Origin of the sequence: Leuconostoc carnosum, assembly GCF_007954525.1 — a bacterium.
GTDB lineage: Bacteria > Bacillota > Bacilli > Lactobacillales > Lactobacillaceae > Leuconostoc > Leuconostoc carnosum.
In genome coordinates this window covers 1095251-1152921 of record NZ_CP042374.1, presented here as the reverse complement: position 1 = coordinate 1152921, position 57671 = coordinate 1095251, and the positions used below count along the sequence as shown (strand labels likewise).

Here is a 57671-nt window from a genome sequence, read left to right as displayed (position 1 = left end):
CTCGTATGCGCTATGACGACCCAAATGGTGATTACGGTCGCCAGCAACGACAACGCATTGTGCTGGAAGGTCTCATCAATAAATCTGCCAATGTATCAAGTTTACTCAATAATCAGTTTATGTCAACGATTTCAAAAAATGTACGCACTGATTTAACATTTGGTGATATGACAACGCTAGCAAGTAAATACATTAAAGCTAAAAATAATATTGTAACTGAACATATGCAAGGTGTTGGTACAAGTTATCCTGATTCTGAGGGTAATAACGTTGCATATGAAGTTATTCCTCAAAAAGAAAAGCAACGCGTCACTGATTTAGCGCGTAAAACGCTCGGATTAAAAAGTGAAAACACTGGCTTACCGTACGGCGGTGAAGTGCCAAGTGAACTATCAGCCATTGCGGCTTCTTTACGCCCTTCTGAAGATGGCGGTAAAACAACCCCTGACGACCCAGCAACTGCTAATACGTTAGATGATTCAAATAATGAAAATACTACAGGACAATAAGTAAAAGCAGGCAATTCTCAATGAGAACTGCCTGCTTTTATTTTACTTTTATCTCATTTAACCAAAGTAATCAATGCCCATCGCATGACGAACATCTTTCATTGTCGCTTCGGCAACAGCATTAGCGCGCTCAGATCCGTCCTTTAACATACGCATCACCTCAGGAATATCTTGAGCAAATGTTTGACGTTTTTCTCTTATTGGGGCCAATTCTGTTTCCATAACCTCAATCAAATAGCGCTTTAACTTCATATCACCCAAACCACCAGCCATATACTGCTCTTTTAACACTTGCACAGCTTGCTTATCAGGATCAAAAATATCTAAATAAGTAAAGACGACATTTCCTTCTACATGCCCTGGGTCAGCAATGTTGATATGTAATGGATCTGTGTACATTGATTTTACTTTTTTAGCTAACGTATCAGCGTCATCTGAAAGATAAATCCCATTATTTAGTGATTTTGACATTTTAGCATTACCATCAATACCTGGTAAGCGCCCTTGCCCTTTAGGCGGAAAGACACCTACAGGCTCAACTAGGACATCAGAATTATAAGCACTATTAAATGAACGTACTAGCTCACGTGTCTGTTCAATCATCGGTTCTTGATCATCACCGACCGGTACCTTGGTTGCACGAAAAATCGTAATATCGGCGGCTTGTGATACAGGATAAGTTAAAAAACCAGCTGGAATGCCTTCACCAAAGCCTTTTTGAGCGATTTCAGATTTGACTGTTGGATTGCGTTGCAAACGAGCAACGGAAACTAAATTCATAAAATAATCTGTTAATTCTGGCAAACCTTTAATTTGTGACTGAACAAAGATAGTTGTTTTGCTAGGGTCAATCCCCACGGCTAAATAATCCAACGCCACTTCGGTTAACGATTGCCTGATTTTTTCTGGATTACGGGCATTGTCGGTAAACGCCTGTGTATCCGCAATCATGACAAAGGGATCGTAGTCTCCTGAATTTTGCATGGCTACACGGTTTTTTAACGACCCAATATAGTGACCAATATGTAATTTACCAGTTGGACGATCACCTGTTAAATAAATTTCTCTAGACATCTTAATTCCTTCTATTTCGAAATGTGCAAACGCACTATTACTTCATTATACGGTAATTTTCATGAGTTGTACAAATTAAAAAATTAAATTTTGACTTGACTTAAATTAGAGTTAAGATTAGAATTATATCATCAATAATTAATAGGAGGATTCATATTATGAAATATGCAGTAGTTGGTGCGGGCGCTATGGGGTTGAGATATGGGATTTTACTTCAAGAAAATGCTGGTGTTGCAGTTGATTTTATTGAACCAACACAAGCTAGTCTCGATAAAATCCATGAGCAGGATGATCAAGTGTGGAAATCACGCGATCATCAAGACAAACATAAAATTAAAATTAATATTTTCTCACCTGAAGAATATAATGGTACGCCTGATGTTTGGATATTTTTTATGAAACAAATGCAGTTACAAGATGCACTTGATCGTCTAAAGCCAAAATTCAAACCTGGACAAACAGCATTAGGTGCGATGAACGGTATGGGACACATTGAAAAGTTACAAAATTATTTCGATGATGCCCATATTATTGGTGGTACAGCTATGATCGCTACCGTATTAAATGATTACGGGGATGTTGACTTTATGGGTGCTGAGAGTGCCGGCTCATCCGTTTATGCAAACTTAACTGAGCAGCCTTCAGAAACCATGGACTTGCTTCAAAAAGATTTTCAAGCAGCACATTTGAATCCATCTTACACTGAAAATTTCATGGGAACATTGCTTACTAAAGTCTTTTTTAACGCAGTTGAAAATTCAATTGCAACAATGTTCCAGTCACGTATGGGGCAGTTAATGGCCTATGATAACTTTTTAGAGGGTATCGCACGTCCCTTGATTAATGAAGCTTATGATGCCGCTGAAGCAGCTGGTATCAAACTGATTGAAACACGTGATGAAATGGTGGCCCAAGTGGACTATGTTTCTAACGTCGCTAATCCACTTCATTTCCCTTCAATGTATCAAGATTTTGTTAAAGGACGTCCCACAGAAGTGGATTATATCAATGGTTGGATTGCTGATTTGGCTGATAAGCACGGTACACAAGCACCTAATCACCGACTAGTGACACATTTCGTACATCTAGCAGAATCTATGCGTGAATTTACACCACCAGTTAATAAATTAGCACCTGATTATAAAGAGGCAGCTGCTACTCAAGCTTAATCTATGGTTCTTTTGCAAAACAGCAAATAATTGCATTAAAATATAATAAGATAGTACCCCTAGGGAATATGATAATATTTGATTACAAAATCAACATTATTACATTTCCTAGGGGCTTTTCGTCTCTAATACTAGATTTGAACTCAAAAAAGCCTCTAACGCCAGATTTTCCGGTCATTAAAAGCTTGGTTTAATTTACTATACAATTATCCACGCACAACAACATTCATAGCACTTGGGGTTTTCCAACCTAACGCGTAGTTATTATGGTTAACGTAATGCCAATTATTTGTACTAATATAATATTCTCTTTTTGAATTTGCATAGGGGTCAGAAATTAAAAATTGATTATTATTATAACCAACAATCGTCATCACATGAAATGCTCGCCCTAATTGCCAATAATAATCCCCCCATGTCACAATTGGATTACCATTTAACAACTCACTGATCACATCATTAACAGAGGCACCTGTTATATCAACAATGTTATTATCAAATTTTTTCATACTGGACGCAAGTTTAGAAGCAAATACTGTTTCAGTTTTAGCGCTACCAACACCCTTTGGGTTACCATAAAATCCGGTGCTTGGTGTCTTATGATAACCATACCCAGTTGCATTATAGATTTTTGGCAAGCTATAGTATTTATTTTTGTTAGATAAAGCTATCTGTAAAGCGGTTGCTTCACACCCCTCTGGGTAACCTTCATTAAGTTGTGAATACCAATTATGTCTCAATGTCACATTGTCTACGTCACCAGCATGGTTAACATGATATGAATTCATATTATGATCATTAAAATAGCGATTACGATACTGCTTATAGTCACTACCATAATACTCTAACCCTATTTTACTATATTTTCTAAACCCTTTGACAGCATCACCATTGGCACTTAAATAATAATAGGTATTCCCCGTTTTTGCATAGGTATTACGTACTTGTTTGTAGTCCTGTCCGTAATATTCTAAACCTTTATCATAATGGCGAACACCCTTGACAGCATCACCATTGGCACTTAAGTAATAATAGGTATTCCCCGTTTTTGCATAGGTATTACGTACTTGTTTGTAGTCCTGTCCGTAATATTCTAAACCTTTATCATAATGGCGAACACCCTTGACAGCATCTCCATCGGCACTTAAGTAATAATAGGTATTCCCTGTTTTTGCATAGGCATTACGTACTTGTTTGTAGTCCTGTCCGTAATATTCTAAACCTTTATCATAATGGCGAACACCCTTGACAGCATCACCATTGGCACCTAAGTAATAATAGGTATTGTTTGTTTTAATATAATTATTACGTACCTGTTTCAAATCTTGACCATAATATTCCAAGCCATCACGATAGTGTCGTAATCCCGTGATTGCATGCCCATCAAACAAATCAAAAAACATATAAGTTTGGTTTTGTTTGAGATAGCCATAATGCATTTGACCGGTATTATTATCATAATAAACAGTTTTATGTGCCAATTGCGTTAATCCTTTGGATTGAACACCGTCTGTACCAAAATTATACCATCTATTATCAATATGCTTTTCGCCCGTCACCATATTCCCATTTTGGTAATATTTTGTTTGTCCGTTTTCGGTAATAAAACCATTTTTCGAATTAACTTCTGGTATTGTCACTGTCTTTTTTTGTGGCTGAGTTGCCGCTGGTATCTTATTCTCAGTACTTTTATATTCAGGTTGTATATCATGGTACGTGCCAGTTACGTTGCTTGTGGCACTTGAACTCGTTTGTCCCTGATACGCTTTTACCGGTGCTGTTTGCGCATCAGGTGTTGTTGCTTGAACATTACTAGATGATACTTGGTCGTCTGGTAATTTCGTTGCACTTGACAGTGTGGCATCATTATCTTTTGTGACAGTTGCTGGCGTTGACTGTTCCATCTTCGATTGATCAGCCGTTTCACTTGCAGAACGAGATGATGTATATGAACTGTCGGACTGACTGGATATACTTTGACTAGACTGAACCTTTGTTTCGCCTTGTGTTGACTCTGTTAATGTGTCAGCTAAAATATTTTGACTAGATACCCCCATAGCCATTGTCACAAAGGCTGTTACCATGACCGTAAAAATAAATTTTCCGGACTTGTATAATTTATAATGTTGTTTTGAATTTTTCATGCTACTCCCACCCCTAAATTTAAGCATTATTTCTACTTTAGTTATTTTATCACTTTCGTTTATCAAAATAAATATCTACTTTAATGACAGCATGAAATAAAAAATAGATATTTAATGATCAAATATCTATGATATTCCAATTTAGCATGTAGAAAACATTACTCTAATAACTCTAATGTCGCTTGGTGCTGTTGACCATCAAAATATTTGTCCAATGCCTGTTGATATAAGCCTTTTATATCAGATGCCTTAATAAAAATCGTCAAACTGGCTTGAAATTTTATGGCATCTACTTCACCGAGCAAAGCAACTGGATCATCATTTTGCCATGCTAAAGTAACCTTAATGATATTTTCTAAACGTTGACGTAGTCGCTCATTTTCTAAATATGCGCGCGCCTCCTGAATACCGTCTAAACCGTAATATGTTGCGCGCTCACTACTACCTAAGCCACGTAACTGTGGCAAAACATACCACATCCAGTGCGTTTGCTTTTGTCCATTGTTCAATTCCTTGATAGCATCATTATAGCTATTAACACCAACAATTCGACCATCTTGTGCATCAATAAACCGTTGCAGTTCACTATTAATTGTTAACATCTGTGTTGTTCCTGTTGCTTTATATTGACGATACACACGATACACAGCTTGCCCAGAAAAAGTCAAATGTTCATGATCTATAGTTTTAAGACTCATCCATTTTTTGGCATCAATTTCTGTGGCATCTAACTCACCAGCTTCATCTTGCCAGTCTTGCAACAAAAAAACGTTATTGTACAACTTAGCAACATCCCCATTAGGATAATGTGCGATATAATGGCGACCAGAAATAGCACCAATCAATTGCAACTTTTCTGGATCAGCATGGACACCAGCCTCTTCCAAGGCTTCGCGTGCTGCATTTTCTTGCCATGACATTTCGGGTTCAATATAACCACCCGGAAAAGCCCAGCCATCAAAATCACGGTTATAAATCATCAATAACTCACCTTGATTATTTTCAATAACCACATCGCTTGTAGGCATCACCAATTCAAAATCATGGCCCACAATTTCACGAATTTTAGCAACATAAGAATCTTTATATGGCATTAGTTTATGACACTGATGTATCGTTCGGATTAAGCCCTAACGCAGCTAACCACGCTGCAAGACATTCCAACAAGTATCAGCATATCCTCCAATATTTCATAGTATTTATATTTATTATACCGTAAATTTATTTAACACTGAATCAATGTCTTTAATCACTAACGACATTGTGCCATCTGGATGATTCATGAATTCAACTTTATTTTTATCTTGATAAACTGACATTGGGATTGAAATTTCAATCCCTGAATCTAATTTGAATTTTTGTACTCGAAATTTTTTTTCATATTTCTGTGTATTTTCAACAGGAATACTTTTATCGACCATCTTATCAGTCATTTTTTCTTTGTACTGTTGTTGTGCAGAAATATTATCAGAAAACACCTTTTCAGCAATCGTATCTGTATTAATGCTGCCAGATTCTAGAGCATCATAAATAACTTCCTGTGTCATCGCCAAGACTTCATGTTCCGGTAGATCATCGTATTGCTCAGCAACATTTTTGACAGTACGCTTGATTGTTTGAATATTTTCTTTAACCGATACTTCAGGTACAATTTCTAGAAATCGGTCTGAAAAATAAGTTGCACGGTGACCATCAATCAGGTACTTTTTCTCCAATAATTGATAATGCCATGTATCTAAGTTCACTAAAATAGCTTCTTCGACGCTTTGGGTAGCTGCTGGTAAAATGGCCTGATTAAGTACTAAGTTATTCACCATTCTATCATCAATATATTCAACAGTGTGCGCATAACGTGGCGTGAAATTAAGTTTTAACAAACCAAATAGTCGGCCTTCATCTGTTGTTGCTTGAAAACTCAACAAGTCACCTGGTTGTACAGTCTCAATAGCTTCAATCGTGCCAAATAATTTCGTAGCTAAATCTGTGGTCATATGAGCAAAATCAGATTCTGCTAGCTTGTCTTTAACGTAGCCTGGTGCCAAAGTGCCCGTCTTAACATCGCCGTTACTAACTTTAGCCGTCAGCTTTTCAATATATTCGACCACGCCAACATTATCTACTGCCATCTCGCCTTGTGAGGCTATTAAATTACCTGTGTTCGTATCTAATATGTGTAAAATTGCGTGTTGTATTATCATTTATCCATTGTAGCTAAGATACTGTTGATTGTCATCATAAAATCAACTAAAAAAAATAGACAATTACCTAAAATTGTCTATCATTTTATATTAAATTACTGACTAACGACTGCTGAAATGACAACTTTGTCATCAACTAAATCAGCTTGTAAGTCTTTTTCACCAGGATTATCTAGATAAAAGTCGGTTACTTGATCACGAATTTGTTGCTCAATCACACGACGTAGTGGTCGTGCACCTAATGCCTCATCGTAACCCGCTTCAATCAAATGATCTTTAACATCGTCAGATACCTTTAATGTTAACTCTTTCTTAGCCAATGTCTTATTCACATCATTTAACATCAAATCAATAATCTGCTTCAAGTCTTGCTTACTTAATGCTGAAAATTCAATCACACCATTAAAACGATTCAAGAATTCTGGACGGAAGTATGGTGCCAATCGATCCATTAGCTCACCTTCACTCTTATCTGAAAAGCCGGCATTTGATGTGGCAATAATCACGGTATTCTTAAAGTTAACCACATTACCTTGCCCATCAGTTAAGCGACCATCATCCATAACTTGTAGTAACAAAGTCAATACTTGTGGATTTGCCTTTTCAATTTCATCTAGCAGGACAATTGAATAGGGATTACGACGAACTTTCTCTGTTAAAGTATTACTGTTATCATCATATCCAATATATCCAGCTGTTGTACCAATTAACTTAGATACGGCTGTGAGATCCGAATACTCTGACATATCTAAACGTACAATATTTTCTTTACTACCAAACATATCAAGTGCTAATTGTTTAGCTAACTCCGTCTTACCAACGCCGGTTGGCCCAACAAATAGGAAACTACCAATTGGCCGATTACCTTCATCAAAACCAGCACGATTACGACGTATAGCACGTGCTACCATATTGACGGCTTCATCTTGTCCAATAACTTTACCTGCTAATCGTTGACCTATTGTCTTCAAACGTTCAATATCCGAAGCGCCCATTTGAGCAACAGGAATACCAGTTAATCGTTCGACAGATTCCGCAACATCGTTAGACGTGGCAATAACCTTAGTGGCCTCATCTGCTCCCGATATTTGCTTCTCAAAATCTGCAATTTGGTTCTTATACTTCAACGCTGCTTCATAATCTTCGTCAGCAACGGCTTTTTCTTGCTTTACTTTCACATCAGTCATTTGCTTTTCCAAACTAACTTTATCCGTCACTGGATTCTTAGCTGACAAATGTGCAGCCGTCATATCAAGTAAATCGATTGCCTTATCAGGCAATGAGCGTTGTGGAATATATTGCACGGCATAATCAACGGCTGCCTTTAAAACATCTTCCGGTAATTCTACATGATGATGCTTCTCATATAGTTTTGAAATACCCTTCAAAATTTCCAGTGTATCTTTTGGTGAAGGTGCATTAACTGTTACTTCATTGAAACGACGTGCCAAAGCTGCATTCTTCATGATAGTGTTACGATACTCATCTTGCGTTGTGGCACCAATTAATGAAATCTCACCACGGCTCAATGCTGGCTTAATAATATCAGCTAAACCTTTGCCACCATCTTCACCACCGGTTGATCCAGCACCTAATATTTGATGAATTTCATCGAAGAACAGGATAACATTTCCTGCAGCTTTAACCTCTTTCATCAAATTTTGAATATTTTCTTCAAAAGCGCCACGGAATTGTGTGCCTGCTTCCAAACTAGAAATATCAATACTATAAATTTCCTTGTCTTTAATTGATGCGGGCACATCACCATTAACAATTGCTTGTGCTAAACCTTCAACAACTGCTGTCTTACCAACCCCGGCATCACCCACAAGTACTGGGTTATTTTTAGTACGACGTCCTAATATTTCAGCAGTTTCTTGAATTTCTTTATTACGGCCAATGACTGGATCAAGTAACCCGTCACGTGCTTCTTTGGTCAAATTACGACCTAGCTTTGCCAGCATCCCCTCTTGCTTAGTTTGTCCAGGTTGCTGTACTGCTTCTTGTTGCTGCCCATTACCAACAGCTGGATTACCTTGTCCTTGTGGTAACTGTCCTGTTTGACGGTACTTCACGAATTCTTCCGGGGTTACTTCACGACCGTTAATTAAGTAACGACGTTTCTCCGAATTCATACCATTCATATTTCCCATCATATTATTAAAAATATTATTCATATCTGATCCAAATGGATCATTGAACAAATCATTATTGTTAGCCATAGTCTAAAATCTCCTTTTTATTAATGTACTTGTAGGAATACAAGCACTTATGCTATCATTCATCAAAATAAAGTTTCTCAAGGTCTCTGAGTACTTCCCACATTGCTTTATGTTGTGCCTTTGCTAAGGCATCAAGATCACGCATATTTAAACTTGTTGCATCTGATTGTGTTTTGTTAAACGATTTATGAATCGTCGTATACCCATACCCAGAATCCTTCGCCACGCGATAAATAGTTAACGAATTATCATCCAAATATGCCTTAATATCAAATCTCATTCCAAATCACTGTCCTTGTTAGTTTGACCTCGCACACGATTATGTGCGTAATCTTTTATAAAGTTGCTGCTTCTAATCATTAGCCACATCTCCTTTACTGAAAAAGGTTACGAACTTAACTGTCCGCTATTCTTTCCCTTTCTCTATACTTAAATTATAACACATATGTGTTATAACACAATAGTGGAATAACTTTAATTTCAGTATGTTATTGAACCAAGTTTCTCATAGTTAGCACGTTGAACATGTTATGATGGTAAAGTAACTATAGAGAATTTGGCATTGCAATGCAGAAAGTTAAACATGACAGAAGAAAAAAAGCGACCTTATCAAAAAGGTCACAATAACTCCCCTAAGAAACCTTATTATGGCAAAAAATTCGACCCCCGTAAATCAGGTGCACGACGACCAGATACGAACACTAATGGCGTCAGCGTTCGTATCGGTCAAAACTTCCCTCTAACTATCAAGCGTCTTGGTATTAATGGTGAAGGTATTGGTTATTTCAAACGTAAAATTGTCTTTGTCCCTGGTGCTTTACCTGACGAAGTTGCTGTTGTTAAAGTAACTGAGGTCGAGCCAAAATATATTGCGGCTAAAGTACTGAAAATTCGTGAAAAATCACCAAATCGTGTTAAACCACTTGATGAATTTGCTGATGAAGTTGGTGGTTTTGAACTCGAGCACATGACTTATCCAGCACAATTGGCATTCAAAAAAGATGTCATCATGCAAGCATTAGAAAAATTTCAACCAAGAGGTTGGTCTGACTATGATTTACGCGACACGATTGGTATGGCAGATCCCTACCAATATCGTAATAAAGCACAGTTCCCTGTTCGTAAAATTGGTGACAAAATTAGTGTTGGTATGTATAAGCGTAGTACACATGACCTAGTTGATCTGCCTGTGGTGCACACTCAAGACCAAACAACTATGATAGTGATGCGTACAATACGTGAACTACTCGATAAATTGTCCGTATCCATTTATAATGAAGATAAAAACCGCGGCACTGTCAAAACAATCGTTGTGCGTGTATCGCATACCACTGGTGAGGCACAAGTCACTTTTGTCACGAATACAGATGCATTCCCAGGGGATACAGCACTCATTGAAGCCATCAACAAAGCACTACCTCAAGTAACCGGTATTTTCCAAAACTTTAATCCTGGGCGTACTAGCTTAGTTTGGGGTGAAGAAACTATTAAACTCTGGGGGCAAGATTATATTGAGGAAACAGTACTTGGCAAGACCTTCCAGCTCTCACCTCGTGCCTTCATGCAATTAAACTATACGCAAATGTCTGTGGTATATAAAGAAGCCCTTGAGGCCCTTGATTTGACACATGCTGACAAATTAGTCGATGCGTACGCCGGTGTTGGTACTATTGGATTAAGTTTAGCGGACAAGGTTGATGAAGTCCGTGGTATGGAAATTATCCCAGAAGCAGTTGATGATGCGAATATTAATGCAAAAATTAATCACGTTAACAATGCAAAATATGAAGTAGGCACAGCTGAAGAACTTTTCCCAAAGTGGCAATCCGAAGGTTGGGTAGCTGATGCACTTGTCGTTGATCCACCCCGAACTGGGCTAGATACTGCCCTACGTCGCGAGATTTTACGTACACAACCCGAAAAATTTGTTTATATTTCGTGTAATGCTTCAACACTTGCACGTGATCTAGTTGATTTAACTAAAGCGTATAAAGTCGATTATATTCAAAGCATTGATATGTTCCCACAAACTGCCCGTTGGGAAGGCGTTGTGAAATTAACACGCCGCGCATAATAAAAAAGGCAGCAATCGCTTGATACGATTGCTGCCTTTTTTATTTGCTTTCATCAAGTTTTTTTATTTTTTTAAGTACAAGAATATTCCACAGCCAGAATATCACGAGTAAAACAATGATAATGCCAACAACGATATACCGTCCATTTTGTGTATCCATCAAGAAATGGCCTATTTTTGGTAAACGTGTCATAATACCTAATACACCAGCACCACATAAGTATATGACAAACGGCAAACTGAAGGTCTTATCTTTTTGACGTATAAAGAAAAATGCACCAATTATTAAGCCAAGTATAATCACAACAATACCAGACCAACCATCAAGTTGAAAACGAACTGGCGTTTTTACAAGACTTCCAATTAAAAGCACAGGTACTATACCAATACTTACGGCTATGAAAGTAGCCAAAAATTTCAAAATTTTGTTTTGTATCATGATATTCACATTATAAATTGTTCGACCAATGTATTTAAATAAAATTAATACGATACTAAATAGATACAAGCCAGATAACCCTAGGGCACCAATATCAACAGGTTTGCCAGCCGTCATCAAAGCTGGTAAAAAGCTGACACCCATATAGCCCATCACAACATATAAGCCTGTCTTAATGACTTCCCAGGGACTGCGTGGCATTTCAGCCAGTAATTCATCAGCAATCACCTTTGGATTTTTTCCAAAATACGTTTCTGCTGCGATGCCATCATTTTGTGCTTCTAAAATATCTTGTAATATCATTAATAAATGTGTTTCTATTTTATTTTCATCTCGCGCAAAGCCCTCTATTCTAAGATATAATAATAAATTTTCATAAAATATTTTATTCTCTCCGTTCAATTTTTTTCGTAATTCATTATTCATTTCAATCATTTCTTTTGTTTTCATCTATTGTTCCCTCATCTATTAGTTGATTCACTGCACTCTCTAAAAATTGCCACTCTTTAATAAATTGCTGCTTGACTACGATGCCATCTGACGTAATAAAATAATACTTTCGATCTGGTCCTTCTGCAGATGGTTGCATTTTCCCTTCAACCAAACCACGCTTTTCCATCATAGTCAGTAACGGATAAATCGTTCCTTTAGGAATATCGTCTAAACCATATCGATTAATCTGTTTGCTAATACCATAACCATAATCTGGTTTTTTAAACAAAATCATGAGCATCACACCTTGTAAAATGCCCTTGAGCATCTGACTCGAAATATTTGGTTTCATATCTTACCCTTCCACTAGTCTATTTAACATACTAGTATTGTAAATGATCCCCACTAGTTTGTAAAGCCGATTAGTGAAAAATGTATGCAACAAAAAAGCAGTGATATATTAATATCACTGCTTTTTTATGATGCCGACTAGCGGATTCGAACCGTTGACCCCCTCATTACTAGTGAGATGCTCTACCAACTGAGCTAAGTCGGCAACGGCAAGTACTCAAGTATGCTCGTGTCATACTAGATACCCCAGAGAATGTCAACACTCTCTTATACGGGTGACAGGAATCGAACCTGCACGCCTTGCGGCACTGGAACCTAAATCCAGCGCGTCTGCCAATTCCGCCACACCCGCAATTTAGTTGTTTTAACAACTCTATTAGTGTACTGTATATTTGCCCGCACGTCAATACCTAATTTAACGGTCACGTATCAATGGATTAGCGAAATAAAATATGTCATATTAAAATGAGTCAAAACCCATAGGTTTCAACTCATCCGTTTGTTGTTTTTCAAGTATTTTTTTTGGTCAATGAAAATAGTTCAATACTAAATTCAAGAATTGTACGTAAAACAGCATAAACCGGTACAATCAATATCATGCCAATAATACCCCATAAATTCCCAGCTACCATTAATAAAATCATAATAGTTAGGGGATGAATGGCTAACGATTTACCAATCACATTAGGATAAACTAAGTTACCATCTAATTGTTGTACAATAGTCATCACAATCAGAACAAAAACAACTTGTTTCCATGATTGTGTACTTGCCACAAATAATGACGGAATCACACCAATCCATGGACCAATGTAGGGGACAATGTTTGTAACACCAGCAATAACAGCCAATAACCAAGCATATGGTTGCCCAATAATTAAATAGCCAATAGCCATCGCGAGACCTATAAACAACATTTCAATAGCTTGTCCAGAAATATATTTTTCAATCGTACTGTCCATTTTTGCTGCTAGTTCATTGATATGCTCTGATTGACGTTGTGGAAACATTTTTTTGATAGCAGGCAGAAGTCGATCACTATCACTTAACATATAAAAGAGAACGACCGGAATTGTGACCAAGTTAATGGTAAATGTTGTGACCATCGAGATAACATTACCCAATGTTCCCGCTGTAACAGTTAGGAATGATGATGCATATTGACCTACAGTATTTTTTACTTGATCAGCATCAATTGATAAATTCAAATTCTCAAACCACTGACTATTTAACGTTTTTGTCACAAAACGCTGCACATCTTGAGCAAAAGATGGGAATGCATTAATAAAATTCGACATTTCACGTAATAATGTTGGTATCAGTAAAATCAAGGCCCCGGCAATAACGATTAAGAATAACAAAAATGTCAGAATAACTGCCAATTGGTGTGGTAGCTTTTTACCGAAAATTTTTATCTTTTCAATACGCGATAATATTGGTTTTAACACATAGTATAAAAAACCAGCAACAATTAATGGCATAAACACCGTAGAAATAAATACTGACAGTGGATGCATCAAAAAATCAAATCGTGACACAATAAAAATCAATAAAGCAACTGCTAAAGATTCAATTGTCCAAAAAAACAAGTTCTTATATTTTGCATTTAGAAACATTAGTCGCATTCCTCCAAAGCTTTGAGTAATTTGTGTTGTAAAGTTGGCAAGGATAATTGTTGCCATTCGTTTTGAGTCAAATATTTTTGGTTCTCTAGTGGTGTTATTTGATGTTTCACTAACCATATCTCCCAACGGCGATGGGTAAAGACATGTACAACCGGTTTAATGTTGAGTTGTTCGCCCTTAATGTCCTCAATACTATTAATTTGCGTTAACGGGAACGTCCAAAAATCAGCTAATAACCCCGTTTCAGGCCGTTTTTCAAATAAAAGTTGATTATCTTTTCGAGAAACTGTCGCTACAAATAATTGTTTAACAGGCTTTGGTTTCTTAGTTTTAACAGGATATAATAGCTCGACACCATCGCGGTAAGCTGCATTAAAAGCCTGAACTGGTGAATGCTCACTATCTGGATTTTTAGCAGTCATGTAACTTGAGCCCAGATCCATAATTGCTTGATTAAAATCACCAGGTCTTTGCGGATCGACAATGGGTAAAATAGCATCATAAAAAATTTTACGGGTTTTAGCTTGTGCAATGTCATCATCAATTTTCAATAAGCGACTAAAAACACGAAAAGCATTACCATCAACAGCTGGCACCACTTCATTAAAACTAATTGAAGCAATTGCAGCAGCTGTATACGGCCCAACACCTGCTAACTCCTGCAAATCATCAGAACTCTCAGGCCAATTGCCATATAAGTCATCAGCTACAAATTTTGCTGCTTTTTGTAAATTACGCGCGCGTGAATAATACCCCAACCCTTCCCACAATTTTAAAACTTGTGTCTCAGGTGCATGAGCTAAATCCTGTACCGTAGGAAAAGCAATCATAAATCGTTCATAATAAGGTAGAACAGTATCTACTTGTGTCTGCTGCAACATAATCTCTGAAACCAGCACACGATAAGGTTCATGATTCAGGCGCCAAGGTAAATTGGCACGTCCATTTTCATCATACCAAGTTAATAACTGACGGCGAAACTCTTCAATTGTATTTTCAGACCATAATTCCATATCTATATTGTACCTTAACTCTTGGCTTTTTTAGCATACTTATCAGCATTAATATTGATTTTTTAATAATAATGACGTATAATAATATCTTGTATGTAAAACATTTAAAAAGGAGTACCCATCATGGCATTAAAGAAGCCTCTTAATTCATTTGCCCGTGCCCGCAAGGTCGGACACAACTCAGCCAAGAAACAACGTCAAACTGCTATTGCAAAGTTGCAACAATGGGCAAAGGGTAAGTCAGAAGAATTACCTTCAACAAAGTAATTAAGCGTAAAACCAGTATTTTTACTGGTTTTTTGTTTGCTTTTTTATACTAAAATATGGCAAAATGTTATTAAAGCACTAAATCGACTTAATATTATATTTAAGTACAATCCTTATCTAAAGAAAGGAAGTATCTAACTTGAATATATCTCAAAAACAAAAATCTATTTTGATTATTTTAGTCATTGGTACGTTTCTAGGTTTTTTAAACCAAACACTAATGAATGTGGCCTTGCCTAATATCATGAGCGAATTCCATATTGGTACTGATCTTGGTCAATGGATGACAAATGGTTATATGTTAGTGAATGGTGTCATGGTGCCACTCACTGCTTTCTTGATCCAACGACTGACTACACGTCGTTTGTATCTCACTGCCGTTGCCCTGTTTGCCGCAGGTACCTTAATTGCCGGATTTGCACCCAACTTTCCCATACTGATTACTGGTCGTATGATTCAAGCCTTAGGAGCTGGCGTTTTTGGTCCACTAATGAACGTGGTAGTCATGAATTTATTTGAACCAGACAAACGTGGTGGTGCGATGGGTAGTATTGGACTGGCACTCAACTTTGCGCCGGCACTAGGTCCGACATTATCGGGACTTATTGTTACTAACCTATCATGGCGTTATCTTTTCCTCCTTGTTGCACCATTAATTATTGCTAATTTCATTCTGGCCTATTTTTTGTTACAAAATATCGGTGAACAAAAAATACTCAAATTCGACTTTCTAGGTGTTGTGCTCTCCAGTATTGGACTCGGCTCACTATTGTATGGCTTTTCTAGTGCAGGTGCAAGTGACTGGTCAGAGTTTACGGTATGGGGATTTGTCCTTATTGGCTTAGTGGTCACTGGATTATTTATTTGGCGACAATTAACTGTTAAGACACCATTACTGAATATGGCTGTCCTAAAATATCGTGATTTTATTATTGCAACTTTAATTAACGTTGTCTTGATGATTGCAATGTATGGCGGTGCCATGATGCTACCCCTTTACATGCAAAGAGTTCGTGAAACCTCTGCTTTTGTCTCTGGATTAGTCCTATTTCCAGGTGCCTTAGTCACGGCTTTCTTATCACCTTGGAGTGGACGATTATATGATCGTTATGGCGCTAAATACTTAGCCTTAATTGGTATTATCACGACAAGTATTGGCACCTTTATCTTGGCCTCTATGTCTCTCACTTCCCCACTTTGGTTAGCTGTAGTGGGACAATTTATTCGGCAACTTGGTTTGGTATTAGTTTTGATGCCGATTCAAACCGAAGCTTTTAACGCCTTGCCATTAAGTTTAATGCCTGACGGATCAGCAATGTTTACAACTATTCGTCAAATTTCAGCTTCATTTGGAACAGCTGCCCTTGTCACAATTATGACCAAATCCTCAATGGGTTATGCTGACACACACTTTAGTATGATTGCTACACGTATTCAATTACACGGTATCCGTGTCACATTTATCACAGCAGCACTTCTCATGTTATTCGCTGCGGCATTGACCTATTTTTTAAAAACTAAAAACCAGAAAGAATAGTTTTCTAGTCAATAAAAGCCATACAATAAATTGTATGGCTTTTTAATTTACAAAAAATTATGCTATCAAATATTTTCAGCAGCCCAATGATTGATTGGTCCAAATTTATGACCAACAGCAATTTCATGGGCAATCGCTGCCGTTGTAACATCATGCGCAATATGTATGGCAGTAGCCACATCTGTTCCTTTAGCGAGTTCAGCGGCAATTGTAGCACTCAGTGTATCACCAGTACCGTTGATATGCGTCGTCTCAAAATATTGATGGCGTAGCCAAAAATCAGTGCCATCAGCTAACAGCACATAATCAGCAACCTCTGACTGCGCTGCCAGATGGTGCCAACCTTTCACAATGACATTCTTAGCCCCTAATGTTTGGATAGCTTGCGCTGCAAGCCGTTGCTCCTCTTCCGTCTCAATTGTGATACCAGTTAATAACTGCGCTTCAAAGAAGTTAGGTGTCGCTACTTCTGCTAAAGGTAATAACTTGGTTTTCAGTGCTTGAAAGGCACGATCCTCTAATAATTGCGCCCCGTGTTTTGTCGTGATTACAGGGTCGACCACTAGTGGACCAAAATCATATGTTTGGTAAGCATCTGTTACTGTATGAATCAAATCAGCATCTGACAACATGCCGGTTTTACTTGCTCGTATATGAAAATCGCTGGCTAAAATATCAAATTGCTTTGAAATAAAAGATAAAGGTAGTGTTTCAACAGCATGGATTCCATATGAATTACCAGCCACAGCTGCCACAAGAACACTCATACCATAGGTTTTCCGAATAAAAAAAGTATGTAAATCAGCTTGCATACCAGCAGAACCATCTGAATCTGAGCCCGCAATTGTTAAGACTTGTGGAAATTCATTGACCATTATTATTTCCTCACCTAAATTTCATTATTTTATATGATTATACGCTGCTCACTATTGCTTGTCCAATAATGAGCATGCTATTTGTGATACGGGGAACCTTGTTGAATCATATACGCACGATAGATTTGTTCGACTAATACTAATCGCATGAGCTGATGCGGTAATGTTAACAAACCAAAACTCATTTTAAAATTTGCTCGCTGTTTGATAGCTTCATCTAAACCTAATGAACCACCAATAATGAAAGTAATATTGGAATAGCCTGACAGCGTGATCTCTGACATTTTCTGAGCAAAATCTTCAGAGGCTAACTGCTTGCCTTCAATCGCCAAAACAATCACATAATCCCGCGAACCAATTTTTTCCTGAATACGTTGCCCTTCTTTTCTTAAAATTTGTTTGTTTTGCGCTGCACTCGCCTTGTCTGGTGTTTTTTCATCCGCTAATTCAATTATCTCTGTTTTAGCAAACCTGGATAACCGCTTACTGTATTCCGCAATACCATCTTTGAGATATTTTTCTTTTAACTTCCCAACTGTAATTAATTTAATTTGCATGTTATCCTCTAAATTTATGTTTTCTTAATCTTTTTATGCTTTTCGCAAACATTTGAGCCGTTTATCTTTTTAAAAGTTATGCACACGAACAGGTATCATAAAAAAGTTCCACAATGCTATTATATCAATGTTTATAGCGTTCGCATAATATTTTTTCCACAGATTTCGAACAAATTTTAATGATTTGTGGATAACTTTATTAACCGTATCTTGTCGCTAATGAGACAAATATTGTCTTTAAAATGTGTACTTATCCACAGTTTTCCACTTTTTTATCCACAGCTGTGGATAAGCACAAATGTTCCCTTGATAATTAGAAACATAATTAGAACAAATGTTAACTTTTCCGTACAAACAACTCCACTCAGCCTATGGATACTACATTTTATGGTTAGGAACCGTACATTCAATTAATAACACAAAAAACAACTCAAAAATCACTGTAATTTACCGTTTTTTACTTAAATCTGCTTGATTTAAGTGTTTCTTAAAGAAAATATGATGTTATCAACAAAAGGAACTCACTTTTCAACATTTTATCGACTAATTCTTTATTTTATCAACATTTTACAATACGTTTTCAACATTTTCAGAAAACGCGCATTTTTACATTTTTGTCAACTAATACTAAAGAAAAAGCTAACGTCAAAACGTTAGCTTCCTAATTTCTGTGTTAATTTAATATTGACTGTGTGCTTGGTTGCTTGGTGATAGTAGGTTACGCTGATTGTGTCTCCTAATTTATGCTTGTAGAGCTCCTCACGCAAGTCTGCTTGACCAGCCACTGTTTTACCTTCAATAGCAGTAATCACGTCGTACTTCTTCAAACCAGCTTTAGCTGCCGGCCCATTATCCGTCGTGCCCATGACCACGACACCACCTGTTACAGTTTCTGGAATTTTCAGTAAAGCTTTTTGGTCATCAACCGTTATTTCGGAAAGTTCGACTAAGCTAATACCAATAGCCGGCCTTGTGATTTTACCATTCTTCACCAGTTCATTGACAATGTTAACCACCTGATCTGAAGGTATTGCAAATCCCATCCCTTCAACGCTCGTACCAGATGAGGAGGAGGATAATTTCATTGAGTTAATACCAATGACTTGACCTGCAAAATTAATCAGTGGTCCACCTGAATTACCAGGATTAATAGCAGCATCTGTCTGAATAACTGTTGATCCGCCATAACTTTGCCCGTTTTCAGAGCTCGCCTCAACTAAACGTTTTTTGGCAGAAATGATACCTTGAGTCACTGAAGAAGCGTACTGTGAACCCAAGGGGGAACCGATAGCTAACACCTTTTGCCCAACTTGAATTTTATTCGAATCACCAAATGATGCCGTTGCCGTCACATTTTTGGCATCCATTTTTAAAACAGCTAAATCAGTCATGATATCTTTGCCGACTAATGATGCTTCAACCTTTTTACCATCATGCATCATTACTTGAATCTTAGAGGCACCGCTAATCACGTGATTATTGGTCACGATATAGGCTGAATCGCCGGCTTTCTTGTAAATCACACCAGAACCTTCAGATGACTCTTCATAGCGTCTCTGACCAGTTTGTGAAAAATTTAATACTGAAACAACAGCATCAGAGATTTTATCATAAGCCGTTGTGGCTGTAGCGTTTTTGGGGATAGTACTAGTTTCACTAGCCTTTGTGTTAACCTTTTGTGTCGATGTTTGCAAATTTTCAACACCACGTTGCCCATATAATAATGCGCTACCACCGATAACACCAGCGATGATACCAGTTAATACGATTTTTGTTAATGAATATTGTTTCATATCAATCACCCGTTACTTGATTTTTTACCAATAATACACTTCGCAAATTAATTTTAAATTAAATTACTCGGACATATTCTCACCAGTAAATGCATTGATCTTCAAGATATATTTTTCATGACCGCTATATGCTTCAAAAGCCCATACTGGTAAATAAATATCAAAACCGTTGACATGTATTGTTGTATCATACGACAATTGTCCGTCAGACAATCGATCACCACTACCAATTTCATTATACCTGTATAACGCAATAATTGCTTCTTCTTCAGTTATTGTTGCACGATCATCACGTAATTTTTCGATATTGATCAACTTGCGTTGCGTAAAGCCAGTGACTTTATCAACATTATTATACTGGAAAGTCATTATGCCATAGTCAGAAATGACTGGCAATCCAAAAACATGTTGTGAATAAACTCTGTCTGTATTATTTTTATCTAATGTCAAAATATTATTGTAGCGATAACCTGCTGGTGCTGCAATTGATTGGCTATCAAACTCATTATCCCTAGATGTTTCATTTCTTTCAAGTGATTTCGCTGTTTTAAACTTAACAATGACACCATTTTTATCTTTTGGCTCACTAACAGTAGCATTTTTCCCTAATGATACCTTATCAAGTATCTGTTTGTCCCCACGCTGAGCGGCAACATAACTACTGTAACGTACTTTAGTACTAAATTGCGGTAACCGAATTTTTTGGTTTTTCATTTCATCAATAATGTTAACATTAGCATCCGTTACCTGATCATTAACAACCCGACCAGCTCGCCACCAATTGAATAGAAAAATATCTAGCAACAAAAATAAAATCAGCATTAATAGTTTAATACGTTTAAATTGCATGATGTTCTCCTTTACTCGTGACAAACACGTCTAATTATCGTGATGTTTTAAAAATGCTGACACACTTTGCCAACCACTGGATGTTTCAATCATCCAAGTGGGTTCCATATTCACCGCTGCCTGACTATCTTTATTAATCAGCCACTCATATCCAGGTGTAATAAAATAATAATCTGATTTTTTTACACCTGCATCATCTAACTGTTTCAAGATACTAGTGGTAGATGGTAATGTCACATCTTCTTGTTTATTAGGCACTGGCACCCCCAACTCGTTTAATGAGTAGGTACTGGTCAAATCCCCATTGTCAGCTATTTTTATACGAATAGCGCCACTCTCTGATTGAAAATAAACTGGAAATCCTTCAACATAGGTACGATAGGTCACCTGCTGACCGTTGTCCCGGCTTTCATAAAATCGCGTATCTGCTAAATTGAGCTGCAATAAATTAATTTGAGAAAGTCCAGCATTCAGACGACCCAAATAAGTTTTAGGTAACTGATTTTTGGCATTGTGGTCTTCAAAAGTGACAGTTTCTAAGGTGCTATTGTAAACTATTTTTTGGCTATTCAACTTATTAGTATATATCGTACGATCATCTGCTTTACTAATACTCAATTGATTTATTGTTCCCAAAAGTGCTGAAACATAAGCTGAAGGGTCGCGATGATTCAATAGATACGAATATACAGGTAATTTCACGTCATTTGGGTAATTCATCATTACTTGACCTTGATACGCTTTAAAATTAACCGCAACTGTTGTAGGCAGTTCTTCTGCTTTTTTCCAAGCTAAGTCATTGTTTAACTTTTTTACTTTAACCGTAACTATCCTGTTTGTTTTAGTATTAACAAAATAACCAATATTTGATCGATTAAAATCCAGAACAAAATAATTAAAATTAAAGTTTTTCCCACTTGAAACATTTTGTTGATAGCGCGTATTAAAGTAAGAAATTGGCACGACATCTGGATAACGTAAAATTTGTGATTTTTTAATTGAAAGTAACGATTGAATTTTGGCTACTGATACTTTTTCTGATTTTGCGTCATTTAATTCAGCACCTTCAATATAAGTGCGTATTTTTTTAATTTGTGTACTGATTTTATGAGTAACTAGCTGCTGCGAGCCATCTTTATGCGTGACAATTAATTGTGTGGGTTGAATAAGCTCTAATAATTGTTGTTCTGATTGTTGTGATGTTGCAGAGTCTGGTGCTTCATTTTGACCAAAAGAACTAAATACAAAACCTGTCAACACTATTGAAATGACAATCGCTAGAATCATGGATATGTCCAAAATCGTACCTTTTAAAAACTTAGGTTTATTCCACATCCCAATCATCTCCCTCAATATTAGCGTCATCGACATAAGCCAGTGAAATATAAAATGTTGAGCCTTGATTTTCAACCGAATCAACCCAGATACGGCCATTAAACTTTTCTACGACTTCTTTAGAAATTGCCAAACCTAACCCTGTCCCACCTTGAGCACGAGAACGTGACTTATCCACACGGAAAAAACGATTAAAGATATTATCTAAATCTTTACGCGGGATGCCTAACCCTTGATCTGAAATACTTAAAATAGCACGGGTCTTTGTCTTAATCAAACGAGCAGTTATTGTGCCACCATCTGGTGAATATTTCACTGCATTATTCATAATATTATCAAGTACCTGTGTGAATTTATCCGGATCGACTTCAACCCAAACGTCTTCATTGGTGAACTCTCTTTTAATATTATAGGTTTTATTAGGTGTTTCAGTATTTTTGGCATCACTTTCAATAATCATATCAAAGCGATTTAAAACAAAGTTAAATAGACTATTTAAGTTAATAACTTCCTGTTTGACTTCCATCGTACCTTGATCCAAACGAGATAATTCTAACAAATCATTGATCATACGAATCATGCGCTGCGTTTCATCTTGTACAACACCCAAGAAGTTCTGCGCCATTTCTGGATCTTCAATTGCGCCTTCTGCTAATGCATCAACATATGAACGTACTGATGTTAGCGGCGTACGTAATTCATGAGAAACATTGGAAACAAACATACGACGTTCGGAATCTATACGCTGCTGTTCAGTAATATTATGTAAAACAACAACCAATCCAGAGATAAATCCTGACTGCCTTTTAATTAATGATATATAAGCTTGTACCAATAATTCTGTCCCATCATTGGATAAATCAACACGAAAATCATCTAAATTTTCTAACATATCGCGCAATGTACGTTTACCTTGTAGACGCAATAAATCAATAACATTCTGTCCTAGCGCAGCTTCACGTTCAATGCCAACAAAATCAGCCGCTGCCTGATTAATAATCGTCACTTCACCACGGCGATTAGCTGCTAAAACACCGTCTGCCATGTGTGTTAACACCGAATCCAAGCGGTTACGTTCAGCATTAACTGTTTCGGTTGATTCTTCAATTCGTGTGGATAATTCGTTCACTGATTTTGCCAAATGACCCAATTCATCAGGTGAATAAATATGATTAACCATTGAATAGTCACCACTGGCAATTTTAGTCGTTTGTTCATTAATTTGTTCAATCGGTCGCGTCAATGTCCGTGCTAAGAATAAGGCAAGCGCAATACTAGCTACTAACGCTATCAAACCAGCTATGATAAATAAACGCATTACATTACTGATATTACGATAAACTGGCAATAGACTAGCCTTAACAACAATGATACCAGTCACTTCTCTTACCCGACCAGATGATACACCCAGTTGAGTGGTCATTAACTCCTTGCGTTCACCACTTTCATTAATCGTCCGTGTTTTTAAAAATGATTGATTCCCTGATAAAGCTTTTTGAGCGTTTAAATCGGTCGTTTTTTGCCCAATTGTCTGCTGACCAGAAACTGACAATGTCCCACGAATAGTGCCAGTACGATCAATGACTTGTACCTCTTGCAAATTAGTATTATTTAAACCTGATAAGACATCTTGAATTTGATGATTAGCTTCATCAGTTTGTTTATTTCTTAATGCGGTTGTTATTTGATCCGTAGCATACTTGGGTAAGGTAATTTGCTGTTGAAAAGTTGCCAAATTACGTTGTTCAATTTGACGTACAAAAAACGCACCCAAAAGCTCGAGTGCGATAATCATCAGCAGCACGAAAACAAGCGTGATGCGAAAACGAATAGATTGGAAAAATTTAGTTAGGCTGCGCATAATTGCTGACGTTAAACGTCTGTCCCCTTGTTATTTAGATGAGAAGCACGTGCTGTTGTTGCAAGGAATAAGTACAAATCAAAAAAATTAGCACTAAGCGCCCTCAATGTTATACGCATTATTGCCACGCACTATTCTGCATCAGGACGTAAATAGTAACCAACGCCACGACGTGTCGCTAGCCAATTTGGATGACTTGGATTATCTTCAATTTTTTCACGTAAACGGCGGACTGTCACATCTACCGTACGGACATCACCAAAATAATCATAACCCCAAACTTGTTGCAACAAATGCTCTCGTGTCATGACCTGACCGATATGTTGTGCCAAATAGTAAAGTAGTTCAAACTCGCGATGTGTTAATTCAATATCTTGACCGGATTTAGAAACCATGTAAGCTTGTGGATGGATAACCAAATCACCCAACTCAATATCCTCAGTGCTGACAACACTCTCATCGCCATGCTGAGCTACAGCTTTACGGCTCCGCAAATTAGCCTTAACTCGTGCCACTAATTCACGATTTGAAAATGGTTTAGTCACATAATCGTCTGCACCCATCTCCAATCCCAAAACTTTATCGATTTCAGAATCTTTAGCAGTAACCATAATGACAGGAATTTCGGACTTTGAACGAATTTGTCGCAAAACTTCGACACCATCAATTTCTGGTAACATCTGATCTAACAAAACTAAATCAGGATTTTCTTCGCTAAACATATCTAGCGCCTCCCGACCATCTGCGGCTGTAATAACATCATAGCCTTCTTTTGTAAGATTGAATTTAATGATATCTGAGATTGGCTTCTCATCATCCACAACCAAAACTTTACTCATGGACGTTCTCCTATCGTGTTTCTAGTATTTTATCTACCTTCAAGTATATCATTTTTCAACCATTCTGTAATATATTGCACAAAAAAAGCCAACTATTGTTGACTTTAAGGTCTATTTTTTATGAGGCATTTACTGTAACGACGAATTAATCGTGTAATCGACGGTGAAAACGTGTTTTAAATAATGATGAAATAGCTTCATTATTACTAATACGACGAATTGCTTCACCAATTAATTCACCAACTGAAACGATCTCTAATTTATCAAATTTTTTGTTTTCTGGTAGGTTAATTGAGTCAGTTAAAATCACTTTTTTGAAAACTGAGTTTTGAAGACGTTCAACAGCCGGTCCAGAAAAGACAGCGTGAGAGGCTACGACATACACTTCTTTTGCCCCATGTTCCATAATTAACTGCGCACCTTGCGTAATTGTACCAGCTGTATCAATCATATCATCAATCATGATGGCAGTTTTACCAGCAACATCCCCAACAATACTACCAATTTCAGCTACATTTGGCTTTGGTCGGCGCTTGTCTATAACAGCCACTGGTGACTCTAATTCCAACATATTATTCAAATTACGTGCGCGTGTCATACCACCATGATCTGGAGAAACAACAACAGCGTTTTTCTTGTCAGCAATCCCAGTTTCAATTAAGTAATCAGCAAGCAATGGTGCACCCTGTAAGTGATCCATAGGAATATCGAAAAATCCTTGGATTTGTGCCGCATGTAAGTCGAGTGCCAATACCCGTGTAGCACCTGCCCGTTCCAACATATTTGCTACAAGTTTAGCAGTAATTGGTTCACGTGAACGTGCTTTACGATCTTGACGTGCATAACCATAATATGGCAAAACAACGTTAATTTGGTTAGCTGATGCCCGGCGCAAAGCGTCAATCATAATCAGTAACTCCATCAAATTATCATTAACAGGCGCAGAAGTTGATTGGATAACAAAGACGTTATCACCACGAATACTTTCTTCAATGTTAATTTGCACTTCACCATCAGCAAAGCGCTTGACAGAAATTTCGCTTAACGGTACACCAACTGATGCAGCAATTTTTTCTGCAAGTGGTTCGTTTGAGCTTAGAGAAAAAAGTTTCAATTTAGGTTCCGGCATGTTTAGCTCCAAATATTTTCTATTGCGGTTCGTAATCAATACTTATTTTAACAAAAAAAAATGATAAAAGCCACAAAAGACTGTGACATCATACGAAAAATAAGGGCAGCAACACCATTATGTTACTGTCCTTAAATATCATTTTTAGATCAAGTAACTGATTGAGTTTAATTAAACTTTTTCAGCTCATTAACGTCTTTAATGCCTGCAATGCATCGTCATAATCTGGTTCCTCAGATACTTCAGGAATAATTTGAGCATACTTCACAGTGCCTTGTGCATCAACGATGTACACAGCACGTGTATCAAAACCTTGCACTGGCAAGTAGAGGTTAGTCGCATAACCAAATGATTCTTGCTCATCTGACAGTACACGCATGTTCTTCACACCTTCAGCTGCACACCAATCTCGTTGTTCCTCAACAGAATTTGTTGACACTGTTATAAACTGAACATCGCCAAATTGGTCGACTGTTTGATTAAAATGACGTGTTTGCAACGAGCATGTATCTGTATTCAAGTCAGGAACAACAGAAATCAAAGTGATACGTCCAACTAAATCAGCTGTTTTAACCTTATCACCATTCTCATCTTCTAACTTAAAGTGTGGTAATTGTTCCCCCACCGCTAAAGGTTCCCCTACTAATTCTGCCACTTCACCAGTTATTAAAACATTCATTTCACAACCTCCATATTATTTTTATCATTATACAACATTATATTCATATTTTGATCAGTCAATCTCAATATATGACTAGAGTACATATTTCTTCAGAGCGTGTGCAACCCCTGAATCATTGTTTGTTACCGTTTCAAACTCAGCAATTGCCTTAATACTTGGAATAGCATTTCCCATTGCAACACTTACACCAGCTACCTCAAGCATTGATCGGTCATTTTCTTGATCCCCGATTGCCATTGTCTCACTAGGGTCAACAGATAATAATTCAGCCAGAGCTAGTAAAGCATTTCCCTTAGAAGCGCGCTGATCAATAAACTCCAAGTTATTGGCTGTGGAACGAATCACGTTAACAGTTTCTGATATTTTCGCCGGTATAATTGCTTGTACGGCATCTAGTTCATCACTCTCGGCATTAGCAATAGCTTTAATAAACTTCACGCGCTCAAGCTGGGACTCTGTATCGACGATGAACAGTGGCAATTTGACAAGGCTGTTTTCATGACTGGCCCAGGTATGAATCTTATGATGCGTCGTATAGGCCGCATCCTTAGTTTCAACCTGAACATAAATCTGTTGTTCCGTCATGAAAGCATTAATATCACGAAATCTGTCCAATGACAACGGTTGGTTAAATAAGGTTTTATTCCCATTAGTTGTTTGTAATAATCCACCATTATAAGTAATAACATACTGATCATCACCCAATAGATTGAGTTCAGCTAATATATCCCGAACACCTGGTAAAGGTCGACCAGTTGTAATGACTATTTTAACACCTTTGGCCGCAGCTTGTTGGATAGCCAACTTAACCTCTGGTGTAATCTTATGTTGATCATTGAGTAGTGTCCCATCAATATCAATAGAAACAATTTTTATTTTTGACATCATTTTATTTTTAATTAAGCGTCCAAATACTAGTATTCAGTAAACGTACAGCTTTAATAATTCTCCTTCATTGCTTCGTTACCTAGACATTAAAAATCAAAAATTGTTAATTCTAACATAACGCCTTATTAATATTATAACAAAGAAAGCGATTACAGCACACAAAATATATCATTTGAACCATATATTAGACTTTCAAGGCTTTCAGCAGATGTCATCATACATCTAATTTTCATAATTTTATTATTTAACTTTATAATTTTGTTATATTTATTGTATAAAAAAGTAAATTGGAATAGAATAATTGTAAGGAGGAAATTATTCATGTCAAAGCAAGTTGTTAGCACAACGCAAGCCCCTAAAGCATTGGGTCCATACTCCCAAGCAATTCAGGTTGATAATACACTCTATATCTCAGGTCAAATTGGTATCGACCCTCAAACCAATGAGTTTGTTGGTGAAACAACTACGCAACAAGCACACCAAATCTTTGAAAATATTGACGAAATTTTACACGAAGCTGAATTTTCAAGAGCCGATATTGTTAAAGCTGGTTTGTTCTTCGATGATCTTTCTGACTTTACTATAGTAAATGATATTTATGAAAAATACTTTGAGACAACTTCAATTGAAGCTTTTCCCGCTCGCTCAGCTGTCCAAGTAGCAGCTTTACCTAAAAAAGCTAAATTAGAAATCGAAATTGTTGCTATGAAACCCACAACAAAATAATTAGAAACTGACCATTAAACCCCTAAAATTGGATAACACCGATTTTAGGGGTTTATTTAAACGCTATCTAACCAATAAAACAATTGCTAGCCTAAACTAACATGTTAAAAAGCACTGAATTTTCTTGCAAATTGACATATTTAGGAAAGAAAGCTGACAAACGCTGTGTCAACGATGTCACTGAAGTGCCTTCTCCCAATAAAATACCAACCATCACTGATCCTGTCTCCGAATTAATCTTCTTTGTATACTCAAATCGTGTAATATCATCATTTGGACCGAGTACATCATTAACAAACTGCCGTAAAGCACCTGGACGTTGTGGAAATTCCACCAGATAAAACTGCTGCTGCCCTTTATACATCAAAGATTTTTGTTCCATTTCTTGCATACGGCTAATGTCGTTATTCCCACCAGATACAACCAAAACAACTGTCTGATCAACAATATCTTTTGCAATAATATCTAGGCTAGCAATTGGCATTGCTCCTGCTGGTTCGGCTACAATCGCTTCATATGTATACATATCCATGACGGTCTGTGCTACTTTTCCTTCTGGTACAGCTAATAATCGATCGACATAGCGATGCGCTTGTCGATAAGTTAACTGCCCAACTTTGGCAACAGCTGCACCATCAACAAAGTGATCAACATTTGAGACAGTCACTGGCTGCTGTGCTTTGAAAGCCGCTGCCATAGACTGAGCTGTTTCAGGCTCAACACCCACCACAGTTGTTTGAGGTGAAATATACTTAGTATAAGTTGATACACCACTAATTAATCCACCGCCGCCAACTGAGGTGATTAAGTAATCAACATCAATTGCTTGATCTTTTGCATCATTAAAAATTTCCACTGCAATACTGCCTTGACCAGCCATTGTAGCATAATCATCAAATGGTGCCACTAAAAACATCTGATTTTTTTGCGTGTAATCTAATGCCGCTTGCTGCGCTTCGTCAAAAGTATCACCAACCAAAATAGTCGTAATGTTTTTGCCACCAAACCGTCGAACAGCAGACACTTTTTGATTCGGTGTTGTGACTGGCATAAAAATAGTAGCTTGAATATCAAGCGCTCGGCATGTGGCAGCGACCCCCTGTGCATGATTACCAGCAGAAGCGGCCACAACCCCATTCTTTAGTTTTTCTTTATCAGCCTTAATTATATTGTAATAAGCACCACGAATTTTAAATGAACGGACCCGTTGTTGATCTTCACGCTTCAAATAAATATGTGCATGATATTTTTTTGACAAATATTCATCGTATTCCAGTGCTGTATGTCGAACAACTTTTGAGAGTGTTTGATACGCTTCGATGACATCTTTGGCAGTTAAAAAATCAGAATAAGTCATATGATTCCTCCAATTTTAAGATTATGTACAGTGGCTCGAAGCCACTTTTTTTATTTATTATTATTTCGTTGTTGAATATTGGTCAACGTCAGTTGCTGTTGAATACTTATCTGCAGTAGAAATCCAAGGCATCATGGCACGCACTTTTTTACCAGTTTGTTCGTATAAGCTTGCCTTATATTCAGTACGCTTACTTTCCAAATCTTTCAAACCAGAATTATACTCTGCCAACCATTGCTTTGCATACGTACCATCTTGAATATCTTTCAAAACATCACGCATACCTTGCTTTGATTCTTCAGTGATGATACGTGGTCCATTTAACATTTCACCATACTCACATGTATTTGAGCAATCATGACGCATCTTTTCAAAACCACCTTCAAAGATTAGGTCAACAATCATTTTCATTTCGTGAGATGTCTCAAAATAAGCTAATTCTGGCGAGTAACCGGCCTCAACCAATGTATTAAATCCAGCTTCGATCAATTGTGTCAACCCACCACATAAAATAGCTTGTTCACCAAATAAATCTTCTGTTGTTTCTTCTTCAAAAGTTGTCTCCAACATACCACCACGGCCACCACCAACACCGTTAGCATAAGCCATTGCTAATGCGCGTGTATCACCTGATGGGTCTTGGTGAACACCAAACAAATCTGGTACACCACCACCTTCAACGAACTCACGTCGTTCAATGTTTCCTGGGCCTTTAGGTGCAACAATAAAGACATTCAAATCTTCACTAGGTTCAATCAAGCCATAGTTGATATTAAATCCATGCGAGAAACCAAAGTAACTGCCTGGCTTAATGTAATCACGGATTTCTTCTTCCCATACTTGCTTTTGCAATTCATCTGGGGTCAAAAACATAATAACATCAGCTTTTTCAACAGCTTCTGACGTTGTATAAACGTCAAATCCGTCACTTTTAGCAGCATCCCAAGAACGTCCTGCACGTAATCCCATGATGACTTGGTACCCTGAGTCACGTAAGTTATTTGCTTGTGCATGACCCTGCGCACCATAGCCAATAACGGCAATCGTCTTGTTTTCCAATAATGTTGCGTCTACATCTGCTTCGTGATACATCTTTGTTGTCATAATTAAATTCTCCATTTTTTATATTATTTATTATTTTATTTAACGTAACCAACTGATAAAATATCTAGTTGTTTTTTTAGATTGCGCCTCACATTGGCGACTTGATTGTTGTCTTCAGATTCAAAAGTAAATGATACTGTCGCTATTTCGTCATCATCTGATATGACAGTAAACGATTTAATATTAACATTTAGCCGTGTTAGAACACTGGCAAATCGAACGAGAAATCCTGTGTGGTTATACACACGTGTAAATAATGTATGAGTTGTCATTTGTTTTCCCCCCACGTTATCATGTCTCGATATGGTGCGCCAGCATTAATCATCGGCAAAACTTGCGCATCTTCTGGAATGATGACTTCAATTAAAATTGATTTTTCCGATGCAAAAGCACGTTGTAAATCATCAGTTAGGCTATCTGGTTGATCAAGCAACATATAATTAATGCCATAAGCGCTTGCCAGTTTCCCAAAATTTGGCTGTGTATCAAACACAGTCTGTGATAGACGTTGATTAAAAAGTAGTGTCTGCCATTGTCTAACCATGCCTAGTGAATGATTATTCAACATAACAATCTTAATATTAAGATTGTTATCATTTAAAATAGCTAGCTCTTCTGATGTCATTTGAAACCCACCATCACCAACAAACAACACAACTTCTCGATCTGGCTTGGCTATTTTAGCACCAATGGCGGCTGGTATACCATACCCCATGGTGCCTAACCCACCAGATGTTGATAACTGATGATTATCTTGAAAGGGATAATGCTGTGCCACCCACATTTGATGTTGACCAACATCGGTCACAATAAGCGCTTTTCCTTTTGTCAATTGGCCTATATTCTCAATAACTGTCTGTGGCATAATCGCTTGGTCAGTTTCTGGATAATCAAAGATTGGTTGGTTGGGTTGTTGTTGGTTTTTCGATTGCCAATCTTTAGTTATCGCCATTTTTTTAAATTCTGAAAATTTTAGGATGGCCGACAAGGCTTCATAAGCATCGGCATGAATTTGATAAGCTGTTTCTAAAACGCGCCCTATCTCTGTTATATCAATATCAATATGTGCAATCGTTGCGTGACGGCTAAAATCTTTAGCATTTGTGACAACACGATCATCAAAACGTGATCCAATATTGAGGATGAAATCTGCTTGATCTAATGCCGTATTGGCTAGCACAGAACCGTGCATACCGGCCATACCAAGGAAAAATGGATTATCAGATGTCATAGCCCCTAGACCTAGTAAGGTGGATACAACTGGTATATGATATTGATTCACTAACTGGCGTAATAATCCTTGTGCATTAGCCTTCAAGACACCAGCACCTGCGATAATTACCGGCTGCTTAGCACGAGATAATCCTTCAACAAGTTCTTGTATTTTTGTTAAATTCAAAGCAGGTTCCGTTAAATTAATCTTTCGAGCTGACTGACTCGGTAGCGTTCCCGACACATCACTTTCTAGAGTGATATCCTTTGGTAGATCAATCAAAACTGGTCCTGGCCGTCCAGAAGTGGCTACTTGATAAGCTTCTGCTACAATAGACGGCAGTTCATCAACATGATGCACTTGATAACTCATTTTTGTAATTGAACTGGTTATCGATAACATATCAAGTTCTTGAAATGCATTAGTACCAATACCATGCGTTCCCACTTGACCTGATATAACAATCAATGGCACAGAATCACCATAAGCATCTGCAATGCCTGTCACCGTATTCGTGGCGCCGGGTCCAGATGTGACTAACACAACACCAGGCTTTCCAGTGGCTTTAGCGTATCCTTCGGCTGCATGTGCGGCCGCTTGTTCGTGACGAACCAGGATATGCTCGATACCATTTAAATTATCATATAGTGCGTCATACATTGGAATCACTGCACCACCAGGATAACCAAAGAGGACCTGTACACCTGCTTTCTCTAGAGAATCTAGTAGTATTTGCGCACCCGTTTGGCTGACGCGCGATTGAACATCTTGCATAATTTACTCCTTTCTTAAATGATTGTTTGCATGGTTTTTTACAATTTTTCTCATTATCACTAAATCAAAATGAGGTTTTGATGAGCTATGCAATAAATGTATTGTGACAAATGACACGAATTCTGTCAAACGCAACGCGCAAATATTTCATTTTTATAGCCAATTTATTCGATTGGAAACCGTATGAATACCGTATTTACCGTCTTGATATATAACATTGGAATATCCTCATTTAGCACGTCTGATTATTATTTTAAAATCAAATACTATTGAAAAAGTTATCAAACAACGCTATGATTTAATTATTTCAAACTAAAGGAGTGCATTAAATGGCAATAGAACCCGTTTTAAAACTAGAAAACGTCTCATTTGAACGTGAGCATAAAATATTAGATAACATTAACTGGCAAATCAATTCCGGAGAAAATTGGGTTTTAATGGGACTAAACGGTGCTGGAAAGACTACCTTGTTATCTTTAATTTACGGTAACTTTTGGGCAACCTCTGGGCGTATACAAGTATTGGGTCAAACATTTGGATATACTAATGTTTTTGAATTAAAAAAACGAATCGGTTTCGTTTCAACAGCGATGCAAAAACAATTACCTGAAAATCATTTAGCTGAATATATTGTTCTAAGTGGTAAATTTGGCACGATTAATATTCATAATGAATTTACAGATAGTGACCTCAGAGAATCCAAACAACTACTGCAACAGCTCGGTGGTGAATCTATTATCAATAAACCTTACAGACTACTTTCCCAAGGGCAACGTCAACTTGTGTTAATTGCTCGTGCATTGATTGGACAACCAGAGTTACTTATTTTAGACGAACCATGTAATGGACTAGATGTTTTTGCACGTGAACAATTACTACAGCAAATCAATCAGTTAACTCAATTACCCCATCATCCAGCATTACTTTTTGTATCTCATTACACTGAAGAAATTCTGCCAGATTTTCAGCATATTTTATTATTAAAATCAGGGAAAATATTTGCCCAAGGTAAGCGTGATAGCATTTTATCAGAAAAAATTTTATCCAACTTTTATCCACAACCTGTTAAATTGGTACCTACAGTTGGTAATCGTTTTGCTGTATATCCTCGTTAATAATTAAATATTTGACATTAAATTGTTTTTATGTTTTAATATTATTTAATTAATGATTGGAGTTTTACTATGACTAATAAAAACAATACAATCTCAGCCGTGCACCTCAACCTCGTCGTCATTATTTTGCTGTGATGATGGGCTATTTTCTCTGCTCATTGTCACTTTGACATATAAGCAGCTACTGATGGTATAAAAAACCGCTTAGCTGATACGAGCTAAGCGGTTTTTTACACCATCGTAGTATGTCATAGATTAATATACCATTCTATTTTCCGTTATACCGCTTTCACTAAAATAGTAAATCATATGCCTGTTTATATAAAACTGCCTCATCGATGCCATTACTACTGGCTATTGTCAAAACTTCTTCTAATGTTGCCCAGCGTATACGCTCTACTTCAGATTGTTGTATCGTCAAATCGTCTAATTTAATATTGACGTGTACGGCATACCAATCCTCAATCCAATCAAAATAATAGCGTGTTGTCAGCATGCCCAGTTGCGCTATATCTACCACTAAATTTAATTCTTCACGGAGCTCACGCACAATCGCATGTTGGCTAGTTTCATTTTGTAACACTGATCCGCCACTTTCAGCAGTCCATTGTCCAGGACGACTCAATTTTTTAAATGACCTCTGTTGTATTAATATCTGCTTTTCATCATTCAAAATAATTGCATTAGCTACCAGATGATAATCACCATTTGCTAATTTTTGCCCACGAAGATGAGTACGACCTGTACGTTGTTTATTAACATCATAAATATCCCACAACTCGCCAATATTATCAGCCTGTAAATCTTTCACTTACCTTGCTCTCCTCTTAATTAAAATAACACATAGCTCAACTAGTGAGTATTATGAACATTCTTCTAATCTCTTTACAATTTCTTATATCTTTTTTGTGTACACAAAAAACGAACCAGATACTAATCCGGTTCGTTTTTCATATTACCTGCTCATGTCAATAAACAAGCAACAATAATGATAACAATTACTTCAAAGCTGACCAATTCCAGTCAGTAAATTCTTCGATATCGCGGCCTTCGCTACGAGTAACTTCGAAGTGCTTTGCCAATGTATCATCCATCTTAGCAATGAATGTATCAGCAGCAGCTTGATCAATCTTACCATTTGCAGACAAGATTTCAGCAGCTTCTTTAGCTTGGTGGAAGCGATCCAAGTGTGAGTATACACGCATATCATAAGTCGTTGTAATGTCACCATCTTCGCGGTAACCATGAACGTATACGTCACCTTCAAACTTACGTTCGAAGAAGAATGACTCAACTAAGTTTTCATAAGCATGGAAGCCAAAGATTACTGGTGTATTAGGTTGGAAGAACTTATCGAATTCTTCCTTTGATAATTCACGTTCATCATTCATGTTAGGTTCTGACTTCTTTTGCAAACGAAGCAATTCAACAACGTTAACATAACGGAACTTAACTTCAGGGAATGCTTGGTTAATCAACCACAAACCAGCCAAAGTTTCGATAGTTGGTTCTGTACCAGCAGATGCAAATGTAATATCAACATCACCAGAAGGTGCAGTAGAAGCCCAATCAATGACCTTCAAACCTTCATTAGCCAATACATCAGCTTCATCAGCAGTAAACCACTGTTGACGTGGTTGCTTAGAAGCAATCAACAAGTTAACCTTATGACGCTCTGAGAAAGCACGTGCTTGAACAGCTAACAATGAATTACCATCAGCTGGTAAGTATTCACGAATGAAGTTAGCTTTCTTCTCAGCCAAGTGAGTCAATAGACCTGGATCTTGGTGAGTATATCCATTATGATCTTGTTGGAACGCTGTTGATGTTGCAATCAAGTTCAATGATGGATAATCATTACGCCATGCTTGTTCTGATGCATGACGCAACCACTTGAAGTGTTGTGTGATCATTGTATCAACAACACGCAAGAATGATTCGTATGAAGCAAAGATTCCCACACGACCAGTCAATGTGTAACCTTCTAGCCAACCTTCAGCTTGATGTTCTGATAGTTGCGAATCAATAATACGACCTTCAGGTCCAACATACTCATCGTGCGGTTCCTTAACTTCTTCCATCCATTGACGGTTAGTTGTGTTAAAGAGACTCCACAAACGGTTTGACATTGTTTCATCAGGACCAAAGACACGGAATGATGTTGGGTTCAACTTAGCAACTTCTTCCAAATAGTTTGAAAGTGTTGTCATATCCATGTTTTGTGTTTGCTTTGGCAACTCTGTACCACGATTATCATCATTGATATCGTTAGTATATTGACGCCAATCAGGCAAAGTCAAATCTTCAGCCTTTTCGCCACGACGACGTCCACCATTCGCAATAGGGTTAGCAGACATACGCTTGTCACCCTTAGGTGTAATAGCTTTTAATTCATCCTTCAATGAACCATCAGCATTGAACAATTCTTCTGGCTTGTATGAATTCATCCATTCTTCGAATTGTGGCAATGTTTCAAGCTTAGCTTGTTCCAAAGGCAATGGCACTTGATGCGCGCGGAATGAATTTTCGATTGGGTTACCCTTTGCATCAAAGCGTGGACCACCCCATCCCTTTGGCAAGCGAGCAATAATTACTGGCCATGCAGGGATTGTACCGTCTTGATACTTACCGTTTTCACGTGCATCTTTTTGGATATTTTGAATATCTTCAATAGCTTGATCCAACACCTTAGCTGCCAATTCATGATATGCAGTATAATCATGAATATCATCATTTTCGATAAAGCGAGGTGAATATCCCAAACCTTCATAGAACTTTGTAATTTCTTCATCCGACATACGTGAGAATAATGTTGGGTTAGAAATCTTAAATCCGTTCAAATCCAAGATAGGCAAAACAGCACCATCATTCTTAGGGTTCAAGAACTTTGTTGAATGCCATGATGTCATTGATGGACCTGTTTCAGCTTCACCATCACCAACAACAGCAAATGCGATTTGGTCAGGATTGTCCAAAACAGCACCGAATGCGTGTGATAATGAATAACCTAATTCACCACCTTCATGCAATGAACCAGGTGTTTGAGCAGTCATATGCGATCCGATTCCACCAGGGAATGAGAAACGCTTGAATAAGCGGCTCATACCTTCCAAATCTTGTGTGATTTCTGGGTAATCTTCAGTATATTCGCCATCCAAGTAAGCGTTAGTAACCATAACTTGGCCACCGTGTCCTGGACCACCGATATAGAACATGTTCAAGTCATACTTGTTGATCAAGCGGTTAGCGTGAGCATACAAGAATGTTTGACCTGAGATTGTTCCCCAGTGACCGATAGGCTTAACTTTAACGTCTTCGGCTTGGATTGGTGTGTTAGTAACTGAGAACAATGGGTTGCTCTTCAAGAAGATCATCCCTGCTGACAAATAGTTGGTTGCACGCCACCACTTATCAACGAGTTCTAAGTACTCTTTTGAATCAAAATCTGCCATGAGATTAAGTACTCCTTATTTTTTGAGAGAATCGTAAACCACGAATCTTTCTCCGTTATTTACTCTTCCAGTATAACTGATTATTCGCATTAGTTCAAGGAGAATGCCTTGAATTGGTTGATGTTATTTTTATTTTTGGTTGGTAGATTGTACTTATTGGTGCGACCCAATTTATACAATTTTCTTGCCTACAGACAAATAAAAGACGGCACGATTTGCCGTCTTTTAAAACAATATATTATTTATTCTGAATCAATACTTACAAAAGCATTGTACCTCAGATATTTATAATGCAAACGCATCGTGGAAAATTCAAGCGGTGTCCCATCATCCATAAAAAAGATACCTTCCATGATACCCACGGGCTCTTTTTCAGACAACTCAAGTAACTTTTGATCTTCTTGGTTCGAAGGTTCTGCCATAATCGTCATAAATGACTTAGTCACTGTCCGATGTTTCGTGTTCTCAACATACTCGTAAACAGATCCCGACACAATACTTCTACTCAAACCTGGTAACACATTTATTGGGACATACCCTCGTTCAATCATAAACGGTACACCCTCTAAGCGACGTAAACGTTTAATTTCATAAACAAAATCACCCTCATTTAAAAATAATGCTTGCTGTTGTTCAAGTGTTGCTGGTACCACTTGAAAATCTAATAATTCAATACTGGGTGCCTGTCCATCTACACGAAAGGAATCTGAAACACCCAGATTTGATCCTTCATGCTTAAAAATAGCATGATTTTTTAAATAAAGCGGATTAACAAATGTTCCGCTACCTCTTTTTTTAAAAATAACACCCTGTTGTACTAATACATTCAAGGCTCGTTTAATAGAGGAGCGTGATACTTGATACTGCTCAGCTAATGACCGCTCATCTGGTAATTTTAAATCTGAAAATTCACCATTATAAATTTTTTGTTTAAGGTCGGCTTGGACCGTAACATAAATCGCCTCTGACATCATATCAACTAGTATATCATAAATTGGTTGGACCGCGTCACTTTTTGGTGGTTCCAATTTGTGGTAAAATAATATCATCATGACAAAGAAAAAAATTAAAAAAACACTTCCCGAACAAATTATGGACAAGCATCATATTAATTATGAATCGTTTGAACTCAACATTTTAGATAAATCAGAAGCTGAACGTGATATCATTCTGAATAAATATCGCGTTCAACATGAAGATATCTATAAAACATTAGCTGCTTCTGGTGATAAAACTGGTCCAGTCGTGGCTGTTTTGCCTATCACAAAGCATCTGTCACTCAAAAAATTAGCTGCCGCTTCTGGTAACAAAAAGGTGACCATGTTATCTCTCAAAGATTTACAAAGAACAACGGGTTATGTTCACGGCGCTAATAACCCCGTTGGTATTTGGCAAAACAAACATTTTCCTATTTATATTGATATATCCGCACAACATGCTGACTATTTTCTAGTTAGCGGTGGTGAACTGAGTAAATCAGATAAAGTTAAACCAACAGATGTTGCAACACTTACCAGTGCAACTTTTGTCGATCTATTAGAACATGATTGATTTACTCGTTCGACACTATATTTGGTGGTTCATCATCCCTATCATCATAACCTATATCCTCAGCTTAATCTCACAACAGATTACTCGTTGGGCGATGCAGCAAACTTCGTATGCCATTATCGCAATAATTGGATTTTTTGGTATTGTCATTCATGAGTTAAGCCACTTAATCATCGCGATACTGTTTCATCACAATATTACTGATTTTAAACTATGGCAAATCAGTAATGACGGTGTGCTTGGCTATGTTAATCACACATATAACAAGAACAGCTTTTATCAGCGCTTTGGTAATGTCTTTATTGGATTGGCACCTATTTTTGGTTTGGGTCTAGCGGTTTATAGTTTGACATTGTTCATGTATCCACCCCTATTATCTTGGCGATTACTGGTGGTTATCTGTTTGATGATTAGTTTCGTTTTTGGTTTCAATTTATCACGTGCTGATTGGATAAATTTTTGGTACGGTGTCCCATTTTACCTTATCATTATTTTCATTGTCACTATTATACAGATGCTATTAAAAAAGGATTGAATCTTTTCTGATTCAATCCTTTTTTAATAGCATCTGTGACTAGGAATACCGACAACGTTGATAATCACCAACCTGGGTTACCATTTGGCCCAGCAATCGGATCGTCTCTAAATAGTGGCGCCATAGGACTAAATTTAAATGTTGGTTTATTAAACATTAACGTCGCCGTACCACGGGCACCTGCTCGGTTTTTTTCTAAAATGATCTCGATAGGAACTGCTTCTTCTTCATCTCGAGGATCAGTTTCGCCGCTGTCTTCGCTACCATCATTGCGATAATAATCATCACGATATAAAAATGCGACAATATCTGCATCTTGTTCAATAGAACCAGATTCTCGCAAATCTGATAGTACAGGTCTTTTATCCGTGCGTTGCTCCACACCACGACTTAACTGCGCTAGCGCTAAAATTGGCGTATGTAATTCTTTGGCTAATTTTTTGATTGATCTAGAAATTTCTGCAACAGCTTGCTGCCTGCTCTCAGTATTATTAGATTCAATCAAACCAAGATAATCAATAATTACCATGCCAATTGGATGTGGATTTTCCACACGTTGCTCAGGCGTCATATCCGCAACCAAATCTTTTTCTAATTTACGTAATTTAGCACTGATTTGATTGATTTTTATACCAGCGGTATCATCCATATAAATTTGCATATTAGCTAACGACTGCATAGCTAAAGTTAGTGATTGCCAATCATCTGATGTCATCTGACCAGTGGTTAGGTGGTTCGAATCAATCGCTCCTTCGGCAGCAACCAATCGAGTTACTAAATCAACTGCCCCCATTTCCAAACTAAACACAACTACTGGTACTTGTTCAGCTTTAGCAACATTTTTAGCAATATTTAATACGAACGCCGTTTTACCAACAGCCGGACGCGCACCAAGAACAACCATCTGATCCTCACGAAACCCATGAGTTAATTTATCTAATTCTGGATAACCTGTGGCTAACCCAACGATATCATTGTCGTTATCCACAGCATTGTCTAAGTTCGATTGGAATTCTTGCAAAACATCTTTTATTTTTTGAAAATCTTCATCACCACGGTTTTCAGCTAAGGTATCTAGATTACGATTTAACGCTTCCAAAATTTCTTCACTAGGTTCAGCAGAATCATATGCCAATGACATACTGCGTGTCATCAAATCAATCATACGTCTTAAAATCGCTTTTTCTCGAACAATATTAGCATAATGCCGTAAATTAGCTGATGATGCAGATGATTCTGAAATCTCAGCAAGATACGGCATACCACCAACATTATCTAACTGCTGCATACTATTTAATTTATCTTGCAAAGTCAACATATCAATTGGACGTTGCTCATCGACCAATTGTTGCATTGCCTTAAAAATTGTTTGATGTGCTTGTCGATAGAAATCATCAGCTTGCAAAATAGCGCCAGCTGCTACCATCGCATTATCTGATTTAACATCAAAAAAAATGGCGCCGAGTACCGCACGTTCGGCATCCACATCTTGTGGTACTTGTCTATATTCGTATGATCCCGGATTGTCCATATTAACCCTCGCTCACGTGCACCCGCAAATTAGCTGTTACTTCTCGATGTAACTTCAATGGTACACTCGTATATCCCAAAACATGAATCGGTTGATTCAATACAAGTTTGCGCTTATCAATTTTCAAATGTTTTTGTTGTTCTAAAGCAGCAACAATTTGCTTAGTTGATACCGCACCAAACAAGCGACCATCAGTACCTGATTTACCAGTCAACTCAACCACAAAACTATCATCTTCAATTTTTGACTTCAATGCATTTGCATTTGCCAAAGCTTCGGCAGCTGCTTTTTCTTCAGCTTTTTGACGACCCTTGACGGCACCTAAGTTTTTACCTGTTGCTGGTTCGGCTTTCTTATTTTTAATCAAGAAATTATTGGCATAACCATCTGGTACATCCTTAATTTCACCTTTTTTACCGCGTCCCTTAACATCTTCCAAAAATACGACTTTCATATGACTATATCCTCCAAATTCAAGGTGTTCCCCACCGTTTGTCTTAATTAATTATTCTTCTGCAGCCTCTGCTAACGCTGTGTGCAATTTTTCAGTTGCCTCATCAGTTGTGACATCGGATATTTGTGTTGCAGCATTAGATAGATGACCACCGCCGTCCAATGCTTCCATAACACGCTGCACATTACGTTGACCTGTAGAACGTGCTGAAATACCAACACGACCATCATTACGTTTAGTGATCACATAAGATGCCTCTACACCACTAATTTGTAATAATTCATCAGCTGCTTGGGCAGTAATCAACCCAGAATAAACAGCCCCATCTTCACCTGTTACAATCGCATTACCATCTTTCACTATTGCTAAATTAGTGAGATGCGTCCGTGATTTGAAATCTGTGAACTTTTCTTTCATGAATGACTGAATCAAGTTACTATCAGCACCATTGGCACGCAAATAACTTGCTGCATCAAATGTACGAGAACCGGTGCGCAATGTGAAATTCTTTGTGTCAATCTGAATACCACCAAGCATGGCAGTTGCCTCTAATTTAGTAATAGGTGCATGACTTTGATCCTGATACTGTAGCAATTCTACTACCAACTCCGAAGTTGACGATGCATATGGTTCAACGTATGATAACAATGGCTTTTCAGAAAGCCCCTGCTCAGCCAAACGATGATGATCAATCACGACAACACGATTAGCTAAACGTTCAAGTAATTGCGGCACACTAGTAATTGACGCACGCGCGTGATCGACTAAAATCAATAAGGTATTATTACGTACCAGTTTCAGCGCACGAGCTTCATCCACAATTGAATCATTGATATTTGCACCTGGTGCAACAATGTCTGGTGGATTCTTCCTAATTTCCTGTAGCAACAGTGTAATATCACTATACACTGATTTTTCATCCACAACCAAAAAAGCCGGTTTATTTTTGGTTTGTGCCATTCGCCAAATGCCCAATCCTGCACCAATTGCATCAAGGTCAGGGGTCTTATGGCCAGCAATCATGATATTATCTGATTGCTCCATCAATTCAGCGACTGTTTGTGAAATCATCCGCGCGCGTACACGTGTACGTTTTTCCATTGGATTGGTTGCACCACCATAGAAACGTGCCGCCTCTTGACTAGACTTAACAACAACTTGATCACCACCGCGACCTAATGCCAAATCTAAATGCGTTTGTGCCATTTTTGCCAATGCAATAATATCTTGCTCACCATAGGCAATACCCATAGATAATGTCACAGGCGAATTTTGTTGAGCTGTTGCTTCACGAATAGACTTTAAAATTGAAAATTTATCTTTTTCAGCTTCTTGTAAAGCTTTCTGATATCCAAACATGACATAATGAATCGTATTTAGTCGACGCAAATAAATATGGTGCGTTGTCGCCCACTCGGAAAGTGCACCAGTGACGTAAGTCCGCAATGTGGATGTTTCTGACTCACTCATACCGTCAGTGACTTCCTCATAATTATCAACTGAAATCAAGCCACTAAACAATTGATGTTCATCATATTCTTGTGAAATTGCCGCATATTCACTAATATCCATCATGTAAATCACACGTAAATTCTGCTGTACATAAAGTGAAAATTGTTTATTTTGCCATGTGATTGTATTTGTTTCTCTAGCATCTGAATAATTTTTAATGCTTGATGCTAATTGCGTATCTAATTCGTCTAATGTTAAACCCAGTACATCTCGCTTATTAAGATAAGCCTGCATATATGGATTAATCCAATCAATTTTCTCGGATTCATTCAGTAATATGATCCCAATTGGCATCCGAATTAAAGCCTCTTGCTCACTGCGGGAAATACGATATCCCAAACCTGACAGATATTCCTGAACATCTTCATTAACTTCTTTCAATGCTTGAACAGAGTAGACTAAACCAATAATAACAACGATGATCCATATTAAACCAAAAATCCAATTGATGAGCAACGCAAAAATAACACTTAGTCCGCTGACTGCAAACAATAGCAGTGCAACCATACCAAGTTTTGAATTTTGAAAGAATATGGGTAATGATTTAAAATCCAATAGCTTTTTCACAAATAACCTCAATGCTCTCTCATTGTGTCCTATTTTAAAACATCAAACACAAAAATAAATGTATACTCTATTTTACCACAGTTATGATTTTCCAAAATAAACAAAACAATCAATACTTTGCGACCGAAGTTTGCTAAAAATTATAAACTTGCTTTATTGACGATAAAACCTCCAAGGCTGGATTAAAATCCAATCTTGGAGGTTTTTATAATTACCTAAGTTTCTAAAGGTAATTGATATTAATTAGTCTTCTGTAACGAATGGTAGCAAAGCCATGATACGTGCACGCTTGATAGCTGCAGTAACTTTACGTTGGTTCTTTGCTGAAGTACCAGTCACACGACGTGGCAAAATCTTACCGCGTTCTGAAATGAAGCGTTCCAACAATTCAGTGTTCTTGTAGTCGATGTAGTCGATGTGGTTAGCTGCAATAAAGTCAACCTTACGACGACGACGTGGGCCGCCTTGTGGGCGACGTGAACGTTGTGGACGTTCTGAGTTTTGTGGACGTGAGTTTTGTTCTGACATGATTAAAGCTCCTTTCTTAATGTTTAATTTATATTTTTAGAATGGTAAATCATCATCTGATATATCAATTTCTGTATTGCCACTAGCCGCAAATGGGTTAGGTGCATCATTTTGTGTCGTTGCTGTCGATTGTGAGTTTGAATTTTGGTTCGCACTTGCAAATGGATCAACACCACTAAATGAATTATCACTTGGTGCACCAAAGTTGCCACCATTGTTAGATGGTGTTGATGAGCCGTTTTGTGAACGACGTTTCTCACTTTCAGCGCGTGATTCAAGCAATGAGAAATTATCTACAACAACTTCGGTAACGTAAACACGTTGACCTTGATTATTTTCATAATTTCTTGTTTGCAATCGGCCTTCAACGGCTACCAAAGCACCTTTACCAGTAAAATTCGAGAAATTTTCAGCTGCTTTACGCCAGATAACAGCGTTAATAAAGTCAGCTTCCCGCTCACCAGCTTGGTTAGTAAATTGGCGGTTAACTGCGAGACTAAATGTCCCAACAGCTGTACCTGATTGCGTATAGCGCAATTCCACGTCACGGGTCAATCGCCCAATCAATACTACTCGATTAATCATATTAAAAGCTCCTTCACCAGTGGAATTTCAGAATTATTCTGCGTCGCGCTTAACGATCATGTGACGCAAGATGTCTTGTGAAATCTTTGCCAAACGATCAAATTCGTTGATAGCAGCATCGTCTTCTGCAGTAAAAGTAATTACGTGATACAAGCCTTCGCGGTATCCAGCAACTTCATAAGCAAAACGACGAGTTGCCCAGTCAGCTGACTTAACAATTGTTGCGCCATTGTCAGATAAGATACCATCAAAACGCTCTACAAGCGTCTTTTTTGCATCTGAATCCAAATCTGGGCGAACGATATAAGTCAATTCGTATGATATAGCCATGTTTTATTTCCTCCTTTTGGTCTCTGGCAGCCTAAGCTGCAAGGAGTGCATGCAATTTTATGCATTCACAGTTATTAATGATACTACAAAACCACTAGTAATTTCAAGTACTTCTCAAAATTTTCCACCTGGTACGATCATAATACGTTTGACACGGACCTCATACTTACTAAACTTCATCACAGTTTATTTTGATATGTCATGCAATGCGTGTGCAAAAATAGCCTGTGTCTTTGGAATATGATCTAGTAAAGCATACTCATCAGGTTGATGACTAGTAATCTCCACGTCAGGAAATTGACCACCAAATGCCACACCTCGTTTTAATAACCGGGCATAGGAACCACCGTTGGAAATTTTATACGTTTTTTTTGTGTGCGTATGCTCAGCGTAAATTTCTTCTAACACATTGACAATAGGATCTTTTAAGTCCACCATATGTGGCTGGTTACCAAACTGAGCTTCTTTAAAAATTCTAGCCTTTAAACCACCGATATGCCGCTGTACTTGAGTCAAAATAGCCGTTTCTGTGATCCCAATTGGGAAACGAAATTGAATGCGAATATCACTATTTGCACTGTGATAATAATTCATCTGGCCAATATTCATGGTTAAATCACCCATGATATCATCATGAAACACTAATCCCAACTTTTCTCCAAAAACATTTTGATGGTTACCATTTCCCAAAAATTCAATAAATGCATGCGCTTGATCGGTAAATTCAAATTGATCTAAGAAATGTGCCAAATAAGTACCTGCATTGAGGCCATCTTCAGGATAGGCACCATGAACTGATTTACCGTATAACGTTAATGAAATATGACCATCATCGTACTGTCCAATACCCGTAATCACTGGTAAATTAGTTAGATAGGCTTCATATTGTGCCAAAAACTTATTGATATCTGCGCCATCGGGTAAACGTACAATAGCTTTTGCTACACCCGGTACGACGTTATCACGATTCCCAGATTCGAAGCTAATCAGCTGCATGTATTTTGTATTATACATTTGATTACCTTGAAATTTGATCACAATTGTTTGTACACCCTTTTCTCCAGGGACAACAGGAAACGTCCCATCAGGTGAAAATCCAAGTGTTGGCTCGCCGATTTGTTCAAGATAGGCCTTCATGTCACGCCAATCGGACTCTTCATCACTACCAAAAATTAAACGAATTTTACGTCGTGGCCAAAAGCCGCTATCTCTTAATTGACGTAGTGCATAATAACTTGCCAATAGATCGACCTTCATATCGTGAGCACCGCGTGCGTAGATTCTATTACCAATAATTTTAGGACTAAAAGGTAACGTTGTACGCCATGATGCCGCATTCCCTGGGACAACATCTACGTGAGATAACACACCGACTGTTTCGCTGGCATCACTTGGACCATAATCAACGACCACAACCATATTATCTGCTACACGCTCGACAGTGAAGCCATCTCTAGTTGCTATATCTACTAAATAAGCCAAAGCCATTTCAATACCAGCTCCAAATGGGTGCTGTAATGTTGCAGTTATAGGATCTAATACCGATGGAATAGCTAAGAATTGTAACAAATCCTGAACTAATTCCGGTTGGTAATCTTCTGCCTCTTGTTGCCATTGAACAATCGATTTTATCATATTACATCAAGCACACTGATAGTCATTAGCAACAATACCAGTATCCATTCTCCTTTACTTGAAGGGATTATATAGCCGACCACCATTATGAATCAAAAGTGCCACACCAATGCCGACGATGATTAATGAACCAATAAACATGCAGACATCGCATATTGAAAACGACTGCTCTTGGTACCAAGAGCGTTGTTTCTGCCGACCAAAACGGCGTAACTCCATCGCTTGGCTGATTGTTTCAATACGATCTAAGCTCGTGAATACCAATGGCAAAATAATTTGCACAGCACCTTTGGCGCGGTTTTTCAATGATGCTTTTTTAGAAATTTCATAACCACGTGCCTGCTGTGCCAAACTAATCGTATGATAATCACTTTGAACATCAGGAATATACCGTAAGGTAATCGAGAACGCGTAAGCAATTTTGTACGGCACCCCAATTTTGTTTAATCCAGCTGAAAATTCGCTTGGGTTAGTGGTAAATAAAAGAATAATCGCCAAAGGCAGTGAAAAGAGATATTTAAGCAACAGATTAAATTCATAAAACAGTTGTTCTTGGGTAATCGACCAATAGCCACTACCAAAAATCACATGGCGTGTACCATATAATTGAGTACCGTATTGAGGTGCCAAAACAGCGATCATCACTAAATTAATCACTGCAAAAATTAACACTAATTTCAGCATGACAGCATACTCACGATATTTTATTTGTGCCGTTTGCATTAAAATCACTGCAAATAACCCAAGAGCAAACAAGAAACGTGTATCATATGATATCATCCCCATCGTCGTCAGTAACAAAAAACCAACCAGTTTCGACGTACCTGTTGTGTGATTTAGCCAAGTGTTTCTTTTCTTATATCCAAATAAATTATTCATTGTTTCACATTATTCCCCATAGCAGTTGCTGAAATTAATAGCTATCATAATTCATTACGGATTCCAGACTGGTTCAGTTACAATTGCAGCATTTAACTCTTCTGGATGAGAGATATCTAACCGTTCCGCCAATTGGTAAATACTTGTCGTACATAAACTTGCCATTTCAACTAGCTGCTCATTGGCAAGTAATTCTGCCGGTGTCGTATCACCAATTAACTGACCATTAACAATCACCAATGTCCGTTGAACAAAATTAGCAAGTAAATGCATATCATGTGTAATGATAATAATCGTTGTCTGTTCATTATGATTGATACGCGATAAAAACTTGAGTAAATTAGCTGTATGTGTCGCATCTTGACCCGCGGTAGGCTCGTCTAAAATCAAAATTTCAGGTGATAAAACAAGTACTGAAGCAATGGTCAGCCGCTTTTTTTGTCCAAAACTTAATGCCGATATTGGCCAATGTCGCATGCTATCCAAATCAATTAACTTCAAAACGCGACGAACACGTGTCTCAATGTCATCTTCTGAGACATGTCGTAAAATCAAACCACTAGCCACTTCTTCAAAAACCGTGGTTTTCGTAATCATGTGATTGGGATTTTGTAACACATAACCAATATGATCAGCACGTTCCTTAATTGACTGCTGTAACACGGATGCCCCATCCAACAAAATATCGCCAGAATCTGGTGTTAAAAAACCAGTTAATAAATGTGATAATGTCGTTTTACCAGAACCATTTTTACCAACAATACCTAAAATTTCACCTTGATTGATCACTGTGTGAAATTGTTTAAATAATGGTTGGCTTCTCTCATAACTAAAATCTAAGTCTTCAATGATTAGCTGTGGCGTTAAATGGCGGTCTCGTTTGACTGTTTGTTTGAGCTGCTCAATGGCTAATTTATGCTGGCTAACATCGACCGCCTTAACATCCGATATGCGCGGTATTGCCGTGATATCAATTTGCGCGCGTCGCAACAATTGAATGTATAGTGGTTCATCTAACCCGTTTTGAGAGAGAATACCAGACTGAATGATTTTTGTTGGTGTCCCATTAGCCACAATACGTCCCTGTGACATCACAATCACACGGTCAACATTTGCATTGAGCACCTCCTCAATACGATGTTCAATAATCACAACCGTTAAATCACGTTCTGTTTGTAACTTATCAATCATTGCCATAGCCGCAGCGCCTGCTGCTGGATCTAAACTAGCTAGTGGTTCATCAAACAATAATAATTTACCGTCATCAACCAATACACCAGCCATAGCTGTACGCTGTTTTTGACCACCAGATAACGCCTGTGGAGACAGCTCTAAGCGTTCTCCCAAGCCAAATCGTTTAGCCCACTTGGACACAGCTGTTTTAATTTTACCCACTGGTTGATGATCATTTTCTAAAGCAAAAGCAATATCTTCCGCTACTGTTAGACCAACAAATTGAGCATCAGAATCTTGTAAAACAGTCCCTGCTTGTAATGATAAATCAAACAGTGACTGATCCAATATGTCTTGACCATTTAAAGTTAATGAGCCAGATACATCACCAGGATAAGCTTGTGGTATTAAGCCATTCAATAGACGTAATAGTGTTGTTTTCCCCGACCCAGAAGCACCTGCAATCAAGACTTTTTCACCGGGATAAATCTGGAAACTTAAGTCGTGTAATGTTGGTTCTGCTTGTGCATGATATTTGAATGTCACATGTTTAAAATCGATTAACGGCGCTGTCATGATGTTTCCTTGACTTTCTATATGTACGCAGGATTAGAACCTGCTTGCTGAGTTATTCACTGCGAAGACTGCTCTTTTTGGGACGTGATTTCACGTAGGCCACCAAAAGTAGCGAACCAATCACAGCCACTGACACAATATTAACCACAGCTGTCACTGCGCCTTGTAAAAATACTTTTTGTGCTGCTTCTTTATAAATTAAAATATCTCCAACTGGTGCTACCACAACCCAAACAAATATATTAACAACAACTTGCCAGATATTGAATTGGATTAATTTTTTAGCTGTTAAATCACCATACTCTAATAATAAGAACCGTCTGCTGAGACCAAGTAAGAAGCCAAATAACGCGTCAGCAATAACCCATGACCACCATGGTGAGCCATAAGTCACGGCATCATTTAATGTGTGGCCAATGAACCCTACCAAAAGACCCACGACTGGACCAAATAAACCAGCAATTAATGCTAACCAACCTTCAGCAACGTTAATATTTGTATTTGAAATACCAGTTGGAATTGATATAAACTTCATCAGTACAAAAAATACGGCAGCCCCAATACCTGTTGCAACTACTGAACGTACTGAAAAACCATTTGATTTCTTTCTGTTATTCATTGTCTTCTCCTACTTTCTGTACTGTCTTGGTGAGTGTAACTTGCCAATCTGGCCCAGCCCCCACATGGTAGCTTTGCTCAAAACTACCAGTGTGTACACCCAAAGCCACCGTATAAACAGAATTAATATAAATTAGTGCTTCACCTGGATTAACGTCATTGAAAGTGTGTACATAAGGTAATAACTCATCAAACAGCATATGACCTTGATTTTTAATTTGTACACGCAATACATCACCGTACGACAACTGCAATTTTTCAAACTCATTTAATGGTATATTTGACCAGAGTGAACCAAAGTTGACATCAGTAATATCTATATTACCAACCAACTGTGGCTGGCCAGCCGTATTTTCTTGATAACGACCTGGCTGGATTGGCAGTTTAACCAAATCATCTGGTGCTAATGTTTGTCCATAATCATCATAATGAGTCTTCCCACTCGCTAATTGTGCCCCATTAAAGGCATAGATATCACGACCATGGAAAGTAGATGATTTTTCTGATCCTGGCAAACGTTGTGTCGTTTCATTAATCACACGTGCACTTTCAATCAAGTGATGTGACAATAAATGAGATAATGTGCCATTATCCGGTGTTACAATGTACTGTCCACTGATTGTTTTAGCGACGATTGATAACCGTTTAGAGCCAACACCTGGATCAACCACTGAGACAAAAACTGTCCCTGCTTGCCAATAACTAAAGGTTTGAAACAAACGAAACGACCCCTCAAAAATATTAAATGGTGCAATACCATGTGTTAAATCACTCACAATAATGTCATTTGAAACACCATAGGCGACGCCATGCATGGAGCTCACGGCACCATCTTGTAGCCCAAAATCAGTTTGCAAAACGAGATGTTTATTTGTCATATTCTTTAATGTGTCTGGCATGAATTGATTTAGTCAGTTCCGAATGAATCTGGTACTGAGGGACATCTGTACGAAACACGTTTCCTTTCAATATTGTTAAACTAATAAAAAATCCCTGTTAATTTGATAATTAACAGGGACGTAAAAACGTGGTACCACCCAAATTCAACGATAATTGAGATAAGCATTCCAATCATCATACTCTTAGTTGATAACGGTACTAACCGAATAAATAGCTTTCACTATTGATCTCTTCCACGCTCATCTTCAACACATTGCATCATGTCAGTTTCCACTACCCTGACTCACTTGTTTTCTGCGCCCTGCCTACTCTTCGCTTCACTGATTTATTAACATGAGTTAATTTTAAGACAGTTATTAACATTTGTCAATCAAACAACCATTTTATTAATCTGGCAAAATAATTTGTGTTGATGGCCCTTGTTTATCCGGCTTATTTTCTTGCTCCTGTACCAAATAACTCGGAAACAAAGTCAATTCTTTCTCTTCGAAACCCACAACCGATGAACCCAGAATACGTGTCACAAGTTCTAGTAACCGTTCTTCAAATATCTCTTTATCAATTGTCTCAATTTCTGGTTTTAAAGCTTGTTGATACATATTAATATGTACATTTGGTACGAGCGCATAGTCACGGCTGATTAACCCAGCCCATTCTTCAAATACTTCATTGGGAATTTCTTCGTTTTCGTTGGCAATAGGCATAAAATTAATACTAAACGTATTATTAGCTTCACCAGCCTCGTCAAACTCTGCTTTCGTGATATTGCCTTCAGTTAATTCCAAGGCAAAATCAAAATCAAAAGCACGTCGCTCATCAAAAATATGAATAAATCCCGCCGTTATTTGATCCTGACTAGCAGCATCTACGACACGTAGAATACGGTCACGCTGACCATTAAACAATTGTTGTGTAAAGTATGGCATTTTTTTATTACGTCGCAGGATCGCTGGTCCTTAAACTAAAGCAACCAAGCAACATATTTCCTCCACTGTATTTGTTACCCAATTCTAACACAAACTCGCTTCTCAGGTCACCAAAGCTCATGTTAAACTCAAAATTAGAAATCAAAGTACATTTTATTCATAAAAACAGCAGACAAGCTTTAAGCCAATCTGCTGTTTTTTAATATTTATTAAATCATATTAGAGTGTTGTGAAATCAAATACTTTACGGCCTGTAATACTACCAGCCTTCATTTCATCAATTACTTCATTCATATCGTTAAAGTTAACTTTTTCAACAATAGGCTTGACCTTACCTTCAGCACCAAATTGGAAAGCTTCCTTCAAATCAGCACGTGTACCAACTAATGAACCACGTACTTCAATGCCATCCAAAACTGTCTTAGCAATATTCAAAGCCATATCACCTTGTGGCAAAGCGACAGCTACTAACTTTCCCATTGGGCGAAGTGAGTTAACAGCTTGGTTAAATGCTGCTGCATTCACAGCAGTTACTTGTGCAGTGTGAGCGCCACCTGTTGCTTTTTGTACTTCTTCAGCAACATCAGCTACCTTTTTACGGTTAATTAACACTTCAGCGCCATTAGCCTTAGCAGCTGCTAACTTGTCATCATTCCCATCAATGACAGCTACGTGTGCACCAAAGACGTTATGAGCATATTGCACAGCCAAATTACCTAAACCACCAGCACCATGAACTGAAACCCATTGACCAGGCTTTGTTTCACCAACTTTAAGTGACTTATACATTGTGACACCAGCACATGTGATAGATGTTGCCTCAACAGGGTCTAAGCCATCTGGTACTTTAACGGCATACTGGGCATTAACAACAACTTGTTGTGACATCGCACCATCAACTGTATAGCCAGAATTACGAACTTTACGGCAAAATGTTTCATTACCTGAAACACAAAAGTCACAAACACCACAAGCATCGTAGAACCAAGCGACTGAAACACGATCGCCAATCTTTAAATAATCACTAGCGCCTTCAGCTAATTTTGATACACGCCCAACACCTTCATGCCCAACAACACGACGGAAATTACCATTACGTTGTCCTATTTCATTTGGATTACCAAAGTCACCACTAGCTACATGTAAATCTGTATGGCATAAGCCAACATATTCCATATCAACCAAGGCTTCGCCAAAAGCTAATGGCTTTGGCTCCCAATTATCTACTAAATCAACGTAACCATCTGGTGTTTCACGTACAATTGCTGCTTTCATGAGCAAACTCCTTTATCTTCGTGCGATTTCATGTGAACTATTTTACATGTAAATTGTACCCGTTTTGATAGTGATTGTAAAGGTTTGCATCTTTAAAATTACAAATTCTAAAAAAGTAAGTGAAATTTATCGTTTTTTGCACAATAGCATATAACTATACTCTGATTAGTGACTCAAAAAAAGTTTCTATGAAATTTAATTTCATAGAAACTTTGTCAATTAATTCAAATACTTAGTTTTAACATCAGCCATTGTTTGTAATACAGTTGCTTTATCCAAAACGACCAACATTTCAGGCAAATTTGGTCCTTGTACTTCATGTGTGGTGGCGATACGGATGGGATTCCATAGATTACGCCCTTTAATCTCAAGATCATTTTGGATTGCACGAATTGTATTCATGTAATCATCGGCAGTAGCTGTCTCGGGCAATGCAGTATAAGCTTTTTCCCAAGCTGAAAATACTTTACGCCCATCGTCAGATGTCAAGTAATCCAACATTTCTTCTGTAAGTTCACCTAGCGCAAAGAATGGTTGACGCACTAACTCCACAATCTCTCGCGTATAAGAAATACCTTCGACACCAGCGACTTTAATCACTTCAGTCAACCAGTCATTTTTTTCTTGCGCTTCAGCTTCAGAAACAAATCCCGCATCGACTAATTCTTGAATGAGTTGTGGCATGACATGATTCAAGTCACGACGCATCCATTGATTATTAATCCATTCTAATTTTTTCTGATCAAACTTAGCATTAGCCTTTGACAGACGAGTTTCATCAAACATTTGCTTAAATTCTTCAAGTGAGAAAATTTCATCTTCACCTTTGGGTGACCAACCAAGTAACCCAATGAAGTTTACCATAGCTTGTGGTTGATAGCCTAACTCTTTATATTGTTCGACAAACTGCAAGACATTTTCATCACGCTTTGACAACTTTTTACCTGTCTCACCATTAATTATCAATGCCATGTGACCAAACTTTGGAATATCCCAACCTAATGCTTCAAAAATCATCATTTGCTTAGGTGTATTTGAGACATGGTCATCCCCACGCAAGACATGCGAAATTGCCATTAAATGATCGTCAACAACAACAGCAAAGTTGTAAGTTGGCATGCCATCAGCTTTTTGGATAACCCAATCGCCACCAATTTCTTTGCCTCCAATTTCAATATGTCCTTTAACAATATCATCCCACGCATAGATTTTGTCTTCTGGTACACGAAAACGAATAACAGGCTTTAACCCTTGAGACTCAAATTCAGCATACTTAGCCTCACGCGCTTCATCTGATAAGCCTTTATATTCATAAACGTAATGTGGTGCTTGTTTAGCGGCTTGCTGCGCTGCACGTTCTTGTGCCAATTGCTCAGAAGTCTTATAAGATTTATAAGCTAAACCTTTTGCCAATAACTCGTCAATAAATTCTTGATAAATACCTTGCTCATTACGTTCTGATTGACGATATGGCCCGTATTCACCTGGCTTTTCAGGTGATTCATCCCAATCTAAACCAAGCCAAGCCAGATTATCTAGCTGTGACTTCTCACCGTCGGCAATATTTCTGGCTGCATCAGTATCTTCAATTCGAATAATGAATTGTCCGTTATAATGACGCGCAAAAAGCCAATTAAAAATGGCTGTACGCGCATTACCAATATGTAAATGTCCAGTTGGTGATGGCGCATAGCGGACACGAATGTCATTTGTCATGTTTCAAAATCTCCTATTTTGGAATTAATCATGTTTTGTCTAGATACTAGTATACAACATTCTACGCCTTAATTTCCAACACACTACGTGCAAAAACACAAAGTATCCTGACTAAAATTATAATAATGAATTAAATGTATAATAAACTAGACTAGGCATACCTAAAACCACTCTCTGATTGACCGAAATCAGACCTTATAATAGTTCTTTTATAACAAGCTAAGACTTGATTTTAAAAAACTATTGACAACTCATCAAATTCTTAGTATTCTTAATTTACAAACAACTCGGAGAATAATTATGCAAAATACATTAGCACAATTTAGCAATGCCTGGTGGCGTCGATAAAGTCAGCTTTTCGGTAACGGATAAAGCTGATGTTTAAAACATTCGTTTTATCCATACCGACGTATTTTGTGCAACATTTGAGTCTGTGTGGAAATATGCCATGCAGACTTTTCTTTTGACCTTGGAAAGCCCTGTGTGGCGAATCAAGGTCAATTTTTATTTTGAAGAAAATGTGGAGAATATTATGAATAAACGCCTTCTATCAACTATTGCTATTATTATTGCATTTCTAGCGGTAGCCTTTGTGATCACGAGTAAGCCCACACAGCAATCACGTACAAAAACATATGTTCCAACTGTGGGTATCTTACAATTAGTCACTCACCCAGCACTTGATGAGATTCATCGTGGTGTCGTTGCTGGCTTAAAATCCCAAGGTTATTCTGGTAACAAAATTAAAATTGATTATCAAAATGCCCAAGCTGATCAGTCCAATTTAAAAACAATGTCACAAAAGTTTGCTAATGAAAATGCTGATTTGGCAGTTGGCATTGCAACACCTGCTGCCTTGTCTCTCGCAAAAACGGCTGATGGTAGTAGTCCAGTCATTCTAGCAGGTATTACTGATCCTGCTGGTTCTGGTTTAGTGAAAAGTACAAAACGTCCTGGCAATAATGTGACAGGTACCTCTGGTGATTCACCCTTACAACAGCATCTCAGTGTGATCAAAAGAGTTGATCCTCAAGCTAAAAAATTAGGCATTATTTATACAACATCTGATCATGGTGGTGAATACAATGCTAAAAATATGGAAAAAATAGCCAAAAAAGCTGGTTATGACGTTAAGCTATATACCATTTCAACAACAAATGACATGCAACAAGTTGCTGAAACAATGGCAAATGCCGTCGACGTCGTCTATGCACCACAAGATAATGGTGTAGCAAGTGCCATGAAAACATTAATTAACATCACCAATAAGGAAAAAATACCTGTTATTCCAGCAGTCAATACGATGGTTAAAGATGGTGGTATCGCAACCATTTCAGTCAGTCAATATAATATTGGTTACCAAGCTGGTGTGATGGCTGGCCGTGTCCTTAAAGGTAAAGACACCGCTAACTACCCCGTCAAAACAATTACTAATGGCGATATGACAGTTAACTTAAAACAAGCGAAGTTATTGGGTATTAAACTGCCAACTAGCATGGTAACCGAAGCTGAAAATAAGGGAGAGGTATTCAAATGAGTATGATTGTATCAAGTATTGGACAGGGACTTCTGTGGGCTGTCCTTGGTATTGCTCTATTCCTAACATTTCGTATTTTAAACTTCCCAGATATGACAGTCGAAGGTTCCTTTCCTCTAGGTGCATCAACAGCGGTTACGATGATTACACATGGAATTAACCCCTTTGCAGCAACTTTAGCTGCCTTCTTCGTTGGAACAATTGCCGGTTTGATTACTGGTTTGCTTTATACAAAAGGCAAAATTCCTATTTTACTTGCGGGTATTTTAGTCATGACCGCTTCATTATCTATTAATTTACGAATTATGGGTTCAGCCAATATTTCATTGCTGGATCAAAAATCGATTTTTTCAATCAAAATATTGCAACATTTGCCTAAATATTTTGATTCCGTATTTCTAGGATTTGTTATCATTGTCATTATCACAGCTGGATTGATTTTCTTTTTGCAAACTGAACTAGGGCAAGCATTTATTGCTACTGGGGATAATCCTAATATGGCGCAATCCATTGGTATCCAAACAGATCGTATGACCATAATGGGCTTAATGTTATCAAATGGCCTTATTGCCTTAGGTGGTGCAGTTATCGCTCAAAACAATGGCTATGCAGATATTAATATGGGTATTGGTATTATTGTTATCGCCTTAGCTTCAATCATTATTGGTGAAGTTGTTTTTGGTGAATTAACATTGAACGAACGTCTGGTAGCCGTTATCATCGGCTCTATCTTATATCGCTTAGTTCTCTTAGTTGTCCTACGACTTGGTTTTTCAACCAACGATGTCAATCTTATCTCAGCAATTGTCTTGGCGGTCGCTATGATATTACCCCAGCTACGCCATGCCCTCAAACTCGACAAAGTCATTAAGAAAGGTGTTACCACACATGAGTAAACCAGTTTTTTCTCTCAAAGATGTTGTTGTCACTGTTGGAAATGGCATTCAAATTTTAAAATCAATTAACTTTGATATTTACGATGGTGATTTTATTACTGTACTTGGCACAAATGGTGCTGGTAAATCAACTTTATTCAATGCCATTGCTGGTAATTTAGCTATTGCATCCGGTGAAATTTTACATCATGATAAAAATATTGCACACGAAACCGCTGTCAAACGCACAGATTATCTTGCACGCGTTTTCCAAGATCCTAAAATGGGTACTGCCCCAAGAATGACTGTCGCTGAGAACTTGTTGCTCGCTGAAAAACGCGGTAGTAAGCGCACATTACGTAACC

Annotated in this window: 53 protein-coding genes and 2 tRNA genes (2 of these 55 running past the window's edge); 12 read left to right on the top strand and 43 right to left on the bottom strand. The window is 37.7% G+C overall.

The genetic code is table 11. The features are described from left to right. Positions 1–509 carry the 3' portion of an LCP family protein gene (locus FGL89_RS05765; protein WP_014974916.1) on the top strand. Its footprint begins 712 nt before the window's first position, so 509 of the gene's 1221 nt are visible here — the last part of the coding sequence; its start codon lies beyond the left edge, outside the window; its stop codon occupies positions 507–509. 57 nt (positions 510–566) lie between these two features. Here FGL89_RS05765 and trpS read toward each other — a convergent pair whose 3' ends face one another. Then, positions 567–1583, bottom strand: a complete 1017-nt coding sequence (trpS, locus tag FGL89_RS05760; protein ID WP_014974917.1) for a tryptophan--tRNA ligase — start codon at positions 1581–1583, stop codon at positions 567–569. Positions 1584–1741: 158 nt separating this feature from the next. On the opposite strand from trpS, the gene FGL89_RS05755 reads away from it, so the two are divergent. Next, entirely contained in the window at positions 1742–2752 is a 1011-nt protein-coding gene (locus tag FGL89_RS05755; RefSeq protein WP_014974918.1) for a ketopantoate reductase family protein, read from the top strand. A gap of 206 nt (positions 2753–2958) precedes the next feature. Here the strand turns inward: FGL89_RS05755 and FGL89_RS05750 are convergent, their stop codons facing one another. From FGL89_RS05750 to FGL89_RS05730, 5 genes are all read right to left on the bottom strand, one after another. Beyond that, the gene (locus FGL89_RS05750; RefSeq protein ID WP_186727193.1) at positions 2959–4896 is read right to left on the bottom strand and encodes a KxYKxGKxW signal peptide domain-containing protein; all 1938 of its coding nucleotides are present in this window, start codon (positions 4894–4896) and stop codon (positions 2959–2961) included. A 158-nt stretch (positions 4897–5054) separates the two neighbouring features. Next, positions 5055–5990: a DUF1810 family protein gene (locus FGL89_RS05745; protein ID WP_014974920.1), complete on the bottom strand. Its 936-nt coding sequence runs from the start codon at positions 5988–5990 to the stop codon at positions 5055–5057. 114 nt (positions 5991–6104) lie between these two features. Continuing rightward, complete coding sequence (locus FGL89_RS05740) at positions 6105–7094, bottom strand: nucleoid-associated protein (protein ID WP_041773169.1); 990 nt, start codon at positions 7092–7094, stop codon at positions 6105–6107. 95 nt (positions 7095–7189) lie between these two features. After that, positions 7190–9316 carry an AAA family ATPase gene (locus tag FGL89_RS05735; protein WP_014974922.1) on the bottom strand — a complete coding sequence of 709 codons (2127 nt, stop codon included), beginning with the start codon at positions 9314–9316 and terminating at the stop codon, positions 7190–7192. A gap of 55 nt (positions 9317–9371) precedes the next feature. After that, positions 9372–9596, bottom strand: a complete 225-nt coding sequence (locus FGL89_RS05730) for a hypothetical protein (protein WP_014974923.1) — start codon at positions 9594–9596, stop codon at positions 9372–9374. A gap of 303 nt (positions 9597–9899) precedes the next feature. Between FGL89_RS05730 and rlmD the strand changes: the two genes are divergently transcribed. Continuing rightward, complete coding sequence (gene rlmD / locus FGL89_RS05725) at positions 9900–11390, top strand: 23S rRNA (uracil(1939)-C(5))-methyltransferase RlmD (RefSeq protein ID WP_014974924.1); 1491 nt, start codon at positions 9900–9902, stop codon at positions 11388–11390. Positions 11391–11430: 40 nt separating this feature from the next. Here rlmD and FGL89_RS05720 read toward each other — a convergent pair whose 3' ends face one another. The 6 genes from FGL89_RS05720 to mutY form a co-directional block, all read right to left on the bottom strand. Further along, positions 11431–12279: a DUF1129 domain-containing protein gene (locus FGL89_RS05720; RefSeq protein WP_014974925.1), complete on the bottom strand. Its 849-nt coding sequence runs from the start codon at positions 12277–12279 to the stop codon at positions 11431–11433. Next, on the bottom strand, positions 12257–12613 hold the full coding sequence (locus tag FGL89_RS05715) for a PadR family transcriptional regulator (protein WP_014974926.1): 357 nt from the start codon (positions 12611–12613) through the stop codon (positions 12257–12259). Before FGL89_RS05715 ends, FGL89_RS05720 begins: the two co-directional genes overlap by 23 nt. Before the next feature lie 131 nt (positions 12614–12744). Continuing rightward, positions 12745–12817, bottom strand: a tRNA-Thr gene (locus tag FGL89_RS05710). A 65-nt stretch (positions 12818–12882) separates the two neighbouring features. Next, positions 12883–12964 (bottom strand) — tRNA-Leu (locus FGL89_RS05705). A 157-nt stretch (positions 12965–13121) separates the two neighbouring features. Beyond that, on the bottom strand, positions 13122–14228 hold the full coding sequence (locus tag FGL89_RS05700; RefSeq protein WP_147000465.1) for an AI-2E family transporter: 1107 nt from the start codon (positions 14226–14228) through the stop codon (positions 13122–13124). Next, a complete protein-coding gene (mutY, locus tag FGL89_RS05695) occupies positions 14228–15250 on the bottom strand; it encodes an A/G-specific adenine glycosylase (protein WP_014974928.1) in 1023 nt (340 codons plus the stop codon). Before mutY ends, FGL89_RS05700 begins: the two co-directional genes overlap by 1 nt. Positions 15251–15373: 123 nt before the next feature. Between mutY and FGL89_RS08640 the strand changes: the two genes are divergently transcribed. Further along, positions 15374–15517, top strand: a complete 144-nt coding sequence (locus tag FGL89_RS08640; protein WP_014974929.1) for a hypothetical protein — start codon at positions 15374–15376, stop codon at positions 15515–15517. A 139-nt stretch (positions 15518–15656) separates the two neighbouring features. Further along, positions 15657–17054, top strand: a complete 1398-nt coding sequence (locus FGL89_RS05690; RefSeq protein ID WP_014974930.1) for a DHA2 family efflux MFS transporter permease subunit — start codon at positions 15657–15659, stop codon at positions 17052–17054. 65 nt (positions 17055–17119) lie between these two features. Here FGL89_RS05690 and thiD read toward each other — a convergent pair whose 3' ends face one another. The 10 genes from thiD to FGL89_RS05640 form a co-directional block, all read right to left on the bottom strand. Then, complete coding sequence (thiD, locus tag FGL89_RS05685) at positions 17120–17929, bottom strand: bifunctional hydroxymethylpyrimidine kinase/phosphomethylpyrimidine kinase (RefSeq protein ID WP_014974931.1); 810 nt, start codon at positions 17927–17929, stop codon at positions 17120–17122. Between the two features lie 77 nt (positions 17930–18006). After that, on the bottom strand, positions 18007–18486 hold the full coding sequence (rlmH, locus tag FGL89_RS05680; RefSeq protein ID WP_014974932.1) for a 23S rRNA (pseudouridine(1915)-N(3))-methyltransferase RlmH: 480 nt from the start codon (positions 18484–18486) through the stop codon (positions 18007–18009). A 653-nt stretch (positions 18487–19139) separates the two neighbouring features. Continuing rightward, positions 19140–20279, bottom strand: coding sequence for a S1C family serine protease (locus FGL89_RS05675; RefSeq protein ID WP_014974933.1), 1140 nt, complete (start codon positions 20277–20279; stop codon positions 19140–19142). A 63-nt stretch (positions 20280–20342) separates the two neighbouring features. Beyond that, positions 20343–21128 (bottom strand): two-component system regulatory protein YycI, encoded by a 786-nt coding sequence (gene yycI, locus FGL89_RS05670; protein ID WP_014974934.1) that lies wholly within the window; start codon positions 21126–21128, stop codon positions 20343–20345. Between the two features lie 30 nt (positions 21129–21158). Further along, complete coding sequence (yycH, locus tag FGL89_RS05665) at positions 21159–22463, bottom strand: two-component system activity regulator YycH (RefSeq protein WP_014974935.1); 1305 nt, start codon at positions 22461–22463, stop codon at positions 21159–21161. After that, positions 22453–24324 carry a cell wall metabolism sensor histidine kinase WalK gene (gene walK, locus FGL89_RS05660; protein WP_014974936.1) on the bottom strand — a complete coding sequence of 624 codons (1872 nt, stop codon included), beginning with the start codon at positions 24322–24324 and terminating at the stop codon, positions 22453–22455. The genes yycH and walK overlap by 11 nt, the downstream gene beginning before the upstream one ends. 131 nt (positions 24325–24455) lie before the next feature. After that, positions 24456–25163, bottom strand: a complete 708-nt coding sequence (yycF, locus tag FGL89_RS05655) for a response regulator YycF (protein ID WP_014974937.1) — start codon at positions 25161–25163, stop codon at positions 24456–24458. Positions 25164–25308: 145 nt separating this feature from the next. Beyond that, complete coding sequence (locus FGL89_RS05650) at positions 25309–26292, bottom strand: ribose-phosphate diphosphokinase (protein ID WP_014974938.1); 984 nt, start codon at positions 26290–26292, stop codon at positions 25309–25311. 181 nt (positions 26293–26473) lie between these two features. Next, positions 26474–26971, bottom strand: a complete 498-nt coding sequence (locus FGL89_RS05645) for a thiol peroxidase (protein ID WP_014974939.1) — start codon at positions 26969–26971, stop codon at positions 26474–26476. A 75-nt stretch (positions 26972–27046) separates the two neighbouring features. Further along, on the bottom strand, positions 27047–27859 hold the full coding sequence (locus FGL89_RS05640) for a Cof-type HAD-IIB family hydrolase (protein ID WP_014974940.1): 813 nt from the start codon (positions 27857–27859) through the stop codon (positions 27047–27049). A 324-nt stretch (positions 27860–28183) separates the two neighbouring features. Here FGL89_RS05640 and FGL89_RS05635 point away from each other — a divergent pair, with 324 nt between their 5' ends. Beyond that, entirely contained in the window at positions 28184–28588 is a 405-nt protein-coding gene (locus tag FGL89_RS05635; RefSeq protein WP_014974941.1) for a RidA family protein, read from the top strand. Positions 28589–28679: 91 nt separating this feature from the next. Here the strand turns inward: FGL89_RS05635 and ilvA are convergent, their stop codons facing one another. Genes ilvA through ilvB form a run of 4 tightly spaced genes read right to left on the bottom strand, consistent with a single transcriptional unit; the run spans position 28680 to position 33036 of the window. After that, complete coding sequence (gene ilvA, locus FGL89_RS05630) at positions 28680–29945, bottom strand: threonine ammonia-lyase IlvA (protein WP_014974942.1); 1266 nt, start codon at positions 29943–29945, stop codon at positions 28680–28682. A gap of 60 nt (positions 29946–30005) precedes the next feature. Beyond that, the gene (gene ilvC / locus FGL89_RS05625) at positions 30006–31049 is read right to left on the bottom strand and encodes a ketol-acid reductoisomerase (protein ID WP_014974943.1); all 1044 of its coding nucleotides are present in this window, start codon (positions 31047–31049) and stop codon (positions 30006–30008) included. A gap of 35 nt (positions 31050–31084) precedes the next feature. Then, on the bottom strand, positions 31085–31321 hold the full coding sequence (locus FGL89_RS05620) for an ACT domain-containing protein (protein ID WP_014974944.1): 237 nt from the start codon (positions 31319–31321) through the stop codon (positions 31085–31087). Then, positions 31318–33036: a biosynthetic-type acetolactate synthase large subunit gene (gene ilvB, locus FGL89_RS05615; RefSeq protein ID WP_014974945.1), complete on the bottom strand. Its 1719-nt coding sequence runs from the start codon at positions 33034–33036 to the stop codon at positions 31318–31320. Before ilvB ends, FGL89_RS05620 begins: the two co-directional genes overlap by 4 nt. A 329-nt stretch (positions 33037–33365) precedes the next feature. Here ilvB and FGL89_RS05610 point away from each other — a divergent pair, with 329 nt between their 5' ends. Then, on the top strand, positions 33366–34151 hold the full coding sequence (locus FGL89_RS05610) for an ABC transporter ATP-binding protein (protein WP_014974946.1): 786 nt from the start codon (positions 33366–33368) through the stop codon (positions 34149–34151). 292 nt (positions 34152–34443) lie between these two features. Here the strand turns inward: FGL89_RS05610 and FGL89_RS05605 are convergent, their stop codons facing one another. The 3 genes from FGL89_RS05605 to FGL89_RS05595 form a co-directional block, all read right to left on the bottom strand. Next, positions 34444–34962: an NUDIX hydrolase gene (locus tag FGL89_RS05605; protein WP_014974947.1), complete on the bottom strand. Its 519-nt coding sequence runs from the start codon at positions 34960–34962 to the stop codon at positions 34444–34446. 187 nt (positions 34963–35149) lie between these two features. After that, positions 35150–37603 carry a phosphoketolase family protein gene (locus tag FGL89_RS05600; RefSeq protein WP_014974948.1) on the bottom strand — a complete coding sequence of 818 codons (2454 nt, stop codon included), beginning with the start codon at positions 37601–37603 and terminating at the stop codon, positions 35150–35152. A 242-nt stretch (positions 37604–37845) separates the two neighbouring features. Continuing rightward, positions 37846–38574: a GntR family transcriptional regulator gene (locus FGL89_RS05595; RefSeq protein ID WP_014974949.1), complete on the bottom strand. Its 729-nt coding sequence runs from the start codon at positions 38572–38574 to the stop codon at positions 37846–37848. Between the two features lie 79 nt (positions 38575–38653). Between FGL89_RS05595 and FGL89_RS05590 the strand changes: the two genes are divergently transcribed. Then, the gene (locus FGL89_RS05590; RefSeq protein ID WP_014974950.1) at positions 38654–39154 is read left to right on the top strand and encodes an aminoacyl-tRNA deacylase; all 501 of its coding nucleotides are present in this window, start codon (positions 38654–38656) and stop codon (positions 39152–39154) included. After that, on the top strand, positions 39147–39689 hold the full coding sequence (locus tag FGL89_RS05585) for a metalloprotease family protein (RefSeq protein WP_135197858.1): 543 nt from the start codon (positions 39147–39149) through the stop codon (positions 39687–39689). Before FGL89_RS05590 ends, FGL89_RS05585 begins: the two co-directional genes overlap by 8 nt. 64 nt (positions 39690–39753) lie before the next feature. Here FGL89_RS05585 and dnaB read toward each other — a convergent pair whose 3' ends face one another. From dnaB to gltX, 14 genes are all read right to left on the bottom strand, one after another. Then, positions 39754–41220, bottom strand: coding sequence for a replicative DNA helicase (gene dnaB / locus FGL89_RS05580; RefSeq protein ID WP_014974952.1), 1467 nt, complete (start codon positions 41218–41220; stop codon positions 39754–39756). A gap of 1 nt (position 41221) precedes the next feature. Next, positions 41222–41674, bottom strand: coding sequence for a 50S ribosomal protein L9 (gene rplI / locus FGL89_RS05575; protein ID WP_014974953.1), 453 nt, complete (start codon positions 41672–41674; stop codon positions 41222–41224). A gap of 51 nt (positions 41675–41725) precedes the next feature. Further along, on the bottom strand, positions 41726–43753 hold the full coding sequence (locus FGL89_RS05570; RefSeq protein ID WP_014974954.1) for a DHH family phosphoesterase: 2028 nt from the start codon (positions 43751–43753) through the stop codon (positions 41726–41728). 243 nt (positions 43754–43996) lie between these two features. After that, a complete protein-coding gene (gene rpsR, locus FGL89_RS05565) occupies positions 43997–44281 on the bottom strand; it encodes a 30S ribosomal protein S18 (RefSeq protein ID WP_014974955.1) in 285 nt (94 codons plus the stop codon). A gap of 36 nt (positions 44282–44317) precedes the next feature. Further along, on the bottom strand, positions 44318–44866 hold the full coding sequence (ssb, locus tag FGL89_RS05560) for a single-stranded DNA-binding protein (RefSeq protein ID WP_014974956.1): 549 nt from the start codon (positions 44864–44866) through the stop codon (positions 44318–44320). Between the two features lie 33 nt (positions 44867–44899). Then, positions 44900–45196 (bottom strand): 30S ribosomal protein S6, encoded by a 297-nt coding sequence (rpsF, locus tag FGL89_RS05555; RefSeq protein ID WP_014974957.1) that lies wholly within the window; start codon positions 45194–45196, stop codon positions 44900–44902. A 186-nt stretch (positions 45197–45382) separates the two neighbouring features. Next, a complete protein-coding gene (locus tag FGL89_RS05550; protein WP_014974958.1) occupies positions 45383–46831 on the bottom strand; it encodes a Sapep family Mn(2+)-dependent dipeptidase in 1449 nt (482 codons plus the stop codon). A 54-nt stretch (positions 46832–46885) separates the two neighbouring features. Next, the gene (locus FGL89_RS05545) at positions 46886–47710 is read right to left on the bottom strand and encodes an energy-coupling factor transporter transmembrane component T family protein (protein WP_147000464.1); all 825 of its coding nucleotides are present in this window, start codon (positions 47708–47710) and stop codon (positions 46886–46888) included. 54 nt (positions 47711–47764) lie between these two features. Next, entirely contained in the window at positions 47765–49459 is a 1695-nt protein-coding gene (locus tag FGL89_RS05540; RefSeq protein WP_014974960.1) for an ABC transporter ATP-binding protein, read from the bottom strand. A 52-nt stretch (positions 49460–49511) separates the two neighbouring features. Next, positions 49512–50078: an ECF-type riboflavin transporter substrate-binding protein gene (locus FGL89_RS05535; RefSeq protein WP_014974961.1), complete on the bottom strand. Its 567-nt coding sequence runs from the start codon at positions 50076–50078 to the stop codon at positions 49512–49514. After that, on the bottom strand, positions 50071–50955 hold the full coding sequence (locus FGL89_RS05530) for an SAM hydrolase/SAM-dependent halogenase family protein (protein ID WP_041773237.1): 885 nt from the start codon (positions 50953–50955) through the stop codon (positions 50071–50073). The genes FGL89_RS05535 and FGL89_RS05530 overlap by 8 nt, the downstream gene beginning before the upstream one ends. A 408-nt stretch (positions 50956–51363) precedes the next feature. Continuing rightward, positions 51364–51903: a hypothetical protein gene (locus FGL89_RS05525; protein ID WP_014974963.1), complete on the bottom strand. Its 540-nt coding sequence runs from the start codon at positions 51901–51903 to the stop codon at positions 51364–51366. A 219-nt stretch (positions 51904–52122) separates the two neighbouring features. Continuing rightward, on the bottom strand, positions 52123–53178 hold the full coding sequence (adhP, locus tag FGL89_RS05520) for an alcohol dehydrogenase AdhP (RefSeq protein ID WP_014974964.1): 1056 nt from the start codon (positions 53176–53178) through the stop codon (positions 52123–52125). Positions 53179–53397: 219 nt separating this feature from the next. Then, a complete protein-coding gene (gene gltX, locus FGL89_RS05515; protein WP_014974965.1) occupies positions 53398–54894 on the bottom strand; it encodes a glutamate--tRNA ligase in 1497 nt (498 codons plus the stop codon). A 532-nt stretch (positions 54895–55426) separates the two neighbouring features. Between gltX and trpX the strand changes: the two genes are divergently transcribed. The 3 genes in view from trpX to FGL89_RS05500 are tightly spaced (each overlapping or abutting the next) and all read left to right on the top strand, a layout consistent with a single transcriptional unit that may run on beyond the window. Then, on the top strand, positions 55427–56431 hold the full coding sequence (trpX, locus tag FGL89_RS05510) for a tryptophan ABC transporter substrate-binding protein (RefSeq protein ID WP_014974966.1): 1005 nt from the start codon (positions 55427–55429) through the stop codon (positions 56429–56431). Further along, positions 56428–57327 carry an ABC transporter permease gene (locus FGL89_RS05505; protein ID WP_014974967.1) on the top strand — a complete coding sequence of 300 codons (900 nt, stop codon included), beginning with the start codon at positions 56428–56430 and terminating at the stop codon, positions 57325–57327. The genes trpX and FGL89_RS05505 overlap by 4 nt, the downstream gene beginning before the upstream one ends. Beyond that, positions 57320–57671: the 5' portion of an ABC transporter ATP-binding protein gene (locus FGL89_RS05500; protein ID WP_014974968.1), read on the top strand. Its footprint extends 404 nt past the window's final position; 352 of the gene's 756 nt are visible here — the first part of the coding sequence; it begins with the start codon at positions 57320–57322; its stop codon lies off the right edge, out of view. Before FGL89_RS05505 ends, FGL89_RS05500 begins: the two co-directional genes overlap by 8 nt.

Bases quoted from the DNA above. Each gene is read 5' to 3' on its own strand.
- trpS (WP_014974917.1), bottom strand. From the start codon at position 1,583: ATGTCTAGAGAAATTTATTTAACAGGTGATCGTCCAACTGGTAAATTA.
- FGL89_RS05755 (WP_014974918.1), top strand. From the start codon at position 1,742: ATGAAATATGCAGTAGTTGGTGCGGGCGCTATGGGGTTGAGATATGGG.
- FGL89_RS05750 (WP_186727193.1), bottom strand. From the start codon at position 4,896: ATGAAAAATTCAAAACAACATTATAAATTATACAAGTCCGGAAAATTT.
- FGL89_RS05745 (WP_014974920.1), bottom strand. From the start codon at position 5,990: ATGCCATATAAAGATTCTTATGTTGCTAAAATTCGTGAAATTGTGGGC.
- FGL89_RS05740 (WP_041773169.1), bottom strand. From the start codon at position 7,094: ATGATAATACAACACGCAATTTTACACATATTAGATACGAACACAGGT.
- FGL89_RS05735 (WP_014974922.1), bottom strand. From the start codon at position 9,316: ATGGCTAACAATAATGATTTGTTCAATGATCCATTTGGATCAGATATG.
- FGL89_RS05730 (WP_014974923.1), bottom strand. From the start codon at position 9,596: ATGAGATTTGATATTAAGGCATATTTGGATGATAATTCGTTAACTATT.
- rlmD (WP_014974924.1), top strand. From the start codon at position 9,900: ATGACAGAAGAAAAAAAGCGACCTTATCAAAAAGGTCACAATAACTCC.
- FGL89_RS05720 (WP_014974925.1), bottom strand. From the start codon at position 12,279: ATGAAAACAAAAGAAATGATTGAAATGAATAATGAATTACGAAAAAAA.
- FGL89_RS05715 (WP_014974926.1), bottom strand. From the start codon at position 12,613: ATGAAACCAAATATTTCGAGTCAGATGCTCAAGGGCATTTTACAAGGT.
- FGL89_RS05700 (WP_147000465.1), bottom strand. From the start codon at position 14,228: ATGTTTCTAAATGCAAAATATAAGAACTTGTTTTTTTGGACAATTGAA.
- mutY (WP_014974928.1), bottom strand. From the start codon at position 15,250: ATGGAATTATGGTCTGAAAATACAATTGAAGAGTTTCGCCGTCAGTTA.
- FGL89_RS08640 (WP_014974929.1), top strand. From the start codon at position 15,374: ATGGCATTAAAGAAGCCTCTTAATTCATTTGCCCGTGCCCGCAAGGTC.
- thiD (WP_014974931.1), bottom strand. From the start codon at position 17,929: ATGGTCAATGAATTTCCACAAGTCTTAACAATTGCGGGCTCAGATTCA.
- rlmH (WP_014974932.1), bottom strand. From the start codon at position 18,486: ATGCAAATTAAATTAATTACAGTTGGGAAGTTAAAAGAAAAATATCTC.
- FGL89_RS05675 (WP_014974933.1), bottom strand. From the start codon at position 20,279: ATGAAACAATATTCATTAACAAAAATCGTATTAACTGGTATCATCGCT.
- yycI (WP_014974934.1), bottom strand. From the start codon at position 21,128: ATGCAATTTAAACGTATTAAACTATTAATGCTGATTTTATTTTTGTTG.
- yycH (WP_014974935.1), bottom strand. From the start codon at position 22,463: ATGTGGAATAAACCTAAGTTTTTAAAAGGTACGATTTTGGACATATCC.
- walK (WP_014974936.1), bottom strand. From the start codon at position 24,324: ATGCGCAGCCTAACTAAATTTTTCCAATCTATTCGTTTTCGCATCACG.
- yycF (WP_014974937.1), bottom strand. From the start codon at position 25,163: ATGAGTAAAGTTTTGGTTGTGGATGATGAGAAGCCAATCTCAGATATC.
- FGL89_RS05650 (WP_014974938.1), bottom strand. From the start codon at position 26,292: ATGCCGGAACCTAAATTGAAACTTTTTTCTCTAAGCTCAAACGAACCA.
- FGL89_RS05645 (WP_014974939.1), bottom strand. From the start codon at position 26,971: ATGAATGTTTTAATAACTGGTGAAGTGGCAGAATTAGTAGGGGAACCT.
- FGL89_RS05640 (WP_014974940.1), bottom strand. From the start codon at position 27,859: ATGTCAAAAATAAAAATTGTTTCTATTGATATTGATGGGACACTACTC.
- FGL89_RS05635 (WP_014974941.1), top strand. From the start codon at position 28,184: ATGTCAAAGCAAGTTGTTAGCACAACGCAAGCCCCTAAAGCATTGGGT.
- ilvA (WP_014974942.1), bottom strand. From the start codon at position 29,945: ATGACTTATTCTGATTTTTTAACTGCCAAAGATGTCATCGAAGCGTAT.
- ilvC (WP_014974943.1), bottom strand. From the start codon at position 31,049: ATGACAACAAAGATGTATCACGAAGCAGATGTAGACGCAACATTATTG.
- FGL89_RS05620 (WP_014974944.1), bottom strand. From the start codon at position 31,321: ATGACAACTCATACATTATTTACACGTGTGTATAACCACACAGGATTT.
- ilvB (WP_014974945.1), bottom strand. From the start codon at position 33,036: ATGCAAGATGTTCAATCGCGCGTCAGCCAAACGGGTGCGCAAATACTA.
- FGL89_RS05610 (WP_014974946.1), top strand. From the start codon at position 33,366: ATGGCAATAGAACCCGTTTTAAAACTAGAAAACGTCTCATTTGAACGT.
- FGL89_RS05600 (WP_014974948.1), bottom strand. From the start codon at position 37,603: ATGGCAGATTTTGATTCAAAAGAGTACTTAGAACTCGTTGATAAGTGG.
- FGL89_RS05595 (WP_014974949.1), bottom strand. From the start codon at position 38,574: ATGTCAGAGGCGATTTATGTTACGGTCCAAGCCGACCTTAAACAAAAA.
- FGL89_RS05590 (WP_014974950.1), top strand. From the start codon at position 38,654: ATGACAAAGAAAAAAATTAAAAAAACACTTCCCGAACAAATTATGGAC.
- FGL89_RS05585 (WP_135197858.1), top strand. From the start codon at position 39,147: ATGATTGATTTACTCGTTCGACACTATATTTGGTGGTTCATCATCCCT.
- dnaB (WP_014974952.1), bottom strand. From the start codon at position 41,220: ATGGACAATCCGGGATCATACGAATATAGACAAGTACCACAAGATGTG.
- rplI (WP_014974953.1), bottom strand. From the start codon at position 41,674: ATGAAAGTCGTATTTTTGGAAGATGTTAAGGGACGCGGTAAAAAAGGT.
- rpsR (WP_014974955.1), bottom strand. From the start codon at position 44,281: ATGTCAGAACAAAACTCACGTCCACAAAACTCAGAACGTCCACAACGT.
- ssb (WP_014974956.1), bottom strand. From the start codon at position 44,866: ATGATTAATCGAGTAGTATTGATTGGGCGATTGACCCGTGACGTGGAA.
- rpsF (WP_014974957.1), bottom strand. From the start codon at position 45,196: ATGGCTATATCATACGAATTGACTTATATCGTTCGCCCAGATTTGGAT.
- FGL89_RS05550 (WP_014974958.1), bottom strand. From the start codon at position 46,831: ATGATAAAATCGATTGTTCAATGGCAACAAGAGGCAGAAGATTACCAA.
- FGL89_RS05545 (WP_147000464.1), bottom strand. From the start codon at position 47,710: ATGAATAATTTATTTGGATATAAGAAAAGAAACACTTGGCTAAATCAC.
- FGL89_RS05540 (WP_014974960.1), bottom strand. From the start codon at position 49,459: ATGACAGCGCCGTTAATCGATTTTAAACATGTGACATTCAAATATCAT.
- FGL89_RS05535 (WP_014974961.1), bottom strand. From the start codon at position 50,078: ATGAATAACAGAAAGAAATCAAATGGTTTTTCAGTACGTTCAGTAGTT.
- FGL89_RS05530 (WP_041773237.1), bottom strand. From the start codon at position 50,955: ATGACAAATAAACATCTCGTTTTGCAAACTGATTTTGGGCTACAAGAT.
- FGL89_RS05525 (WP_014974963.1), bottom strand. From the start codon at position 51,903: ATGCCATACTTTACACAACAATTGTTTAATGGTCAGCGTGACCGTATT.
- adhP (WP_014974964.1), bottom strand. From the start codon at position 53,178: ATGAAAGCAGCAATTGTACGTGAAACACCAGATGGTTACGTTGATTTA.
- gltX (WP_014974965.1), bottom strand. From the start codon at position 54,894: ATGACAAATGACATTCGTGTCCGCTATGCGCCATCACCAACTGGACAT.
- trpX (WP_014974966.1), top strand. From the start codon at position 55,427: ATGAATAAACGCCTTCTATCAACTATTGCTATTATTATTGCATTTCTA.
- FGL89_RS05505 (WP_014974967.1), top strand. From the start codon at position 56,428: ATGAGTATGATTGTATCAAGTATTGGACAGGGACTTCTGTGGGCTGTC.